53 protein-coding genes and 1 other RNA gene (2 of these 54 only partly in view) are annotated in these 57,671 nt (G+C 41.1%); 29 read left to right on the top strand and 25 right to left on the bottom strand.

The features are described from left to right. The 4 genes from ACP2AF_RS12725 to ACP2AF_RS12740 all read left to right on the top strand — a co-directional run. On the top strand, positions 1-976 hold the 3' portion of the coding sequence (locus tag ACP2AF_RS12725; RefSeq protein WP_425236529.1) for a helix-turn-helix domain-containing protein. It extends 968 nt beyond the left edge of the window; 976 of the gene's 1,944 nt are visible here — the last part of the coding sequence; the start codon falls outside the window, past its left edge; it ends in the stop codon at positions 974-976. A 203-nt stretch (positions 977-1,179) separates the two neighbouring features. Beyond that, complete coding sequence (locus tag ACP2AF_RS12730) at positions 1,180-1,683, top strand: hypothetical protein (protein ID WP_425236530.1); 504 nt, start codon at positions 1,180-1,182, stop codon at positions 1,681-1,683. Between the two features lie 372 nt (positions 1,684-2,055). Beyond that, positions 2,056-2,688 (top strand): PAQR family membrane homeostasis protein TrhA, encoded by a 633-nt coding sequence (gene trhA / locus ACP2AF_RS12735; protein ID WP_425236531.1) that lies wholly within the window; start codon positions 2,056-2,058, stop codon positions 2,686-2,688. Positions 2,689-2,752: 64 nt separating this feature from the next. Beyond that, positions 2,753-4,978 carry a DUF7133 domain-containing protein gene (locus tag ACP2AF_RS12740; protein WP_425236532.1) on the top strand — a complete coding sequence of 742 codons (2,226 nt, stop codon included), beginning with the start codon at positions 2,753-2,755 and terminating at the stop codon, positions 4,976-4,978. A 31-nt stretch (positions 4,979-5,009) separates the two neighbouring features. On the opposite strand, the gene ACP2AF_RS12745 is transcribed toward ACP2AF_RS12740, so the two are convergent. Further along, complete coding sequence (locus tag ACP2AF_RS12745) at positions 5,010-5,840, bottom strand: DUF6503 family protein (protein WP_425236533.1); 831 nt, start codon at positions 5,838-5,840, stop codon at positions 5,010-5,012. 48 nt (positions 5,841-5,888) lie between these two features. Further along, the gene (locus tag ACP2AF_RS12750) at positions 5,889-7,097 is read right to left on the bottom strand and encodes a hypothetical protein (RefSeq protein WP_425236534.1); all 1,209 of its coding nucleotides are present in this window, start codon (positions 7,095-7,097) and stop codon (positions 5,889-5,891) included. Between the two features lie 117 nt (positions 7,098-7,214). On the opposite strand from ACP2AF_RS12750, the gene ACP2AF_RS12755 reads away from it, so the two are divergent. From ACP2AF_RS12755 to ACP2AF_RS12765, 3 genes are read left to right on the top strand one after another with little or no spacing between them, the layout of a single operon-like run. After that, positions 7,215-10,451, top strand: coding sequence for a DUF1553 domain-containing protein (locus tag ACP2AF_RS12755; protein WP_425236535.1), 3,237 nt, complete (start codon positions 7,215-7,217; stop codon positions 10,449-10,451). Positions 10,452-10,462: 11 nt separating this feature from the next. Further along, on the top strand, positions 10,463-11,941 hold the full coding sequence (locus ACP2AF_RS12760) for a DUF1501 domain-containing protein (RefSeq protein WP_425236536.1): 1,479 nt from the start codon (positions 10,463-10,465) through the stop codon (positions 11,939-11,941). An 11-nt stretch (positions 11,942-11,952) separates the two neighbouring features. Then, positions 11,953-13,017 (top strand): 6-bladed beta-propeller, encoded by a 1,065-nt coding sequence (locus tag ACP2AF_RS12765; protein ID WP_425236537.1) that lies wholly within the window; start codon positions 11,953-11,955, stop codon positions 13,015-13,017. A 17-nt stretch (positions 13,018-13,034) separates the two neighbouring features. Here ACP2AF_RS12765 and ACP2AF_RS12770 read toward each other — a convergent pair whose 3' ends face one another. Together ACP2AF_RS12770 and ACP2AF_RS12775 are read right to left on the bottom strand one after the other, a co-directional pair. After that, positions 13,035-13,958, bottom strand: coding sequence for a ThuA domain-containing protein (locus ACP2AF_RS12770; RefSeq protein WP_425236538.1), 924 nt, complete (start codon positions 13,956-13,958; stop codon positions 13,035-13,037). Between the two features lie 10 nt (positions 13,959-13,968). Next, positions 13,969-14,985: a LacI family DNA-binding transcriptional regulator gene (locus ACP2AF_RS12775; RefSeq protein ID WP_425236539.1), complete on the bottom strand. Its 1,017-nt coding sequence runs from the start codon at positions 14,983-14,985 to the stop codon at positions 13,969-13,971. A 293-nt stretch (positions 14,986-15,278) separates the two neighbouring features. On the opposite strand from ACP2AF_RS12775, the gene ACP2AF_RS12780 reads away from it, so the two are divergent. The 8 genes from ACP2AF_RS12780 to ACP2AF_RS12815 all read left to right on the top strand — a co-directional run bounded on the left by ACP2AF_RS12780 (position 15,279) and on the right by ACP2AF_RS12815 (position 24,484). Beyond that, positions 15,279-16,502 carry a PmoA family protein gene (locus tag ACP2AF_RS12780; protein WP_425236540.1) on the top strand — a complete coding sequence of 408 codons (1,224 nt, stop codon included), beginning with the start codon at positions 15,279-15,281 and terminating at the stop codon, positions 16,500-16,502. An 18-nt stretch (positions 16,503-16,520) separates the two neighbouring features. Further along, the gene (locus ACP2AF_RS12785; RefSeq protein WP_425236541.1) at positions 16,521-17,897 is read left to right on the top strand and encodes a Gfo/Idh/MocA family protein; all 1,377 of its coding nucleotides are present in this window, start codon (positions 16,521-16,523) and stop codon (positions 17,895-17,897) included. A gap of 121 nt (positions 17,898-18,018) precedes the next feature. Beyond that, a complete protein-coding gene (locus ACP2AF_RS12790; protein WP_425236542.1) occupies positions 18,019-19,395 on the top strand; it encodes a putative oxidoreductase C-terminal domain-containing protein in 1,377 nt (458 codons plus the stop codon). An 81-nt stretch (positions 19,396-19,476) separates the two neighbouring features. Further along, positions 19,477-20,469 (top strand): TRAP transporter substrate-binding protein, encoded by a 993-nt coding sequence (locus ACP2AF_RS12795; RefSeq protein WP_425236543.1) that lies wholly within the window; start codon positions 19,477-19,479, stop codon positions 20,467-20,469. After that, entirely contained in the window at positions 20,466-20,957 is a 492-nt protein-coding gene (locus tag ACP2AF_RS12800; protein WP_425236544.1) for a TRAP transporter small permease, read from the top strand. Before ACP2AF_RS12795 ends, ACP2AF_RS12800 begins: the two co-directional genes overlap by 4 nt. Next, positions 20,947-22,257 carry a TRAP transporter large permease gene (locus tag ACP2AF_RS12805; RefSeq protein WP_425236545.1) on the top strand — a complete coding sequence of 437 codons (1,311 nt, stop codon included), beginning with the start codon at positions 20,947-20,949 and terminating at the stop codon, positions 22,255-22,257. The genes ACP2AF_RS12800 and ACP2AF_RS12805 overlap by 11 nt, the downstream gene beginning before the upstream one ends. Before the next feature lie 169 nt (positions 22,258-22,426). After that, positions 22,427-23,098: an O-methyltransferase gene (locus ACP2AF_RS12810; RefSeq protein ID WP_425236546.1), complete on the top strand. Its 672-nt coding sequence runs from the start codon at positions 22,427-22,429 to the stop codon at positions 23,096-23,098. A 6-nt stretch (positions 23,099-23,104) separates the two neighbouring features. Further along, positions 23,105-24,484, top strand: a complete 1,380-nt coding sequence (locus ACP2AF_RS12815) for an APC family permease (RefSeq protein WP_425236547.1) — start codon at positions 23,105-23,107, stop codon at positions 24,482-24,484. A gap of 160 nt (positions 24,485-24,644) precedes the next feature. Here ACP2AF_RS12815 and ACP2AF_RS12820 read toward each other — a convergent pair whose 3' ends face one another. Next, a complete protein-coding gene (locus ACP2AF_RS12820; RefSeq protein WP_425236548.1) occupies positions 24,645-25,316 on the bottom strand; it encodes a ZIP family metal transporter in 672 nt (223 codons plus the stop codon). A gap of 95 nt (positions 25,317-25,411) precedes the next feature. Here ACP2AF_RS12820 and ACP2AF_RS12825 point away from each other — a divergent pair, with 95 nt between their 5' ends. After that, the gene (locus tag ACP2AF_RS12825; protein ID WP_425236549.1) at positions 25,412-26,572 is read left to right on the top strand and encodes a THUMP domain-containing class I SAM-dependent RNA methyltransferase; all 1,161 of its coding nucleotides are present in this window, start codon (positions 25,412-25,414) and stop codon (positions 26,570-26,572) included. A 123-nt stretch (positions 26,573-26,695) separates the two neighbouring features. Here ACP2AF_RS12825 and ACP2AF_RS12830 read toward each other — a convergent pair whose 3' ends face one another. From ACP2AF_RS12830 to rlmD, 4 genes are all read right to left on the bottom strand, one after another. Next, the gene (locus ACP2AF_RS12830) at positions 26,696-28,384 is read right to left on the bottom strand and encodes a hypothetical protein (protein WP_425236550.1); all 1,689 of its coding nucleotides are present in this window, start codon (positions 28,382-28,384) and stop codon (positions 26,696-26,698) included. A 143-nt stretch (positions 28,385-28,527) separates the two neighbouring features. Next, entirely contained in the window at positions 28,528-29,325 is a 798-nt protein-coding gene (locus ACP2AF_RS12835; protein WP_425236551.1) for a DUF6048 family protein, read from the bottom strand. Next, positions 29,306-29,809, bottom strand: coding sequence for a DUF6452 family protein (locus tag ACP2AF_RS12840; protein WP_425236552.1), 504 nt, complete (start codon positions 29,807-29,809; stop codon positions 29,306-29,308). The genes ACP2AF_RS12835 and ACP2AF_RS12840 overlap by 20 nt, the downstream gene beginning before the upstream one ends. Beyond that, positions 29,806-31,221 (bottom strand): 23S rRNA (uracil(1939)-C(5))-methyltransferase RlmD, encoded by a 1,416-nt coding sequence (gene rlmD / locus ACP2AF_RS12845; RefSeq protein WP_425236553.1) that lies wholly within the window; start codon positions 31,219-31,221, stop codon positions 29,806-29,808. The genes ACP2AF_RS12840 and rlmD overlap by 4 nt, the downstream gene beginning before the upstream one ends. 125 nt (positions 31,222-31,346) lie before the next feature. Here rlmD and ACP2AF_RS12850 point away from each other — a divergent pair, with 125 nt between their 5' ends. From ACP2AF_RS12850 to rocD, 3 genes are all read left to right on the top strand, one after another. Next, positions 31,347-31,880, top strand: a complete 534-nt coding sequence (locus tag ACP2AF_RS12850; protein WP_425236554.1) for an RNA polymerase sigma factor — start codon at positions 31,347-31,349, stop codon at positions 31,878-31,880. A gap of 4 nt (positions 31,881-31,884) precedes the next feature. After that, positions 31,885-32,271: a DUF6768 family protein gene (locus ACP2AF_RS12855; RefSeq protein WP_425236555.1), complete on the top strand. Its 387-nt coding sequence runs from the start codon at positions 31,885-31,887 to the stop codon at positions 32,269-32,271. Between the two features lie 104 nt (positions 32,272-32,375). Then, positions 32,376-33,653: an ornithine--oxo-acid transaminase gene (gene rocD, locus ACP2AF_RS12860; RefSeq protein WP_425236556.1), complete on the top strand. Its 1,278-nt coding sequence runs from the start codon at positions 32,376-32,378 to the stop codon at positions 33,651-33,653. A gap of 169 nt (positions 33,654-33,822) precedes the next feature. Here the strand turns inward: rocD and ACP2AF_RS12865 are convergent, their stop codons facing one another. Genes ACP2AF_RS12865 through ACP2AF_RS12875 form a run of 3 tightly spaced genes read right to left on the bottom strand, consistent with a single transcriptional unit; the run spans position 33,823 to position 34,796 of the window. Then, positions 33,823-34,134: a CCC motif membrane protein gene (locus tag ACP2AF_RS12865; protein WP_425236557.1), complete on the bottom strand. Its 312-nt coding sequence runs from the start codon at positions 34,132-34,134 to the stop codon at positions 33,823-33,825. Between the two features lie 13 nt (positions 34,135-34,147). Beyond that, on the bottom strand, positions 34,148-34,474 hold the full coding sequence (locus ACP2AF_RS12870) for a CCC motif membrane protein (RefSeq protein ID WP_120714113.1): 327 nt from the start codon (positions 34,472-34,474) through the stop codon (positions 34,148-34,150). A 16-nt stretch (positions 34,475-34,490) separates the two neighbouring features. After that, the gene (locus tag ACP2AF_RS12875; RefSeq protein ID WP_425236558.1) at positions 34,491-34,796 is read right to left on the bottom strand and encodes a DUF2752 domain-containing protein; all 306 of its coding nucleotides are present in this window, start codon (positions 34,794-34,796) and stop codon (positions 34,491-34,493) included. A gap of 62 nt (positions 34,797-34,858) precedes the next feature. Between ACP2AF_RS12875 and ACP2AF_RS12880 the strand changes: the two genes are divergently transcribed. Next, positions 34,859-35,401, top strand: coding sequence for a Smr/MutS family protein (locus ACP2AF_RS12880; protein ID WP_425236559.1), 543 nt, complete (start codon positions 34,859-34,861; stop codon positions 35,399-35,401). Here ACP2AF_RS12880 and ACP2AF_RS12885 read toward each other — a convergent pair. Beyond that, the gene (locus ACP2AF_RS12885; protein WP_425236560.1) at positions 35,395-36,414 is read right to left on the bottom strand and encodes a hypothetical protein; all 1,020 of its coding nucleotides are present in this window, start codon (positions 36,412-36,414) and stop codon (positions 35,395-35,397) included. The genes ACP2AF_RS12880 and ACP2AF_RS12885 overlap by 7 nt on opposite strands. A 102-nt stretch (positions 36,415-36,516) precedes the next feature. Between ACP2AF_RS12885 and ACP2AF_RS12890 the strand changes: the two genes are divergently transcribed. Next, positions 36,517-37,665, top strand: a complete 1,149-nt coding sequence (locus ACP2AF_RS12890; RefSeq protein ID WP_425236561.1) for a cysteine desulfurase family protein — start codon at positions 36,517-36,519, stop codon at positions 37,663-37,665. Here the strand turns inward: ACP2AF_RS12890 and ACP2AF_RS12895 are convergent. The 3 genes from ACP2AF_RS12895 to ACP2AF_RS12905 are packed head-to-tail and all read right to left on the bottom strand — an operon-like array spanning position 37,652 to position 42,521. Continuing rightward, positions 37,652-38,320 carry a hypothetical protein gene (locus tag ACP2AF_RS12895; RefSeq protein ID WP_425236562.1) on the bottom strand — a complete coding sequence of 223 codons (669 nt, stop codon included), beginning with the start codon at positions 38,318-38,320 and terminating at the stop codon, positions 37,652-37,654. The genes ACP2AF_RS12890 and ACP2AF_RS12895 overlap by 14 nt on opposite strands. Before the next feature lie 35 nt (positions 38,321-38,355). Then, complete coding sequence (locus ACP2AF_RS12900; RefSeq protein ID WP_425236563.1) at positions 38,356-40,824, bottom strand: TonB-dependent receptor; 2,469 nt, start codon at positions 40,822-40,824, stop codon at positions 38,356-38,358. A 5-nt stretch (positions 40,825-40,829) separates the two neighbouring features. Continuing rightward, the gene (locus ACP2AF_RS12905) at positions 40,830-42,521 is read right to left on the bottom strand and encodes a M23 family metallopeptidase (RefSeq protein WP_425236564.1); all 1,692 of its coding nucleotides are present in this window, start codon (positions 42,519-42,521) and stop codon (positions 40,830-40,832) included. A 191-nt stretch (positions 42,522-42,712) separates the two neighbouring features. On the opposite strand from ACP2AF_RS12905, the gene ACP2AF_RS12910 reads away from it, so the two are divergent. The 6 genes from ACP2AF_RS12910 (at position 42,713) to ACP2AF_RS12935 (ending at position 49,282) form a co-directional block, all read left to right on the top strand. Next, positions 42,713-43,003, top strand: coding sequence for a hypothetical protein (locus ACP2AF_RS12910; RefSeq protein WP_425236565.1), 291 nt, complete (start codon positions 42,713-42,715; stop codon positions 43,001-43,003). 15 nt (positions 43,004-43,018) lie between these two features. Beyond that, positions 43,019-43,315, top strand: coding sequence for a cell division protein ZapA (locus tag ACP2AF_RS12915; RefSeq protein ID WP_425236566.1), 297 nt, complete (start codon positions 43,019-43,021; stop codon positions 43,313-43,315). Between the two features lie 50 nt (positions 43,316-43,365). Then, positions 43,366-43,475, top strand: a non-coding RNA gene (ssrS, locus tag ACP2AF_RS12920) — 6S RNA. A gap of 152 nt (positions 43,476-43,627) precedes the next feature. Then, positions 43,628-45,196, top strand: a complete 1,569-nt coding sequence (gene rny, locus ACP2AF_RS12925) for a ribonuclease Y (protein WP_425236567.1) — start codon at positions 43,628-43,630, stop codon at positions 45,194-45,196. Positions 45,197-45,562: 366 nt separating this feature from the next. After that, on the top strand, positions 45,563-45,982 hold the full coding sequence (locus tag ACP2AF_RS12930; protein WP_120714376.1) for a CBS domain-containing protein: 420 nt from the start codon (positions 45,563-45,565) through the stop codon (positions 45,980-45,982). A 240-nt stretch (positions 45,983-46,222) separates the two neighbouring features. Next, positions 46,223-49,282 carry a PVC-type heme-binding CxxCH protein gene (locus tag ACP2AF_RS12935; protein WP_425236568.1) on the top strand — a complete coding sequence of 1,020 codons (3,060 nt, stop codon included), beginning with the start codon at positions 46,223-46,225 and terminating at the stop codon, positions 49,280-49,282. 120 nt (positions 49,283-49,402) lie between these two features. Here ACP2AF_RS12935 and ACP2AF_RS12940 read toward each other — a convergent pair whose 3' ends face one another. The 3 genes from ACP2AF_RS12940 to ACP2AF_RS12950 are packed head-to-tail and all read right to left on the bottom strand — an operon-like array spanning position 49,403 to position 50,756. Continuing rightward, the gene (locus ACP2AF_RS12940) at positions 49,403-49,828 is read right to left on the bottom strand and encodes a cupin domain-containing protein (protein WP_425236569.1); all 426 of its coding nucleotides are present in this window, start codon (positions 49,826-49,828) and stop codon (positions 49,403-49,405) included. Positions 49,829-49,853: 25 nt separating this feature from the next. Continuing rightward, a complete protein-coding gene (locus ACP2AF_RS12945; protein WP_425236570.1) occupies positions 49,854-50,357 on the bottom strand; it encodes a cupin domain-containing protein in 504 nt (167 codons plus the stop codon). 45 nt (positions 50,358-50,402) lie between these two features. Continuing rightward, positions 50,403-50,756, bottom strand: coding sequence for a winged helix-turn-helix transcriptional regulator (locus ACP2AF_RS12950; RefSeq protein WP_425236571.1), 354 nt, complete (start codon positions 50,754-50,756; stop codon positions 50,403-50,405). A gap of 110 nt (positions 50,757-50,866) precedes the next feature. Here ACP2AF_RS12950 and ACP2AF_RS12955 point away from each other — a divergent pair, with 110 nt between their 5' ends. Together ACP2AF_RS12955 and ACP2AF_RS12960 are read left to right on the top strand one after the other, a co-directional pair. Next, the gene (locus tag ACP2AF_RS12955; protein ID WP_425236572.1) at positions 50,867-51,634 is read left to right on the top strand and encodes a type 1 glutamine amidotransferase domain-containing protein; all 768 of its coding nucleotides are present in this window, start codon (positions 50,867-50,869) and stop codon (positions 51,632-51,634) included. Between the two features lie 88 nt (positions 51,635-51,722). Further along, positions 51,723-52,358 (top strand): NADPH-dependent F420 reductase, encoded by a 636-nt coding sequence (locus tag ACP2AF_RS12960; RefSeq protein ID WP_425238031.1) that lies wholly within the window; start codon positions 51,723-51,725, stop codon positions 52,356-52,358. A 102-nt stretch (positions 52,359-52,460) separates the two neighbouring features. Here ACP2AF_RS12960 and ACP2AF_RS12965 read toward each other — a convergent pair whose 3' ends face one another. The 6 genes from ACP2AF_RS12965 to ACP2AF_RS12990 all read right to left on the bottom strand — a co-directional run. Continuing rightward, positions 52,461-53,963 carry a TolB family protein gene (locus ACP2AF_RS12965; RefSeq protein ID WP_425236573.1) on the bottom strand — a complete coding sequence of 501 codons (1,503 nt, stop codon included), beginning with the start codon at positions 53,961-53,963 and terminating at the stop codon, positions 52,461-52,463. 70 nt (positions 53,964-54,033) lie between these two features. Next, positions 54,034-55,050, bottom strand: a complete 1,017-nt coding sequence (gene mgrA / locus ACP2AF_RS12970) for an L-glyceraldehyde 3-phosphate reductase (RefSeq protein WP_425236574.1) — start codon at positions 55,048-55,050, stop codon at positions 54,034-54,036. A gap of 86 nt (positions 55,051-55,136) precedes the next feature. Next, positions 55,137-56,204, bottom strand: a complete 1,068-nt coding sequence (rsgA, locus tag ACP2AF_RS12975; RefSeq protein WP_425236575.1) for a ribosome small subunit-dependent GTPase A — start codon at positions 56,202-56,204, stop codon at positions 55,137-55,139. Positions 56,205-56,359: 155 nt separating this feature from the next. After that, positions 56,360-56,746 (bottom strand): VOC family protein, encoded by a 387-nt coding sequence (locus tag ACP2AF_RS12980; protein ID WP_425236576.1) that lies wholly within the window; start codon positions 56,744-56,746, stop codon positions 56,360-56,362. 12 nt (positions 56,747-56,758) lie between these two features. Beyond that, positions 56,759-57,127 carry a DUF1801 domain-containing protein gene (locus ACP2AF_RS12985; RefSeq protein ID WP_425236577.1) on the bottom strand — a complete coding sequence of 123 codons (369 nt, stop codon included), beginning with the start codon at positions 57,125-57,127 and terminating at the stop codon, positions 56,759-56,761. A gap of 84 nt (positions 57,128-57,211) precedes the next feature. Beyond that, positions 57,212-57,671: the final stretch of an NAD-dependent epimerase/dehydratase family protein gene (locus ACP2AF_RS12990; RefSeq protein WP_425236578.1), read on the bottom strand. The gene runs 479 nt beyond the window's last position; the window shows 460 of its 939 coding nt (coding positions 480-939); the start codon falls outside the window, past its right edge — the gene reads right to left on this strand; it ends in the stop codon at positions 57,212-57,214.

Raw genomic sequence — 57,671 nt, forward strand, 5'->3', positions numbered from 1 at the left:
TTCCAACAAAGAGGCCTATGACCTATACTTACAAGCCAACTTCGAGTGGTCGAAAGGTACCAAGCTTGGTTTTGATAATGCAAAGAGATTATACAATAGGGCTGTGCAAATAGACTCAACATTTATAGATGCATACGTCAATTTGAGTCTTGTTTGGATGTTAGGAGGGGGAGTATGGGGTAACCATAGTCAAGATGAAGGATGGGCCAAAGCAAAAGAGTATCTATTGAAAGCGCAGCGTATTGAAACTAATAGTGATAAAGTAATGGATCCCTTATTGAGAGGTTCTCTGTTTTATGAATGGGATTTTGCCAAGTTGGAAGAGAATTACAACAAAACTTTAATAGCACCGCTGTATCTACTGTATACGGGGAGATATGAAGACGCGCTGGTTTACATGAAAACTGCTCAGTATTTAAAAAAAGAGGATGAGAACTTATATTGGTATTGGTATGCCGAAGCCCTTTTTTATAACAACAAAAAGAAAGAGGTATTAGAAATTTATAAAGAGTATTATGCGATATACAATGATGATTTTGACTGGCTAAGAAATGGTATAAAATATCTTTTTTATTTAGGCGAATATAACATGGCAAAAGAATGGTTGGATAAGTTGATGAGGATTTCCCCCGACCGTCCACCCATAATAATTGGGCTAGATGTTTTAATCAGTGATTATTTTGGTGAAAGTAAGAGAGTGAATGAGAATTTGGAGCTACTAAAAGAATATGATAAAAATAATATGTCGGGCAGTCCAGCATGGTTTATTGCGCTCTATTATAGTAATTTGAAGGATTATGATTCAGCGTTTTATTGGCTTACCAAATCCTACGAAAAGCGCGAGGGGGAACTATTATGGCTGCATTCTGAGCCCCTATTAAGACCAATTAGGGAGGATGCACGCTATTTAGAGCTCCACCAAAAGATAGGTTTTCCAGTTGCTCCCCTTGATAAACAGCCAATTTTTTTACCATAAAGACAATATTTGAAAAGCCCAAAAAGTCCATAGATACGACCAGTATTCTATGGATGAAACATTGTTTGAACACTTTCAAATTTTTTTAAATGACCTACAATTTAACTTGTAACACATTGATACATAGTTGATATGTGTTGCGACGCTTGACTTCCAATATTTGTGACATCAAATAATTTATTAATCATTTAAAAATTTATGTCATGAAAAGATTAGTTTTAAGTTTCGCGATTTTTACAGTTTTTCAGAGTGTGTATTCCCAAGGTGATTCATTTAGCGGTATCCTAATTGAAGAACCTCTATTAATCAATAATTCCTATTTGCACAGCGTTAAAGACCAAAACACTCCTGAAATTGTAAAAAAATTACAGTTAAAAGCAGCAAATTATAGTATCCTTGAACCGACAGCGTTTGGAAGTAATGGGTTTCCCGATAAAAAAGTAATACATCTAGCTACAAATGGCTACATATCCACCCTATACAACAAAAGTGGTAAAATTGTTACTTCATGGGAACGCTTTAGGGATGTACCTCCATCCAAAAACATTCAGAAATTAGTAGCAAAAAAATTCAAAGGTTGGGAAATAGTTGGCAATAAGTATATAAGCAATTATAGTGCGGAAAAGGTTTTAAGAAGATTGTATAAATTGAAACTTTCAAAAGATGGTAGAACAAAAAAGGTGACTATTGATGTTCTTGCCTTGTAAGAGATACTTTGCAAATAAAAAACCCAATGGGCGGCCATTGGGTTTTTTGTTTTATCTATACCTTAAAGCCCAAGCTCAGTAATGCCTACACACACCTCTATTCCTTTTCAGTACGGAGAATTTCTTTCCAAAGATGGAATTTCTAGAAAGGAGCCAAGCTCTTACGTTTTCCCTTTAGTATTTTTACGGAAAATGAATCTTACTTGTAAAGCATACTTTTTTGTATACTTGCAGCGATTTGAGATGAAGCATTTTCTATAGTTCCCGAAACCATAAGTATTCCGAACAAACTGGATATACTGGAATCGGTAGATTCGTTATAGGATTTGGCGAATCGAACCCATTGACCTTTGCGGTTTTTTGATTTTTAGAATGCCAAAAGAAAGATTTTATAAATGGGAAGAAAGGGGTAATGCCATTTCCCATGGATTTGGTGCAATTCTGGCTCTTTTTGGGCTTTTTTTCCTTCTCATGAACAATACGAACAAAACAATTTATGCAATTTTTGGAATTATACTCTATAGTCTTACCCTAATTTCCATGTTCGTGGTATCCACTCTGTACCATGCTGTACAAAGTTCCAAACTTAAACGCCGATTGCGGATTCTGGATCATATTACCATTTATTTTCTTATCGCTGGTACTTACACGCCATTGACCGTTATCACTTTGGAAAGTGGCAACGGGTGGTATATTTTTTATACAGTTTGGGGTATAGCGGCCTTGGGAACTGTCCTTAAGCTATTTTATACAGGCAAGTATGAATTGGTTTCGTTATTGCTTTATTTGGCAATGGGCTGGCTTATCGTAATAGATTTTGAAAATCTTCTGGAAAGAACAACATCACTTGGAATTTGGCTTCTATTCATTGGGGGCGCCTTTTATACATTGGGAATTTTATTCTATGCTTGGGAAAGAATACCCTATAACCACTTCATCTGGCACTTGTTCGTTTTGGGCGGAGCAATGAGCCATTGGTTTTTTATTTATAAAAGCGTTATATAACCGGCGCTAAAAAGTGAAACGATTTTAGGATATGACGACGTTTTATTGGATAAAGGAATTGAAGATGAGAAGCCAACTTTTTTTGACACTTTTGGTATTCGGATGCAAGACTTCCTACGAGGAACCTAAAATTTCTTTGGATGAATATCAACTGGAGGATGGTTTTAATCTAGAGGTTGTTGCTTCAGAACCACATTTAAAGGCACCGGTCGCCATTGATTTTGATGACAAAGGGAGGATTTGGGTCGCACAAATGCCCGGTTATATGAATGATATGCTGGGCAGTGACGAGACCAAGCCGGTAGGAAATATCAAGATTTTGGAAGACTTGGATGGAGATGGCGTAGTAGACCATTCTAAAATTTTTCTTGATAGCCTGGTTATGCCCCGAGCCTTGGCCCATGTTTATGGTGGATTGTTGTATGCAGAACCTCCCAAATTGTGGTTTGTTGAGATTGAAGATGACAAACCGGTACATAAAGTACTTGTCGATTCAATTTATGCGGCGGAAGGAAACCCCGAACACCAACCTAACGGACTCCTTTTGAACATTGATAATTGGATTTACAATGCCAAATCGAATTTTCGGTACCGAAGAAAAAATGGAATATGGGAAAAAGAGCCCACTACCTTCCGAGGACAATGGGGAATAAGTCATGATAATTTTGGAAGACTGTACTACAATGATAATTCAAGACAGCTTTTGGGAGATTATGTCCTGCCCAATCGTATGGTACGCAATCCCTATTTTACGCCAAAAGCATCTGTTAATCAAATTCTTACCACCGATCAGCGTGTATATCCGCTACATGCCACCACTGTAAATAGAGGATATGCCAAGGGTGTTTTGAATCAGGATAGTATCCTGGTCAGTGCCACTGCTGCTTGTGGACCATTGGTATATAGAGGAGGAACATTCCCTAAGGAGTATGAACAAAATGTATTTGTCTGCATTCCCGAAGGAAACTTGATCAAGCGGAATATTTTGAAGTTTACCGGGGATTCCACTATTGCGGGACAGGCCTGGGAATATCGGGAGTTTTTGGCCTCAACGGATGAAGGGTTTCGCCCCGTAAATTTGAACAATGGCCCGGACGGAAGTATGTATATAGTGGATATGCATCGCGGTATGATAGGACATCACGCTTACTTGAGTCCCTATTTGAAACAGAAAGTAAAAGGGAACCATCTGGATACCTTGATTAATTTTGGCCGTATCCTAAAGGTACAAAATAAGACGAGCAAAGCTGAACCCTTTCCGGATTTCGAAACTCTAAAAGCTGCAGAACTGGTACTTCTATTGCAACACCCAAATGGATGGATACGTAATAGGGCCCAACACTATTTGATTTTGAAAAAAGAAAGGGAAGCAATAGAGAGCTTGAAAAATTTGATAGTACATCAAGAAAACCCTTTGACCCAAATCCATGCATTGTACGCTTTGGAAGGATTGGATGCCCTTTCCTTTGATTTTTTGGTCGATGTAGCTAAAAACGGTTCGGCCAATGTTACGATGCATGCCGTTGTTTTGATGGAAGCATTTGCATCCAAGGAAAACAGTAGAAATGCAGAGTTACTTTTTAAAGATCTGATTAGGCGCGGGAATAAGGGTATTGACTTTTATATTGGTAGTACCTTGGGTGTTTGGATGGCTGTGGACAAGGAGCGATTCTTTCCGCAAATAATGACATTGCTGGGTAGTTATCCAAAAAGACCTATTTTTCACGAGGCCATTTTGAGCGGATTATCGGAGCATGAATCTTATGTAAAGGAATCTTTGGCCACGTTGCCCGATTTTGATGATACGCCATTTGTGTCGCAGTTGACACAAAGTATCGAGCAACGGACGAAGGGAAATAAGAATCCCATTTTCAACAGGGCCTCCCTGGCCGAGGACAATAGAACCCATGGTGCCAAGATGTTCTTTGAAATCTGCGCTTCCTGCCATGGTATTAATGGGCAGGGCATACAAGGTCTGGCACCCCCTCTTATGAATTCCGAACATGTCGTAGACTCTGAAAGGTTGGGGTTAATAATTCTTCATGGACTGGAAGGACCGATAGAGGTAAACGGGGAGCACTACGATTTTAATCTGGCCATGCCTGGCCTCATCCGAAATGAAAATGTAACGGACAAAGATATTGCGGATATCATTTCCTATGTAACCAATGCTTTTTCCGATGACCCCAAAGCACTTACAGAAGAAAAAGTAGGCGAGCTTCGGAGTACAAAATCAAGGAGCGGTTCGGAATATACTATGGACGAACTGTTGGAGTATTCCAAAAAGTAAGGTCTTACTCACTGGAATATGGCACAAAAACCTAATCCCCCAGCCTTTCGATAACGGCATCTTGCGGTACTTCAAAAACTTCTTCATTTGAAATCTCCTTTAAGAATTGAATATCGCTAAAAATGCGCAAGTGGTTCTTGCTTTTTCCCATTGTACCTTCTTTCCATTCAAAATTTTCCATTTTGTGCGGCATCATCAACCCTTGCACTTTTTTATAATCGGAATAGACCTTTGCACTGCTCACTACGGAATTTTCTTTGTCAAAATAGGAAACGGAATAGGTGAGGATTTCCATAAGATAGGTCTTCGGATCTATATATAGATAGTACACGTCCTCCGGGGTAAGACCCACTTCCGAACCAAATGTCACTTTTAAGGATTCGAAAGTTCGGTCATTTATGTTGGTTTTTCCGGCATAACTTATGTTCACCCCAGGGTCTTTTAAAAGAAAGGGTACACCGATGAAATAAAAATCCAAATTGTAATAAAAAGCGGCCGATTTTCCGGATACCTCGCTGGCATCAGGGACTGCCCAGGCAACTTTTCCATCAAAACCGACCTCATATTTTTTTGATTTAAGATAAGCACGCCTGTCCTTTAAATGGGTAAGTTGATAGACCTGTTTTCCATTATCATTAAGGTTGTATTCCAATCCTACAAAGGATTTCCAGATGTCCATTCCTCCATGGGCTTTTAGGCAATTTTCAAGAAGATCCATGCCTTTTTTTTCTTCGGGACTTAGAACAATCGGTTTACTTTTCGGGGATTCCTCGGAGATACTGGCATCTGTTTTTTTTTCGGTTTTGCAAGCAAGTGCTAGAACTAACAAAACACAACCGAACACTATTTTTATTCCTCTCAAGACATTACTGATTTAGAAGGTTAATAATACGTTTTATTCTTGAAATGGCTAAGGTTCGGAATCATAATTTAACTCATGAATATATAATATTTTGCTGCTGAGTTCCATTCTGTCGATTCCGTTGACCTCAAAAAAGACTTCATAGTATTTGGGTAAATAGCCAAATTTGGATTTGAGTTCCCCTTCCAATCCCTGCAATAGCTTTGCTTCGGTAAAATTTTTGAGACTTTGAGTAGCACCCGTATCCCAGATTCCTGAAAAAAGATAGATGGTATTGCCATTTGGTCCGGGAACCTTGGTCAAGAGGCTGTAGTCCGTATGATACGAATCCGCGTTCCCCCTTGGTCTATAAATCAGGGTCTCACCGTCTCCATCAGTGTTATATAGGAATGCGTCATTTTCGACATCATAATCAAAGGCCGAATCCTTGTAAAATGACTTAAAGACGCCCAAAGTTTTTTGCATGCCAACAACTATAATATCATAGTCCTGCAGTTGTTTTGGGTTAAATCTGGACATGGTACGGATGATGTAACTTTTATCGATCGAGTAAAAAATCTCCGAAAGTTTTTTTATCCATTGGGCACTACCCAATATAAGATGGGTATAGGTTAACGGCTCAATTTCCGTATTGATTTTTGTATTGATCGATTTGAAAGCCTCGAACTCTTGCAACGAATTTATACTGGGATCTCGTATGGTCCGTGTCAACTGCATTGCTGTGTCTCGTTCATTATAAACGAAAAGGTCGCCCATTACCAACATGGTAGGAAGTTTGCTATGTATTAGATCCCCCCAAAGCCCGTCTTTGTTTATTATGGATTTTTCACCCTTCAAAGTGCCCTGATAGATATTCAATGAAAGCGATAGCAGTAAGGCTGCGACCAGTGGAATCATCCATTTTTTACGTTGGGATGTGGACTGTTTTGAAACAACATCCTTCCTTTCAATAACTTCAATGGCATAATTTCCTTTGGGTATCGTTAATCGTTTTTCATCGCCATAACCTTCATTTTGATAGTAGGTCTTTAATTTTTTACGTAGATTATAAACGTATACGCGAATTAAAGTGCTTTGCGAGGGGTCGAAATCGGTTTTTCCGAAAATTTCGGAGGCAATAGTCGTTTCCTTGGGGACATTCTTATTTAGGGAACAGGCTACTAAGTACCGTAAAAGATTGGCATAGGTATCCGATCTACCAAAAGATCTACTGGCTATGATTTTTTCAACAATACCGTGAAAATCCTCTTCTAACATGTGCCAAACCTACGTTTTACTAAAGGTATGAATTTATTATTAACAGTTAATAAAACTGTTTTTATACCTGAAATTCACTTGGCATTATAATTATATTTGATTGATTGGCAATTAATTATGATAGAATACAAAAAACTAATACTCGGGTGTTTAGCGGTAATGATCTTATCCAATTGTACTCGGAACCCTCCGGATCAGATTGAAATGGCTTATGAGGAACTCCCGGATCAAATCGATTTTAACTATCACGTAAAACCCATACTTTCCGATAAGTGCTTTGCTTGCCACGGTCCGGATATGGCCAATCAAAAAGCTGGGCTTCGGTTGGATTTAGCTGAAAATGCTTATAATGCTTTAGAAGGTTCGGGAAAGCATCCGGTTATTCCTGGCAAACCAGGGAAAAGTGAAATTGTGAGGCGCATGCTCTCCGAGGATCCAGTAGTTAAAATGCCTCCGCCGGAGTTTAAGGTAGAGTTGAGTGAAAGGGAAATTGCGACCTTGGTCAAATGGGTAGAACAAGGTGCGGAGTACAAACCCCATTGGTCCTTCATTGTTCCAAAAAAGGAGGAATTGCCCGAAGTTTCCACAAAGGATTGGGTCAATAATGAAATCGACTTTTTTATTGGGAGTAGATTAGAAAAAGAAAAGCTAAAGCCTTCCGAAAAAGCGACCAAGGAAAGCTTGATTCGGAGACTGAACTTCGATCTGATCGGCTTACCACCTACATTACAACAAATACAGGACTTTGTGAACGACACTACCGACCAAGCCTACGAGAAGGTGGTGAATCGACTTTTGGCATCTCCAGCCTATGGGGAGCATATGGCGGCTGTATGGATGGATGTCGCTCGATATGCGGATAGTGATGGATATTTAGACGACAAACATCGGGATTTTAGCCCTTATCGTGATTGGGTCATCAAGGCCTTCAATGAAAATATGTCCTATGAAAAGTTCACCACTTGGCAACTGGCAGGGGACCTCATTGAAAACCCTACCCAGGAGAGTAAACTGGCCACAGCCTTTAATAGATTGCATAAAAAAAACTCAGAGGCAGGTATTGTTTTTGAAGAGTACCGAGTAGAATACGTGGCTGATAGGACCCTATCGGTGGGTAAAGCATTTCTGGGGCTGAGTGTGGAATGTGCCCGATGTCATGATCATAAATATGATGCTATCAGTCAAAAAGATCACTACGAGCTATTTGCCTTTTTCAATAGTACGAACGAGCTGGGTACCGCGGTTTATGGACCTGGCCAAGTTCCGGGGCCATCACTTTTATTGACCAACGAGGAGCAGGAGGAGGTATTGCACTATATTGATACTAATATCAATGTTACTAAGAAGGAATTGGTTTCCGTACAGAAGGAAAGGCTTAAGGAAATACAGGCAAAGAACCTTAGGAATAACCTTGAGGATTATTTACAAAAAGGACTCAAAAAAGGTCTAGTGGCCCAACTGAATTTTGATAGCTTTATCCCGAAGGATAAGAAAACCTTGTTGACCAAAAGCGGTGATAAAAGTGGAAATATGACCGTCGTTAAGGAGCCCGAACTAAAAAAGGGGGTAAGCGGAAAAGCCGTGTTCTTTAACGATTATACTGCTATTACCTTACCTGATAAAGTAGGTTGGTTTGACCAGTCCGATCCCTTTTCAGTATCCGTTGCAGTTTTTCCGGATACACTTTATGAAGAGGCCTCCATTTTTACCCATTGTGAAGAAACCCGATTGGGTTTAAAGGGATATTCCATGCATTTGGAGAACAATCATTTAAAGTTTATTATGGCGCGCTCATGGCCTAGCAATGCTATACAAGTGAAGACCAAGAACCCTATTGCTGAAAAGGAATGGAGCCATATCACGGTTTCCTATGATGGATTAGCTAAGGCGGAAGGTGTACATATTTATGTGAATGGCAAGGAAGTTCCTTTGGAGATCGAAATTAACAGCCTATATAAATCCATACTATTTCGAAAAAATGTCCATAACTATCCATTTTACGGTTTTACCCTGGGCGTTCGCGATAAGTTCAAAACACTTAAGGATGGCGGAATTGACAACCTTAGAATTTATAATAGGGAATTGTCGGCCCTGGAGGTTATGTATGATATTGCTCCTGATAGTGCCCTTAAAAAAGTGGAAAAAGAGGTGAATGGGAGTTTCTTAATGGATTTCTATTATACCACAGTAGATCAAAAAACGGAAGAGAAACGTCTGAGGTTACAACAGTTAAGAAAAGAAAGAATCCAAGAGTTGGAACCCATTAAGGAAATTATGGTTCTTGGCGACCTCCCGGAACCTCGCCCCACCTATATACTGGATCGCGGTATGTATGATGCACCCACCAAGGAAGTAGTTCCCGATGTGCCTGAAGCAATTATGCCTTTTAATGAAGATCTGCCAAGAAATAGGTTGGGGCTTACAAAGTGGCTTTTTGATAAAAAGAATCCCTTAACGGCTAGAGTTTTTGTCAATCGATTATGGCAGATGCATTTTGGTAGCGGTCTGGTAGCCACATCCGACGATTTTGGAAATCAAGGGAATCTTCCTTCGCATCCCAAGTTGTTGGATTGGTTGGCCGTAGAGTTCATGGAATCCGATTGGGACATCAAAAGGATGCACAAATTCATAGTTATGTCGGCTACGTTCCAACAAAGCTCAGAGATAAGACCGGAGCTACTCGAAATTGACACGGATAATGTATTGTTGGCCCGTGGCCCCAGTCGGCGCATGACTGCTGAAATGGTAAGGGACAATGCCTTGGCCATAAGTGGATTGCTTTCCCCGAAGGTCGGAGGGCCTAGTGTATATCCCTATCAGCCAGAGGGCCTATGGGATGAAATCAGTAACAAACCTTGGCGTTATCGGTATAAACAAGAACCTGGAGAAGGACTCTATCGAAGAAGCCTCTATACCATTTGGAAGCGCACATCAGCCCCACCTTCCATGCAGATTTTTGACGTTGGGGATCGCAGTGTATGTACGGTGAGCAGGAGACAAACAAGCACCCCTTTACAGGCACTGGTGTTGTTGAACGATCCCCAGTTTGTTGAAGCCTCCTATGTATTGGCAGAAAACATCATTGAGCAAAGTGGAAATCATACCGAAAAGCAACTGGGGCAGGCGTTTCAATTGAGTACGGGACGGACTCCTGAAACTTTGGAATTAAAACTATTAAAGAAGTTTTACAATGATGAACTGCAGCGTTTTCTGGCTAATAAGGAAGATGCCGTAGCCTACTTGGGTATGGGCGAAACAAAAATAAAAAGTACTTCCGACCCGATTAAAGTGGCGGCCTTGGCCACAGTCATTAATGGAATTATGAATACTTCGGAAGGGTATACGCTAAGATAAATTGTATGGTTATGAATGAATTTCAGGAAAAGCTAAAATTTGAGGATACCCGTAGGGGTTTTCTAAAAAAGGCCTCGTTGGGTTTTGGCTCCATTGCACTGTCAAGTCTATTGGGGCCGACGAATGCCTTCGCCCATGAGGTATTGGGTGCTAAAACTGCTCCAATGCTAAATGGTAACGGCGGGGTACTAAATGATACGCATTTTCCGGCCAAGGCAAAACGTATTATTTACTTGTTTCAGAGTGGTGGCCCATCCCAACTAGAAACCTTTGATTACAAACCAGAATTGGCCAAATGGCATGGACAGGAGATTCCTGATTCTGTTCGGGGCACTCAACGAAATTCCGGAATGGTTACCTCCCAGTCCACGTTTCCCTTGGTACAGTCAATTTATGACTTTAAACAGTATGGGCAATCCGGTACCTGGGTCAGTGAACTGTTTCCATATACCGCGAAAGTTGTAGATGACCTTTGTGTTATTAAGTCGATGTATACCGAGGCCATCAATCATGAGCCTGCCGTAATGTTCGTACAAACGGGATCACAATTGAGCGGTAGGCCGTCCATTGGTTCCTGGCTGAGCTATGGACTGGGAAGTGACAATAAGGACTTGCCCAATTTCGTAGTGATGCTCTCAAAAGGTGGGGGTGCCCAACCCTTAAGCTCTGCGGCTTGGGGCAATGGTTTTCTTCCGTCCCATCATCAAGGGGTACAGTTTCGATCAGGTAAGGACCCCGTTCTATATTTAAACAATCCACATGGTGTTCATGACCATGATCGTAGAAGGGCATTGGATTATATATCGGAATTGAACAACCATCAGTATGATATTTGGAAAGACCCAGAAATTCAATCAAAGATCAACCAATACGAAATGGCATACCGCATGCAAAGCTCGGTACCGGATGCTGTGGATACTTCCAATGAGCCGGATTATATTTATGAATTGTATGGTGAGGATGCGAAGATACCCGGTACCTATGCGGCCAATTGTCTTCAGGCAAGGCGTTTGGCTGAAAAGGATGTGAAATTCATCCAATTGTACCATATGGGCTGGGATCAACATGGCGGACTTCCCAGGGGAATCAAAAGACAAGCTTTGAGTACCGATCAGGCTACAGCCGGACTCATTACCGATTTGAAACAAAGAGGACTTTTGGAGGATACTCTGGTGATTTGGGGCGGTGAATTTGGCCGTACCAGTTTTTCACAGGGCAGATTAACGGCTGATAACTATGGTAGGGACCACCACCCAGGTTGTTTTACTATGTGGATGGCCGGTGCAGGGGTAAAACCGGGCATGGTCTATGGGCAGACGGATGAGTTTAGCTATAATGTGATACAGAACGGGGTTCATGTACATGACTTTCAGGCTACCTTGATGCATCTGTTGGGTATAGATCATGAAAGACTTACCTTTAAACATCAAGGTAGAAGATACCGTTTAACCGATGTGCATGGACATGTGGTAAAGGATATTTTAGCGTAACGAAGAGATTAGTGGACAGAAGAAAATTTTTAAGAAAAACAGCAAGGGCCAGTGGTGCTACTTTGGCTGTTACATCGGTTCCCTTCTATATTATGCCCGCAAAAGCAAGATTAGCCGAAACTAGTCTTGGGCATGGTGATTTCCAATATCGCGTGGAAAAGGAATGGGGAGATTTAAATCCCGAGAAGTATCCTGTAAATAATTGCCATGAAATGGTAATGAATGGTCAAGGAAGGCTTTACATGCTCACAGATCATCCTAAGAATAATATTCTGGTTTATGATACTTCTGGAAAGCTTTTGGATCATTGGACCTTGGATTTACCCGGAGCACATGGTCTAACCTTACATGATGAAGGGGGAGATGAATTCCTATATATCACCGACCCTGGATTAGGTAGGGTAATTAAAAGTACACTCGATGGTAAAATTGTCATGGAATTGGACCATCCCTCGAGGGTTGGGGCATATGATGAGAAATCGGCTTTTAGACCAACGGAAACGGCTATAGGCCCTAACGGCGATATTTATGTAGCTGATGGCTATGGTTCGCAATTCATTCTACAATATGATGCAAAGGGCAAGTTTGTCCAAAAATTTGGGGGCGATAGTTTTTTACAAGAGTCCAAATTCAAGCAAGCCCATGGTGTTGCATTGGATACCAGGGATTCAAACAATCCTACCTTAATTTGTTCCGCGAGGATAAAGAATTCATTTAAACGTTTTTCCTTGGATGGGAAATATCTGGAGACGTTTTATATGCCCGGTCTATTCATAAGTAGACCCGTTTTGGATGGAGAGAATATTTATTCCGGTGTTTGCTTCGGGATGGAAGAAGGCAATTATAACATGCAGTTGAACAAGGGGTTCGTTACAATTTTGGATAAGGACAACAAGGTAATCTCCAACCCAGGGGGTACCAAGCCTATCTATGAAAACGGTAAATTACAATTGATGCTCCAGGATCAACCCATCTTTAAGCACTGCCACGATGTATGTGTAGATCGGGATAAAAACCTTTATGTATGCCAGTGGAATGCCGGAGGAGTGTATCCCTATAAATTACACAGGGTCTAGGCCCTAGGAGTTGATTTTCACTTTGGTTTTGCCATGGGGGAATCATCACATTCCAAATCTCCCAGAACATATTGCAGGCCATCTAAAAAGTATTGTAACAATTCCGGATTTTCTAGGCTTTGCGCATTATGGGAGGGAGAAGAATAGAACACCCGTCCCTTGCCATATCTTTTAATCCAGGAAACGTAATTGATATTGTTTTTGACCGCTTTCCTTACATCTTTCAACTGATCTACTTCAATATAGAGTAGCGGTCTAAAATTGTAGTCGAAATAAGCATTCTTAAAAAAATAAGGTTCGTCTATATGGGTAAGCCCCTTACCCTTGAAAGCCTGGACCAAGGGATGTTTTGCATCTACTTCTTTCACATGCATTTCCTGTTGCTTGGGATGGTAGTCAAAACTGCCTCCCGTCATTTTGCTAAATGCGGCTGAATTGTTTTGTACGGTAATGGCACCATGTAGTATCATTAGTCCACCGCCCTTCTCAACGTAGTTCATCATATTCGCTTCATATTCAGGAGCCTTGTTCTTGATTTCGGCATCGGACAATGATGTGTTTTGACGGAGCAAATCGGCAAAAAGATCTCTGTCTGGGCCACTGGGGTTACAATTGTTAAAAACAACGGCATCATAGTTTTTAAGGCTTTTCTTTTCGAATTTTTGAATATCGTAACCTACATGGATCTCAAACACCTTGCTTTTTTTGGCAAGAATCTTCAGCATTTCAATATTATGCGGGATGGTCCAATGATAGAACCCAGTGGCTTTGGAAAAGACCAGGATTTTCTTCTTATCCACATTTTTGACAGTCGGTTCATTTGGCGCAATTTTTTCTATTTGGGCCAACCATTCATCGTTAGGCTCAAACTCTTGAATGCCCTGTGCTTTGGCGATTAAACAAAAAATGGAAAGTAGAAAGGTCGATATCACTTTTTTCATAGTATGCCGATTATTTTTGGGTGGATTCCCGAATTATTAAAGTATGTCTCAACGTAATTTGGTTTGCTGACTGTAGGTTTATGGCACCGTTTAAATGCCCAATAATACTTTGCCCAGCCAAAACGCCCATTTTATAGCCTGGATAATCTATGGTACTTAAATTTGGGCTAATGACCTCGGAAACGGGATCATTATTGAACCCCACGACCTTTATATCCTGGGGGACGCGATATCCTTCCTTTTTGAGTTCTTTAATACAGTGAACCGCAAAGGTATCATTGGCCACGAACAATCCATCAATTTTGGGGTCGGATTCCTTAATATGTGTTATTACTTCCGGTACTCGGCTCAAATCCAGGTCTACTTCAACCAGATTGTCCTCTTTAAAGGTGATGCCATATTTTTCCAAAGCCCTTTTATAACCCTTGAACCTTTGGCAATATACATTTCTTTTCAATCCCCCGGCAATGTGTAGGATATTAGTACAACCTTGATGTATGAGATGTTCCGTAGCCTCATAGCCCGCAGCCTCATTATCAATTAAAATGGTCGGACAATTGGGTAGATCAAACACCCGGTCAAAAAACAACAAAGGTATCTTTCGATCTATAAATGTGGATAGATGGTCAAAGTTTTCCGTTCCATAAGCTAAAGAAATCATAAGGGCATCCACGCCACTATCATATAAAGTTTTGGCATTCAATACTTCTTTTTCGGCCGATTCCAGGGATTGACTAATAATCAAGTTATAACCTACATCGTTGGCCACTTTTTCTATGCCCGCCAGTACCGTGGACATAAAATTAGAATTCAATCTTGGCACGATTACACCAATGGTATTGGATTTTTGCTGGCTTAGGTTGGCAGCAAATTTGTTGGTGCGGTAGCCCAAGGATTTGGCCGCGGCAATGATCTTGTCCTTCGTTTTTTTGCTTATGGACGGATGGTCGTTCAAACTTCTGCTCACCGTTGCCGGGGAGACATTGAGCTTTTTTGCCAAGTCGTAAATCGTAATTTTTTTACCCATAATGGCTACACTTAATGCAACAATAATACGCAACAAAATCCAGTACGTAAAACAAATCACAAAAAGAACGAATCCCCAAAAAATAAAGACCATTAGTATGATTTATTTTTTAAGGTTTAAATAATTAATTAAATTTCATTATAATTTATGCAATCGATTGCATAAATTAGCAACATCTTAAGATGTTTGGATTTGGTTACTATAATCCCTTAAACCCAAAAAACATAATACGTTTACCATTTGATTTGCGTTAGTTCGATTTTTCTTAAATTCCGTCGCCTAAACCTTTGTCTATGAAACAGATTTTTCTTTTTTGCCTTGTCATCACTTTAGGGTCATGCCAGGAAAAAGAGATATATCGATTTGAGGTGAGGGAGGGCGACGGTTTTTTAAGCACAGTTCCAGTAGCTCTGGAACTTAACGAGCTCAAAAAAATTGCTGACAGTGATTACATGATTTTCAATGATGGGGAACCGGTTTCTTACCAATGGGATGAAGAAGGGCAAAAACTCTGGTTTCTTCATCATCCTGACGATAGGACCTCTTATAGCTTGGAAAAAGTTGAAAAGAAGCTCATCAGTGGATTGGATTTATCGGCTACCAAGGATAATGGGAATCTCCAATTGTCTATTAAAAATTCGCCATTGGTACAATACAAATATGAAATGATGTATCCTCCCAAGGGTGTTGATTCCCTCTATAAAAAATCCGGTTACATACACCCTATAATAACACCGAAAGGAGATACGCTTACGTGTATTCAACCTCCGGACCATTACCATCACTACGGATTATGGGGACCTTGGACCCATACACAGGTAGATGGAGAACGCGTGGATTTTTGGAATCTGGCAGAGGGTATGGGAACTGTGCTTTTTAAGGAGTTTAACGAAACCCGTTCCGGTAGTGTCTTTACATCCTTTACAGCAGCCCAGGAACACATCGATCTAAAAACGGCCAATGCCCCTCAGGTGGCATTAAACGAAGATTTAAAGGTTCAACTTTGGAATTTGGATCGGCCCGATCGGTATATGTTGGATTATACGACCACCTTTACTTCTCCGCTGGAATCGGGAATACTTTTTGAAGCCTATCGTTATGGTGGTGGTATTGGTCTGCGATTTAATGAACGTTGGCATAAGGATAACTGTTCCGTACTCACTTCCGAGGGTAAAGATCGATTGACGGCCGATGGTAGTAATGCCCGTTGGTGTATTGTAAGCGGTAAATCCTCGGACGGAAAGGGAACCCATGGTATTCTGTTTCTGAGTCATCCTGAAAACCGGATGCATCCCGAACCTATGCGCATATGGCCTATGGATGCCAATGGGGGTAGAGGCGATATGTTCTTCGAGTTTTGTCCGATTCGGCATGAAGAATGGAAAATTGAACCCGATAAAGAATATGAACTGAATTATAGAATGGTGGTATTTGACGGTGAACTTAAAGCCGAAGAAGCCGAAGCCTATTGGCAGGCGTTTGCAAATCCACCACAAGTACAAATGATCAAAGAATAAGAATAAAACTGGAATATCGTGAAGCGAAGAAATTTTATGGAAAAAACAGCAATGGGAACAGCTGCAATGGTAGGTTTCCCGAGTATAGTGCCCGCACATGTCTTGGGCAAGGAAGCGCCTAGCAATAAAATCAATATTGGTCAAATCGGTTGTGGACGTATTGCCCGCTCTCATGATATTCATGATACAATCCGTTTTGATGAGGCACGGTTCGTCGCAGTCTGTGATGTGGATTCCAAAAGAGCTGCGGATGCCAAAACTTTGGTCGATGGTTTTTATAGGAAAAAAACGGGCAAGGCCAAATATATGGATACCAAGACCTATGGTGACTATCGAGAAATGTTAATGAACAAAGATATTGATGCCGTGGTGATAAGCACTCCGGATCATTGGCATTCGCAACCCGCTATGGAAGCGGCTTTGGCCGGGAAGGACATCTATTTACAAAAACCGACATCCTTGACCTTAAAGGAAGGTCAACAGTTGCGGGACGTCATAAAAAAAACGGGGGCAATTCTTCAGGTAGGTACACAACAACGTGCCATGCCTCAGTTTAGGGTTGCCGCGGAACTTGTTAGAAATGGAAGAATTGGAAAGATACATACCGTAAAAATCGGATTGCCCGGAGATCCATCGGGTCCTGTAGCGCCCGAAATGCCCGTGCCCTCCAATCTGGACTTTGATATGTGGTTGGGTTCTACCCCTGAGGTGCCTTATACAGAAATCGGCGTCCATCCGCGCGAAGGGTATAGTAGACCGGGTTGGTTACGGTTACGTAGTTATGGGGCCGGGATGATTACCGGTTGGGGTCAGCATCATTATGATTCGGCGGCCTGGGGAATGAATACGGAGTTGACCGGGCCAATTTCTGTAGAGGCATTGGCCGAATTTCCAAAGTCGGGGTTATGGAACGTACATGGTGATTTCTTTGTAAAGCACGAATATGATAATGGAATGACGGTGTATACGAGTGGAGGTTATACCAACGGAATTCGATATGAAGGTACAGATGGATGGATTTTCGTTTCCAGGGGAGCCTACCAAGCGTCTGCATCCGATCCTGTGGATAAGGAAAAAAGCGCAAAGGCCCTGAATGCCTCCGATCCCAAAATATTGGAATCCATCATAGGTGAGAACGAAATGCATCTTGAAAAAATCGAAGATCAGCACGGCAACTGGTTGGAGTGCATCAAAACACGAAAGCAACCCATTTCACCTATTGAAAAAGGACATAAGGCCTGTGCCATTTGTTTGATTAGCGACATCGCCATGCAATTCGATAGAAAATTAGAGTGGGACAATGAAACGGAAACTTTCGTTAATGATGACGAGGCCAATGCCATGTTAGCACGTGAACAGCGCAAGCCTTATGGAACGGATTATGTGAAGGTTTAAAACCGTAAGTATCCTAATCCATATTCCTTCAAAGATGTAAAGCAGAAATGACTAGTTTCCGAAAGATATTTTTCATTTAAAAACCATAACTTTCCCCTAGCAAGTAATGAAACCAAAAAGAATGAAATTTAAAACCTTGTGTCTATTAATGCTCTGCCTTGGCTGTTCGGAAAAAAAGACCAATGAAAAAATGGATGGGGAAGAAGCAGTTGAAAAAGTAAAATTGATGACTTTGGATCCGGGCCATTTTCATGCAGCCCTAGTACATAAGACCATGTATCCCCAGGTTAATTCCACCATTTATCTTTTTGCTCCCGAAGGCCCCGAGGTACAGGACTTTTTAACCAAAATTGAATCGTACAATAGCAGGGACGAGTCACCATCAGATTGGAGCATCAAGAATTACCTTGGCCCCAATTATTTGGAAAAGATGCTTACCGAAAAACCGGGAAATGTAATGATAGTAGCCGGGAAGAATTCAAAAAAAATCGATTATGTATTGGAAGCGGTCAAGGCCGGCCTTAATGTATATGCAGATAAGCCGTTGGTCATTAGCCCCGAGGGGTTTGAAAAATTGAAGGAAGCCTTTCAAATCGCACAAGAAAAAAATCTTCTCATTTATGATATCATGACCGAGCGTTTTGAATCGACAACGGTTATGCAGAAACTTTTTTCCTCAATGCCTTCCGTGTTTGGTGAATTGATGGATGGGTCCCTGGAGGAACCGGCCATTAGCAAGGAAAGTGTACATCATTTTTTTAAATATGTCTCGGGACAACCTTTGGTAAGGCCCCCTTGGTTTTTTGATGTAAACGAAGAGGGTGAGGGCATAGTGGATGTAACCACACATTTGGTGGATTTGGTACAATGGGAGGCGTTTCCCGGCCAAATTATCGATTCTACGAATGTTGAAATGCTCAGTGCCAAACGTTGGCCTACCGTTTTGACCAAGGACGAGTTCCGGAAAGTTACAGGTCTTGATACTTATCCGGACTATTTACAAAAGGACATAAAGAACGAAAAGCTACACGTATACTGCAATGGGGAAATGCGTTATAAGATAAACGGAAAACTTGCCAAGGTTTCTGTAATTTGGAATTATCAGGCTCCTGAGGGCACTGGCGATACGCATTATAGCATTATGCGAGGTACCAAAAGTGATTTGATTATTAAACAAGGCGTAGATGAGAATTATAAACCTATACTTTATATTCATCCTAAACAAAAAGAGGGCTTTGAAGCCGAGCTGACAAATGCTATTAGTGCCAAAATAAATTCTGAATTTCCAGGTACCACTATGGAAAAGCTTTCGGACGGTAGATATCGTATTACTATTCCCGATGAATTCAAAATTGGTCATGAGGCGCATTTTGGTCAGGTGACGCAAAACTATCTGAAATATTTAGAGGCAGGAAAACTTCCCGAATGGGAGGTTCCCAATATGATTTCAAAGTATTATACAACAATTGAAGCTTTAAAAATGGCAAAGCAAAAATAAATTGCAAGAACCACTTTCTTTCCTATATTTATAAGCCGTAAAGTGGATACCCCCGTACCATTGGACTTCATTATTTAAAATATGCGCAATAGATACCGTTTCATTTTTTTGACCCTCCCATTCATTGCCGTATTAGCCCTTTTTCAGGTTTCCTGCTCCGAGATTAGAGACCAAAAAGTTCTCTATTTTGCGCACTCGCTGCCAATTACACATCCCGTGCATAAAGGTATTTTGGATATGCAGACGTTTGTGAACGAGAAATCCGATGGCAAGCTTCAAATAAAGATTTTTCCGGACGGCCAATTGGGAACGGAACGTGAGGTTTTGGAACTATTGCAGATCGGCAGTATTGCCATGACCAAGGTAAGCGCGGCGTCCATGTCCAATTTTGCCCCGGAATATAAGGTAATGGGAGTACCTTACCTTTTTAGGGACAGGGAACATCTTTTTTCTGTTTTGGAGGGCGAGGTAGGACAGGAATTATTGGAAGGTGGGACGGAATATCTCTTACGTGGGCTTTGCTTTTATGATGCGGGCAGCAGAAGTTTTTATACCAAGAGAAAACCAATCCAGACTCCGGATGATTTGAAAGGCTTGAAGATTCGGGTCATGAACGATCAAATGTCTGTTGACATGGTCAACACCTTAGGGGCTTCCGCCACCCCAATGGCGTATGGGGAGCTCTATACCGCATTGCAGCAGAATGTTGTGGACGGCGCAGAGAACAACATTCCTTCTTTTGTGACCTCCAACCATTATGAAGTATGCAAATATTATTCCTTTGACCAGCATAGTATGGTCCCGGATGTAGTGGTGATAGGAACCAAGTTCTGGGATACCCTATCCGATGAAGAAAAGGAATGGCTGCATTTGGCAGCTTCCGAAAGTGTGGAAAATCAGAAGCAATACTGGCAGGAAACGGTAAAGGAGAATATGGAAGTGCTTAAAAAGGCCAAAGTGGAGTTCAATTATCCGAAAAAGGAACCTTTTGCCTCAAAGTCAAGTCCCGTAATGGAGCGATTAATGGAGGACCCAAAAATGAAGGAGTACATCGAGAAAATTAAATCGCAATGATGAAACGTTTGTACCGGTCATTGAATAAAGTCATCGAAGCCTTTTTGGTGCTCATTTTTGGACTTCTTGTTATTGATGTCGTTTGGCAGGTGGTTTCCAGATATATTGTAGGACAGTCCAGCTCGTTTACCGAGGAATTTGCACGGTTTGCACTGATTTGGCTAACTCTATTAGGAGCTACCTACATTAACGGGATGAAGGAAGGACATCTTTCCATGGATTTTCTTGTCTCCAAACTTTCTCCCGATAAAAAAAGGAAACGGCAAAGAAAGATACAATGGCTTATGGCCCTTTTTGCTTTGGTAGTCATGGTCATTGGCGGGGGTAATTTGGTCTACACTACCTCGAAATTAGGTCAGATTTCACCTGCTTTGAACGTTCCGCTTGGGTTTGTGTATTCCATTGTGCCCATTAGTGGACTTATCATAATTTTCTTTTGTATATACCACATAACCATAACCTTTAGTCCAAAAGCCCATGAGCATTGAAACCATAAGCATATTAGTCCTGTTTGTAAGTTTTATCGGTCTATTGGCCTATGGTGTTCCCGTGGCCTATTCCATTGGTATTTCTACCACACTAACCTTGCTTTTGAACATTGTTTTTATGCCGGCAACTACCACTGCTGCCCAGCGAATGACCACAGGAATCGATAATTTTGCCCTATTGGCCATTCCATTCTTTATTTTGGCGGGAGAGCTTATGAACCGTGGCGGTATTGCAAAACGATTGATAGATTTTGCCAAATCGCTTATCGGCAGCCTACCCGGTGGTCTGGCGTATGTGAATATCATTGCGGCCATGCTGTTCGGTGCAATTTCGGGATCGGCCATAGCAGCGGCATCGGCCATAGGCAGCACCTTGACCGATAAGATGGAAAAAGAGGGTTATCCAAGGGAATTTAGCGCTTCGGTAAATATTAGCTCTTCGACTACGGGTCTTTTGATTCCACCTAGCAACGTACTTATCGTCTATGCTCTGGCCAGTGGAGGTACCGCCTCCGTAGCAGCTTTGTTCATTGCTGGTTATGCCCCAGGTATTTTGGTGGGACTAGCTTTGATGTTTATGGTGTTCCTTTATGCCAAGAGAAAAAATTTGCCTCGCGCTCCGCGTGTTGGCTTTAAGCAACTTTTAATCGATTTCAAAAATGCATTTTTAAGCCTTACCCTTTTGGTTATTGTCGTGGGTGGAATCGTTGCCGGAATATTTACGGCTACCGAGGCAGCTGCCATTGCCGTGGTCTATGCGGTTTTGTTAGGGTTTTTGAATCGGGAGCTGAAGTTTACGGATTTTAGACCCATTTTGTTGCAAAGTGCCAAGACCACTGCCGTAGTCATGTTCTTGATCGCCACTTCAATGGCCATGTCATGGCTTTTTTCCTTTGAAGGTATACCCCAAATGTTGACATCACTTTTGGTAGAATCGGTAAACAATCCCTTTTTAGTGCTGTTGTTGATTAACATTACACTGTTGATCGTGGGTACTTTTATGGATATGACTCCGGCCGTTCTTATTTTTACACCAATTTTTCTGCCTGTGGCCATGGCCTTGGGGATGCATCCCGTACAATTTGGGATGGTCATAGTACTTAACCTTTGTATAGGTGTATGTACCCCACCTGTGGGGACTTTGCTCTTTGTGGGGAGCGGCGTCGCCAAAGTCCCTGTGACCAAGGTAATAGCTCCATTGCTACCTCTGCTGGGTGCCATGGTGCTGATTTTGTTGATCATCACTTACTTTGGCGAAATCTCCCTTTGGTTGCCCAGGGTTTTTGGATTGATAGAATAGCTAGCCCTTAAAATGGGTTAGAAAAGGAGCATCTTTTCCATATTTTTTTCCAAAATTAATGCCGGTCAGGGTTGAAAACCTGTCGATGACAAGTTTAAATGCTATTGCGAAAGAAAGATGGATATCTTTATAATCAACTTCATAGCAGATTACTTTTAAAATTGACAAAATGCAAGGAAACAAAACTTCAATACATGTAGTGTGCGGTTTAATATCATTCCTGTTGTTTTTACAAGTGCTGGACGTGCAGTCCCAGGAAATAGCCCCTAAAACTGAGCTAGATAAAAAAGTAGAGGCTTTCTTAGAGGGTTACGAGGGAAAGTGGCGTGATATGAATATCCCAGCTTCCGATGGAAAGTTACTTTATGACATTATCCTGAAAAACGGTTATACCAAAGGTCTGGAGATAGGCACTTCAACAGGGCATTCTGCCATATGGATTGCCTGGGCGTTCAGTAAGACCGGAGGAAAATTAATTACTATCGATATCGATGAGACCCGTCATAAACGGGCCCTTGCCAATCTTGAGAAAGCTGGATTGTTGGACTATGTAGACGCCCGGCTTGCCGATGCGCATGAGTTGGTCAAGGAATTGGATGTTACCTTCGATTTTGTATTCAGTGATGCGGATAAAGGTTGGTACATTAATTATTTTAAGGATATTGCACCAAAATTAAAAAGAGGAGGTTGCTTTACCGCCCACAATGTAAGACCAAAAAGTTCGGGACAAAGAGGAATGCGAGGGACAGGGGAGTACTTGGAGTACGTTTTGGGCCTGGATACTTTTACTACAACAGTGGATAATTCCGGTGGAGGTTTGGCCATCAGTTACAAAAATTAGATTCGTTTGGCTAGCAAGGAAAGAGGTAAGCTTGATCGTAGTCTGGGTTTTTTTTCATTGACGAACATCGTAATCGCCAACATGATCGGAGCAGGAATATTTACCACTTCCGGCCTGTTGATGGGCGACATCGGAAATCCGTGGATACTTCTTCTTCTTTGGGTGGTCGGCGGTGTTTTGGCACTATGTGGTGCCCTAAGCTATGGAGAATTAGGTGCAGCCATGCCCCAAGCGGGGGGAGAATACAATTTTTTATCCAAGCTGTTCCATCCCATATATGGCTTTTTAAGCGGATGGGCATCTTTCATTGCGGGATTTTCAGCACCCATTGCCGCTTCGGCCATTGGTTTTAGCGCATATTTTTTTCGAGCATTTCCACAATTCGGCTCCTCCATGGGCCTTCCCATGGAAATAAGTAAGAAATTAGTTTCCATCGGTATAATTCTCTTATTCTCGGCCATACACCTTAGGGGAATTAAGTTTGGAGCCAAAGTCCAGAATTACCTTACCGTATTCAAGGTGGTATTGGTAGTCGGTTTACTGATTGTTGGCTTTTTATGGGGCAATGGTGATCTATCCCATTTCTCAGACCAAGTAAGGGTTACATCTGATTTCGGAAGTTGGAAAACGGTCGGGCTCTCATTAATGTGGATTATGTTTGCCTATACCGGATGGAATGCATCGGTATACGTTGGTTCGGAAATCAAAAATCCAAGGAAAAATCTGGCAAGATCCCTTATTTTGGGAACCGTCATCGTTATGCTTTTGTATTTGTTGTTAAATATATTGTTCATTTATGCCATTCCTCCAGTGGAGATGAAAGGGGTGGTAGCCATTGGTGGACTGGCCGTAAATAATTTGTTCGGCAGTTCTACAGATGCTGTCGTTTCACTTCTAATTTCCTTTGCACTTTTTTCTTCTTTAAGCGCCTTTATAATTATAGGGCCAAGGGTGTATTATGCCATGGCTAGGGACGGGTATTTCTTTAAATTCCTGGCCCAGGTCCATCCGGTTTTTAAGGTTCCCTCTAAGGCAATTCTTATTCAGGCGTTAGTATCAATATTACTGGTGCTTTCCGGTACCTTTGATCAAATATTGACCTATATGGGTTTTGCTTTGGGAATTTTCCCGATCCTAGCCGTAGTCGGGCTATTTAAACTTAGGAACTCGGGTCGATCGGTACTGAAACTACCCGGATACCCGTGGGTACAGGTTTTTTACATTGTACTAAGTCTTTCGATCCTTGTTTTGGCTTTTTTTGAACGGCCAAAAGAGTCATCCATAGCCATGCTTTCAATGCTGGCAGGCATTCCTATTTTTTTTGCGTTCAAGCATTTTCAGCATAATACAAATTCCGACGCATCGGGGAACCAGTCTGAAAATTGATAATTGGATAAATACCGGTTCGAATTTAGGCGGGTGGAATTTAACAAAATAGGGGTCTATTCCTTTCTCTTTTAGCTACCCAGGCAAGGTACTTTTATGATTTTCGGTATATTGGAGAGTGAAGAGGTTGTTGTGAAATAATAAGGTAATAGGTCATTGTTTACAACATAAATGCAATGACTATTCCCAAAATGATAGCTAACAATTTTCTTAAGTTGAACGTATGTCCCTCCGAACTCTCAAAAAGAATTACCGTGGAGATATGCAAAAATACCCCGATGACCACCGCATTGATATAACTTAAATAAGGTGAAATAAAATCAACATTGGTGGCAAAATAGCTTCCCAAAGGAGTCATTAAGGCAAAAAAGCTTATAAACATCAGCGCATAAGTCATTTTTAATCTAGAACCTAGAAGAAAGATGCTAAGAATAACGGCTATGGGAACTTTATGGACCAATATGCCATAGATAATGGTACCATTTTCCTGAACAGGGAAGCCTTCCAAAAACGCGTGGATGGAGAGACTAACGAATAAAAGCCAAGGAAAAAAGGTCTTTTCCCCATTCGTATGAATATGACCGTGCTCCGCTCCCTTAGAAAAAAATTCCAAAAATATTTGGAAAAGAATGCCCAGCATAATGAAAACCCCAATTACTTTCGCATTAGAATTTATGTAGGCTTTTGGGAAAAGCTCAAAAAGGGTCAAGGCCAATAGAAATGCTCCACTAAAGGCCAAAAGGAGCTTAAAATTCGCTTTGTTTTTTGGTTTAAAAAGTACCACAAAACCAAAACTTAGCAATACGGCCAGAAAAGGCAAAAGGTATTTCAATGGGTTATCGGATTAGGTTGTTTTTGTGATTTATGATATCACAAATCCATAAGGCTCAAAAATACTGTATTTTTACTTCAATTTGATAACAAAGAATGAGCAACAACTTTACCATGGTGGCCACGACCTTGTTTGGTTTTGAGGAGATATTGGCCAAGGAATTACGCAATCTGGGTGCAGGGAATGTAAAAACAGGTACGCGAAATGTATCCTTTGAAGGGGATATCGGGTTTATGTATAAGGCCAACCTATGTCTTCGCACTGCAATAAAAATTGTTAAGCCCATCTATTCCTTTTCCATTCGAAATGCCCATGATTTATATCGAAAGATCTATGCCATGGATTGGCCGGATTACCTCTCCGTAGATGCCACATTTGCCATAGATACTACCTTACATTCCGATAAGTTTACACATTCTCTTTACGTTTCACAAAAGGCAAAGGATGCCATTGCGGATAAGTTTCGAGCGTTGGATGGTAAGCGGCCCAATGTGGACATTAAGAATCCGGATATCCGAATAAATATTCATATACAAAATGACCATTGCAATGTGTCCCTGGATAGTTCCGGCAGTTCCCTGCACCATAGAGGCTATAGAACCGCTACAAACATTGCCCCTATAAACGAAGTACTTGCCGCTGGATTGTTACTTCTAAGCGGATGGGACGGTCGGTCGGATTTTTTGGATCCCATGTGTGGTAGCGGCACTTTTTTGACAGAAGCAGCAATGATAGCGTGTAACATTCCAGCAAACATTAACCGTAAGGGCTTTGCCTTTGAAAAGTGGTACGATTTTGATGCCGTTCTTTTTGAAAAAATTGTAGATGCCAGCCTCAACAAGGCCAGGGAGTTTCATTATAAGATCGTTGGGTATGACAAGGCCCCCTCGGCGGTACGAAAGGCTCAGGACAATATTGAAAACGCAAATCTTTCTGAATACATAACCATAGAACAAAAGAATTTTTTTGCCAGCGAAAAGTTTACGGAAGGAAGGTTGCATATGGTATTCAATCCCCCATACGGAGAGCGTCTGAATCTGGATATGGAAAACTTTTATGCATCTATCGGAGACACTTTAAAACAAAAGTACCCTGGGACGGACGCCTGGTTTATCACTTCCAATTTGGAGGCCTTAAAGCATGTGGGTCTTCGGCCCTCAAGAAAGATAAAGGTATTCAATAGTCATTTGGAATCACGTTTGGTGAAATACGTGATGTATGAGGGAAGTAAAAAGGCAAAGTATCAAAATGCCTAAAATGCTGAATAGAAAATTAATTCCCATTTTTTAAGCACAATACACCAAACTTTTACACATGGCATTTATCATGGAAGCCGAACTAATCCATTTTTTATAAAAACAATTTCTTATGGCTCAAATTTAGTTACCCATTACCAGTATTTTGTTACCATCTTGATGTCTTATAGTAAGAATACCTCCTTTTTTAAGATTTTCCCAATGCCATCCTGATACTTTCTCTCCGTCATTTTCCGGGAGTACCTTGTCGTTCACCAAAATAGCTTTGGGTTTTTCTACCATTCGGATAACTTCTGTAGAAACATCATCATAGGTACGATAATGGATTAGAGTTTTTGATACTTTTTCCAAAGCCACTTCCGGAACTAGAAATTTGTTGAGTTGGGGAGCATATTCCATATGCTGCACAATAGATGAGGAATATAAAAGATGATTCTTGTTGTCCGGAGCCAATTGCGGAAAATAGGCCATGGAACGTAAATAATGGCGTACGTAGTCACCATATCCATCGGTCAACCATACTTCATCACGGGGGTATTTGTTTTTTCCGTCCACGTCTACCATATAAGTAGCCCAATTCAATTTTCTGATGGCTCCTTCAACTAGGTTTCCCTTACCGGCAATAGCCGCATACTGCAGTTCTGCGGAGGCTTGTCGGGAGGTATGGCTGTTGCCCGGGGTTTGATAAACCGTTTGCTCATTTATGGCCAGCACTCCATAATTTTCCCATGTCTTGTTGCCAAGTTTGGTATACACCCATTGGAAAATAGCATCTACCTGTTGTCGCCATTCCGGAAAATACTCCTGATGGTTCATAATGAACTGGGCAAAGGTAATGGCATTTACCTGAGTATCGCTCCAGCCGGGAATATCCTCAAAGAAAGGCCCCCACCTATTATTTTTCAAGGGGTAGACCTTCATCCACTCCAAAAGCAATTGAAACCCTTTTTTATAAGACTCCACTTGGCCTTTGCCCATAGCGATAAGCCCAAGGAATAGTTCCATGGTGGGGGCCCAATTGGAGGTGTAGCTACTGGATTGTACCTCGGTATCATCACCTTTGTTGCTTTTTAGTTTGCCTACTTCTCCGGTAAGGGCGTTTACTTTAAATGGGAGTGGGGAATTTTCATAATTCCCTTGTTTGATGTGCCCGGCCAGAGTGTTAGCTATTTGTATAGCCGCTTTTAGATACCGTTTTTCAGTGACATTTCCAAAAATTCGGGTCTCGGTCATTTTATGCAATTTTAGCAATTCCAGACCAAAAGAACCTGCTTTGTCGGGTTGGGTGAAATTAGGCCCTATCACCATATCCCCATCATATTTTCCGGAGTAGATCAATGTGTTGTAGGGATAAGGCAAGTTAGGCCAGTCTACATCGGCCGGAGATAGGGAATGGGAAAGATAATAATCCGCCATAAACTTCATGTTCTCCTTTACTTTCTCATTACCCGAGTAGGCGTAAAGTAGGCCCCAAGAAGATAGGGCCATGGAAATCTGATCTCCACCAATACCTCTTCTGTCATTAAAATCAGGTCGCCAAACCTGATGGTTCATATAGTAGGGGAGGCCATTGGAATCTTTGCGCATATTGTCCCAGAAGTTCCAAATCAATTGAATAGTATGGTCGTAGGCCTTTGTTGGATCTGGATCATACCAAGGTACTATGGTACCGTCTTTACTATTGATTTTTATACGGTGGTACTGCAGGGTATCTTTTGTTTCCTGAATGAAATTTTGACCTCGAACATGGCAAGCCGTTCCAATCAGCAGGCATAAAAGGGGCCATGCCAAAGTATGGATGTTTTTTTTCAAGATGAAGTGTTTTTTTTAAGGGTTATGGCTGCCTATGGCATTATCCCTTTACGTTATGGGCATAATATAGAAAATCCCCAGACTCCATACAAAGCACCCTGCTCCAAAATATGAACTGATTTTGTACCTAATAACAAGGCACATTAATTATTTGTTGGTTCCGGTTCCTGTTCTTCTGTTTCCTCCGGTTTTTTGGCTTTCTTGTACAACGGTATCAAATAAGAAATGGAATAGTTATAGCCCACGCCAAACTTACTTCCTTCGGTAACCTTATTAAATCCAGGGATAAATAAATTGGGAAAAGGCTCTACATTCGGGTCACTAAATAAAAAGCCCAAGCGAATGCTGCCACCTAGATAAATATTGGCAAATAGCTCTACTTTGGTCCCAAAAACAAACTCGATCCAGGACTGTGTGCGGCCGCTGAATTCCTGTGATTCCGTGGAGCCCGGTGCAAATTGATCCCGACTCCAATAGCGGTTACTTTCGTAAAAACGAAAGCTGTCCACAGTTTGACTAAAACTACTGATGGCAAATCGTCCGCCAACAAAAATAGAATTGTTCATCCCGTACCAATTCTCGTAGGTATTGTAATCTACCCCTAATTTTAGGTAGCTCCCGGATGTAGTGAAATCATAAAGTTGCGCATCGTTGGGTACATCTATACCACCTAATTCTTCTATTCTGGTTTTATTCTCGTTGCCCAATTCAGCTGCCAAGTATAATTTTTGGGTTAGCCGATAATCCCCCACAATTTCAAAGCCCGTATAATTATCCTGAAAAGAGGACACAATGGGCCGGCTTAGGTCTATTCCAACCCTAATGCCATAAGGCTGTTCATAGACAACAGTATCCTTGGGTTGGAGATCTATAGGCTTTTGTTGTGCTTTTATCTTCGCAAAGCCTAGGATAAGAAACAGGCTAATGAAATATCTTAACATGGGCTTCCGTAGAATTTTCAACCAGTGATGTTATTATCTCTATATCCCTTATCCACAAGGAATCTTCCGCAGTACCTACCACGGCGGCTGCGTCCAATCCATCGTAATTGGCCACAAAACCACATGCACGTGATACAAATTTATCCTGTACTTCATAAGAAAAGGTAAGTATATTGGTTAGGGTAGTATCCGGGTTGCTTAACGTTTGTGAAATCAAAAATGAGGTATTGTTCTCGGCTGCCCTTAGCGGTAGGGCTATCGAATCCGATGAGGCGTTGGGCAAGATTTCCAAAGTGTCTGTTCCGATAATTAACCCGTTTACCTGAAGACCCGGAACTTCCTTGATTTCCGTAGTGTCCTCCACATCATAAAACCGAACGATTAATAGGGGAGTATCACCATCTACACAGATATCATCTTTTTCACATGCAGAAAATGATATAATTCCCAAGAGAACAATTAAAGTTATGATGATTTTCTTCATAGACCCAACTTCGCCAAAAGTACAACATTTTCCACATGATGGGTTTGTGGGAACATGTCCACGGGTTGAACCCTTGTTATTTTGTATTTTTCTTTCATCAGCTCCAAATCCCTGGCCTGTGTTGCGCTATTGCAACTTACGTATACCACTTTTTCCGGAGCGATATTCATAATTTGCCGTACAACGTCTTTGTGCATCCCATCACGTGGAGGATCTGTTATCAGCACATCCGGATTTCCATTTTCAACAATAAATCTTTCATCAAATACTGTTTTCATATCGCCCACAAAGAAATCAACATTTCCTATTTCATTGTGTTTTGCATTTTCCTTGGCATTGGCAATAGCTTCAGGAACCGCTTCAATACCAATTACCCTTTTGGCTTGTTTCGCTATGAACTGGGCAATGGTACCTGTACCGGTGTAAAGATCGTATACCAATTCCGTTCCTTTAAGTGATGCAAACTCCCGTACAACCTTATACAGTTCATATGCCTGGTCGGAATTTGTCTGATAAAATGATTTCGCATCGATTTTGAATTGGAGGCCTTCCATTTCCTCTAAAATGTAATCCCTTCCTGAATGACATACTACCTCCTGATCGTAAATAGTGTCGTTCTGCTTTTGATTGATAACGTATAAGAGCGATGCTATTTCCGGGAAACTTTTACGCAGATGATCCAAAAGCAAATTTCTCTGGGTTGAATCATCCTCAAAAAACTGGACCAGTACCATAACCTCACCCGTTGAAGATGTGCGGATCATTAAAGTACGCAGTAATCCATATTGATTTCTTGGATTAAAGAAAGAGAGCTGGTTTTTAACGGCAAACTCTTTGGTCGCCAAACGAATGGCATTGGACGGATCGGGCTGTAGGTGGCACTTTTCAATATCTAAAATTTTGTCCCACATACCTGGGATATGGAATCCAAGTGCATTCTTATCCGAAATTGTGGCGTCGGATTTAATTTCGTCCAAAGTCAACCAGCGGCTATCGGAAAAGGAAAATTCCATTTTGTTGCGATAGAAATATGATTTCTTCGAGCCTAGGATAGGTTGTATTTCGGGAAGCTCCAGATGCCCTATGCGCTTTAAGTTGTTTTCTACTTCCCGTTGCTTATAATACAACTGATGAACATAATCCATATGTTGCCATTTGCAACCACCGCATACCCCAAAATGCTGGCACACCGGTTCCGTTCGTTTATCCGAACGGGAGTGAAAATGAGTGGCCACCCCCTCAAAGAAGGATTTTCTTTTTTTTACGGTCTGTACATCAACAATATCGCCAGGAACCGCATTGGTCAAAAAAATGACCCTTCCATCGGGTGCTTTACCAATGGTTTTACCTTTGGCACCGGCATCTACTATTTCCACGTTTTCAAAAAAGGGGCGACCAGTTTTTTTGCGCATTGGACAAAAGTACTAATAGGATTGTATTTATACGGGGTATCTTTAAAAGGAATACTATTAAAAAAAGTTAAAAAAGCATTGAACCTTTTTGACTTTTTTGTGTCTTTGGAATAGAATGGGATACCATGAACCCAAATAAAGTATTTGATGCCTTGCTGGTTCTGCAATACCAATCCGGGGATAAAAAGGCCCTGGGTTTATTGGTAAAGCGGCACCATGCCAAATTATGTAGGCATTCCTATTGGTACACCCATGATCTGGATGCAGCCAAGGACGTCGTTCAGGATAGTTGGAGCATCATCATCACAAAGTTGGGCAGTATTAGGGACCCAAATGCCTTTGGCAGTTGGGCCATGCGTATAGTTACCCGAAAATCACTGGATTTTCTTAACCGTAACAAAAATGACAGGGAGAAGTTAGCGAGCTATCGGAATACACCCCACAATTTGGGTGCAGAAGAGGACAAAGAGTCGGATTTGATACGACTTGAAAATGCTATAAGGCTATTACCAAAAAATCAACAAGTGGTACTTCGATTGTTTTATACAGAGGAATATTCCTTAAAGGAAATAAGCACTATTCTCGAAATCTCCATAGGAACTATTAAATCTAGGTTGTTCCATGCGCGCGAAAAATTAAAAACAATTCTTAAAAAATAGACAAATGAAAACAGAAAAGGAAAGAATCGATGAACTAATCAAGGAAACGTTGGATAGGGAAGAAGCCAAGTTTTATGATCAATTGGAAGAACAAGATCTTTTTGGGAAAATGGGCGGGGTCTATAAAGGTAAATTGGGATGGTTGGCCATCATCATGAACATTGTACACCTTGCGGTCTTTGCTTTTTTTGTATACTGTGTTGTTCAATTTTTTGACACTCCAGATACCAATTCACTTATTAAATGGTCTTCTGCAGGTTTCCTTTGTCTGATTGTTATGGGCATGCTGAAACTTTTTATGTGGATGCAGATGGATAAAAACGATATGCTGCGAGAATTAAAGCGATTGGAGCTTCAGATAGCTGCATTGTCTCACAAGCTGGACAAATAATTGGAAAATAGTCCGCAATATTTATTAATTTTGTACTTCTACAAAGGATGATTTCTCTCCCAAAGAAGGAATTGCTATAGTCTCATTTAAAGGTATTTATCGTCATGTCGGTTATAAGCAGTATTACTTCCAAGGATGCTATTGCATTGGAGCAAAAATATGGAGCACAGAATTATCATCCCTTGCCTGTAGTTCTAAGTAGGGGTGAAGGAGTGTATGTTTGGGACGTTGAAGGACGCAAATATTTTGATTTCCTTTCTGCCTATTCGGCCGTAAACCAAGGACACTGTCATCCCAAAATCATATCCGCTCTAAAGGAGCAGGCAGAAAATTTAACACTTACCTCTCGCGCATTCTACAACGATATGCTCGGCAGGTACGAGAAATATGTTTCGGAGTATTTCGGATTTGATAAGGTGCTTCCAATGAATACCGGGGCCGAAGCTGTTGAAACGGCCATTAAGTTGGCCCGTAAATGGGGTTATGAAAAGAAGGGAATTCATGCAAACAAAGCAAAAATAATAGTTTGTCAAAATAATTTTCATGGAAGGACCATCACCATCATATCGGCTTCCAATGACCCAACGGCCACGGAAAATTTTGGACCATTTACTCCAGGAATCATTTCCATTCGTTACAATGACCTGAATGCGTTGCAAGAAGTTTTGAAGGACGGGGATGTAGCCGGATTTTTGGTAGAACCCATACAAGGAGAAGCCGGTGTTTATGTACCGGACGAAACTTATATTAAAGAGGCCTATGCCCTTTGTAAGGAAAACAACGTGCTTTTTATCGCAGATGAGGTTCAAACCGGTATCGCACGTACGGGAAGATTGTTGGCCACTTGTGGCAATTGCTCCTGCCCGGATAAGCTATGTAGTGGCACGCCGGAGGTTAAACCGAATATTTTAATTTTAGGCAAGGCTCTTTCCGGTGGGGTGTTCCCCGTTTCCGCAGTTTTGGCCAATACCGAAATTATGGATGTTATACGTCCCGGCAACCACGGTTCCACATTCGGAGGCAATCCATTGGCCTGTGCCGTTGCTATTGCGGCCTTGGAAGTGGTAAAGGAAGAGGGCTTGGCAGAAAATGCCGATTATTTGGGCACCATTTTTAGGAAAGAAATGGAAAAGCTGATAGAGCGGACCGATCTTGTAAGGTTGGTTCGGGGGAAAGGACTTCTGAATGCCATAGTCATTAACGATACCGAAGATAGTTCCACGGCATGGAATATTTGTCTGGCCCTAAAGGAAAATGGACTTTTGGCCAAACCCACTCATGGGAACATCATTAGATTTGCACCTCCCTTGGTAATGACCGAAGAGCAATTATTGGAATGTGTGGGCATCATTACAAAGACCATATTGGAATTTAAACAGTAAAAACGTGTTTAAAAAGCAAAAAGCTTAAACTTTTTGTCGTTTTGAGCCTACCTTTGTCCGCGAACGGGCATAGTAGAGATACTTGGAAAGTTCTAAATCGAAACGCTTGGACTCTACTCAGGATGACATGTTTCGCTAATTTTAGAAACGTTTTTGGTGTTTTAGTGCCCTAAAGTCCGGAGCCAAATCCGTCTGTTCCTATAAAGGCAATTATTGCGCCGAAATAAAGGATAATAAAAATCAGATAAATCAGTGCCACGGCCATCCCAATGTAGGATAGAATTCTCCCGGTCTTTACATTTTCATAACCGGTATACATCTCGGGATTGGCCATGTACAATTTTTCCGCTTTTTTGGCGCTGCTCAGGCCAATGATGCTAAAAATGATGGCAAAAGGGCCACAGCAAATGAATGCGCCCACAAGCGATACGATACCCATGGTGAGTGCATTACTTGCCCCAGGTAATGGATTTTGACTCATACTCTACTTTTTGCTATTCCTCTATTCCGTATTGCTCCATCATTTCCCTGGATTGTTCCAATATGGCATCCCAATCGCCTGTAGAAATAACGTAAATCCATCGGATTGCAACCAAAGCTGATAAAATCAATGCTATCAAAGCAACGATTTTACCTGTTTTTATTTGACTTATATTATCGTACAACTCAGGATTTTCAGCATAGATTTTTTCCGACTTTCTGGCCATTATAAAAGCAATGGCGGAAGGAATAATTCCAATACCGGCAAAGCAACAGCATACGTATCCGAAAATTCCAAGAACAAGTATTAGAGTTGCATTAGGTAATTTTTGTTGTTCCATTATATTTTAGGTTTAGTTAGATAAATTTTAGGATATAATTCCCTAGGATAAGCCCAACACTTAGGATCATAAGCAAAACGACTATTTTATTGATGTAGGGAATCTTAAAAAAGACATCGGCCAATAAAAGGCCAAGTAAGGGAATAATTGTATACACAGCAGGGTACATATGGAACGCAGCAATAAAATCACCCTGAAATAAAAAGACTACCGAACGTTGCAATCCACAACCCGGACAATCCATGCCCAGAATCTGCTTGCTAAAACAGGGTATCATATAATCCTTAATGCCTAAAGGCAACATTGCCAAAAAAAGATTCATCTCTTTAAATTGGTTTTTCACTTGAAAAATACCATTATTTTTGGGTATAATAAAATAAAAACATGGAGGATTTTGCTGTCGGCGATGTTGTAGAAGCTCTTGATGACACCATTCGTGGAGTCGTTGTACACATAGCCGTCAATGAAATTACCATCGAAGATAAGGACGGTTTTCCCTTCAGCTATGCTCCCAACGAACTAGTAAAGGTTTCAGGTGGAATCACAGTGTCCAATGATGAGGTGACCCAAGTAAAAATGGAAAAAGAGCTTCCTGGTAAACCAACAAGAAAGGTTCCAAAGCCTAAGGAAAGGAATGCCCCAAAAATGGAAGTGGATTTGCACATAAACCAGTTGGTCAGATCATCAAAGGGCATGACCAACCATGAAATTTTAAACCTCCAGTTGGATACGGCCAAACATCAACTGGAATTTGCTATACGCCAGCGCATCCAAAAGGTAGTCTTTATCCATGGTGTAGGAGAGGGGGTATTACGCGAAGAGCTTAACTATTTATTCGGACGGTATGGAAATGTGAAGTATTATGATGCGGACTATAAAAAATATGGACTGGGCGCTACTGAGGTTTTCATTCTTCAGAATTACTGATCGGTAGTTACCAAGGTTCCGAATGTCATGGTTTCAATTTCTTCCAAAGTAACATCATTACTTTCATCGGTATCTCTTTTCAATAGCAAGGAAAGACCATCCAAAGTTATGGTGTGCGTATAGCTGACAATTCCATCGGCATTTGGTTCACTTGCCGTAGTAGACACCTTAATCGCCCCATCTATAGAGCTAAAATCTCCAACGATCATTTCTTGGGTAATTGAAGTGGAACAAGCCATGTCAGCTGTCGCTAATACGTTCAAAACGGTGTTTTTAAACTGCGACTGTGTTGTGGTTTTTAAGCTATCTATTCTGGGGGTTTCACCTGTTGGCGAATTCGCAAATAGACTTGTGGGTGCATCCAAGGAGATAAACTCATCGTTAAGCAATTTGTAGAGACGGACAAAGTTGTCCGTTGGCGGGGTCCCGCAAATGGAAATAGCAATATTGCCGTAATTTGAAAATGGGACCTCCAAACTAGGACTGTTAGAGGTTGAGGTATTAAAATCGCCATATTCCAAAATAGAGGTATCCGTCAGCCGTTCTCCACTATCATTGGTAAGGGAAAGGTCGCTAATAGTAATATTATGATTGTATATTTTGTCTCCGGCCGTTACACTGGAAACATTGGTTAGTATGGTAATTTCTCCTCCTGTAGCGAAGTTTTCGGCCAAAACGGTAGGTTCCAAAGGTGGTACGGCATCACAAAAATAACTTTCGCTTACATCATCTGTAAACAATCTATACAAAAGTTGAGGAGTTCCAGTAGTACTAATACTACTTGTGATCGACCCGTCCAAGGAGGTAGTATTTTCCAATAGCCCGCCGTTAAGGGTCAAAAGTAGTGCCTCGTCCCCATCAGTCTTAAAGAAAAAAGTGGTCTCGGTAGCATCATCCACATTGTTACAGGAATCAATACCCACATCATCGAAGTTAACCGCTTCAATCTGTAGGTCGCCATCATCACAGGAACAAAGCATTGCCAAAAAACTCAAAAATAAGACTCGTTTCATGGCCCAAATGTAAATGAAATATGTCATAAGTTTGTTCCACTTTGACTAGAAATTAACTTTAAATCGGTTAATTTTGGCAAGTTTAATCCAAATAGATTTTTAATGGAAAAGGTGTATCTGGACAATGCGGCCACTACCCAGGTAAGGAGTAGCGTAATCCATAAAATGCAGGAAGCATTGACCCAGTTTTATGGTAACCCTTCTTCTACCCATAGCTTTGGGAGGTCTGCCAAAACGGTGGTGGAGACTGCCCGAAAAACTATCGCCAAATACATGAATGCACATCCCTCGGAAATCATTTTCACATCGGGGGGTACCGAGGCGGACAATATGATCTTGCGCAGCGCTGTGCGCGATTTGGGGGTTACTACCATTATCACTTCCAAGATTGAACACCATGCAGTACTTCATACTGCCCAGGATTTGGAAAGGCAGGAGGGAATTAATCTGCGGTTTATTGATTTGGACGAATGGGGTAACCCTAAGCTTTCACATTTGGGGAAGCTGTTGCAAGAGGACGATACCAAAAAATTGGTAAGCCTTATGCATGTGAACAATGAAATTGGCAATAAAATAGCCATCGCAGAAATTTGTGGCCTATGTAAGAAACATGGTGCCTTTTTTCACTCGGACACGGTACAATCCATTGGCCACTATCCTTGGGACGTGGAGGAAACTCAGGTTGATTTCCTTACCGCGGCGGCACATAAGTTTCATGGTCCAAAGGGTATCGGGTTTGCTTTTTTACGTAAAAATTCCGGTTTAAAGCCCTTAATTTCAGGAGGTTCCCAAGAGCGAGGTTTTAGGGCGGGGACAGAATCGTTTCATAATATCGTTGGACTGCAGGAAGCCTTTATTTCCGCCTATGATAACTTAGAAAAGGAACAAGCTTACATAACCGAATTAAAAAAGTATTTCCTGGAAAGCATACAAAGGGAAATTCCCGAGATTCAGTTCAACGGTCTTTCCGGGGATTTGGAAAAAAGTACCTATACATTGGTCAGTGTACGTTTGCCTATAGATGCCGATAAGGCACTGCTTCTCCTGTTTCATTTGGATATCAAAGGCATCGCTTGTTCCAAAGGAAGTGCATGCCAATCCGGTAGTGACATGGGATCCCATGTACTTTCCGAAATATTGCCCGAAGAGGAGCTGAACAAGCCTTCGCTTCGCTTTTCATTTTCCAAATACAACACCCGGGAAGAGCTTGATTATGCCATTGAAGTTTTAAAGGATTTTATCGCGAGTTAGTTTTTACCTTTTTTCTATCCCTTCTTTTTTCGCGATCATAAGGAAACTTTCGCGCTGCCAGCTTCATCATCCTATCAATGAGATCGTTGGTGTTTTTGCCCGATTTCTTATTGATTTTTTTTTCATATTTCCACAACAACTTACCGGTTCTTCCATCACTTATCTTTACACCGATCCTTCCATAATCGGCATCGCCCAAAAAGTAATCTATCAAGCTGAATCCTTCGGGTATGCCCTTGGAAAGCAATATATTCAGATCCAGACTCCCACTAATAATTCCATCCACGCCAAGTAATTCACTTAATTGTTTGGTAGTGTATACATCTATGTTGGCATAGGAAACGTTGTTTTGGGACAATAAGGCATTGGTGTTTTTTATGTTTTGAAACTCTACGGAGAACTTTTTCTTTTTCTTCCGTTGGGAAAAGTAGGTTTCCAGGGCATTTTGCACGGCGTAGCCTTCTTTTTCTTCCAGTTTTTTCAACTCATCCCTAGAGATCTCCTCCTTTAAGTCCAATTTGGTAATAAAAGGTACAATGGCAAGGACCTGATGTCCATCGCTTAGAGCATCGAACTTATCGCTCTCATAAATGTTTTTCTGAGCATATAGAAAGGTGGAGGCAAGAAGTAGTGTAGCAAAAAGGACGTTCCTCATAAATTAAAAAAAAATATCATAATCTTATTGAATGGTTAAAAACCCATACTTAGGCGTAGGTTCAAAACCCGTGCGGTCATAAAATTCGGTACGGCAAACTGCTGTTTACTGTCCACATCCCTGACCCAAGTATTGGTAATTGAGTTTTGGTTGTTAAAAAGGTTGAATACCTCAAACCCAACACTCAACTCCTTAAAACTATATAACCAATGGTCTTTTGGGTATCTTTTATCCGCGTTTACAAAAATATGGGAAATTCCCAGATCTGCCCTTCTATAATCTCTTAATCTATTCTGAAAAACATAGGGATCGGCATAGCTTGGAGAGCCTCCCGGTAACCCGGTATTGTAAACCAAGTTCAAATACATTCTTAAGTTAGGGATGTCCGGGATGTAATCTTGGAACAAAACCCCTAATTTTAAACGTTGGTCAGTAGGTCTGGAAATATAGCCTCTATCATTTATATTCTCCTCCGTTTTAAGATAACCGATACTTACCCAAGATTCTGTTCCTGGAACAAAAGCGCCACTCATTCTTAGTTCTCCACCATAGACGTATGCTTTTGCACTATTGTTTGCCCTATAACGGATACGAACATCCTCTAAGGTATACGGATTTACATTGTCCAGCTTTTTATAATACCCCTCTCCTATAAGGGTAAAAGGTCGGTTCCATAGGGTAAAGCTATATTCATTGCCCACAACTACATGAAGCGATTTCTGGGCCTTTACTTCTGGTCGTACAATACCGGAGCTATCCCTTAACTCCCTATAAAAAGGGGGTTGTTGATATATCCCTCCCGATATTCTAAAGAGTATATCCTTTTCCCAATTGGGTTTTATCGCCAATTGCGCTCTTGGGCTAAAAATGGTATGGGATATCTTGGCCAAGTTGGTCCCGCTAACCGTCCAGTGCTGAGAACGTATTCCGATGTTGTAGTAAATATCATTACCTTTCCATGCTTTCCGGTCGCTTAATTGAATGAAACCTGAAAAACGATTGGTCTTCACGAAATTCCGGGAATTTATTCCCTCAAAGGGCACTAAGGGAGCTGTAAAGGGTTCCCCAGGTTCATTATTGTTGAATTCTGGAAAGGGAGGACGTACAGAAAACCCAGCGGAGTCTATAAACTCGGATTCCCTTAATTGGTCCCTAATATCCTCGTGTGTGTATTTAAGGCCCCATTCCAATGCTCTTTCATTATGCGCGTATTTGCCCTTGTGTGAAATATTTAAGATAAGCGCGTCCAAATCGTTTCTGGCCCTGTTAATTTGTGAACCCAAACCTCTGGATGAGGTTACCTCTCCCAAGGTCTCGCTGCCAAGATTGGTATCTATTTCACCTAGTTCATATTGGGCTATTACATCCGAGTATTCTTCCTCCGTAGTATGGTAAATGGATGAAATAAGTTTTAGATTCACTTTATCGTTCAGGAAATAATCGCCCTTTAAGGCGGCCAATTGTGTATTGTAGGTATTGTTTTCCCTACCTTGATAGAAAACGACAAGTGCTCTGGGATCGTTCAAGGTTCCGAAATTAGTCTGCCGGTTCAAAGGCTCATTTTGATAATCGTTCAAGGAAATGTTGCCTAGGAAACCTAACTGGAATTTCTTTGAAAAATTATAGGTCATATAGCTCTGTATATCGGCAAAAACTGGATTAAAATTGGTATTGGTCTGCTGGCTATTTACAAGAAGGCTATTGTTGCGATAACGAACACCGGAGATACTCGTGAAATTTTTGTTTTTGGAAACGGTTTCCACCACGGCACTTGCCCCCAGGAAACTTAAATCCAATTGTATGCCAAAGTTGACCGGGTTTTTGTAAGTGATGTCCAATACCGAAGATAGTTTATCTCCGTATTTTGCTTGAAATCCACCGGGTGAGAACCTAACGTCCTTTGCCATATCGCTATTTACAAAACTTAAGCCTTCCTGTTGCGCCGATCGGATAAGAAAAGGACGGTACACCTCTATTTCATTAATGTAAACCAGGTTTTCATCATAATTTCCACCACGTACGGAATATTGAGTGCTCAACTCGTTGTTGGAGGAAACTCCAGGCAGTAGTTTTAAGATATTTTCTACTCCCGCATTGGCTCCTGGTATTTTTCGTAATTCCTGTGGAGCTATTACGGCAATACCTTCTACACTTTTCCTACCGGTGGGGGTAACGGTAATTCCGTCAATTTGAATAGCGTCCACCTTCATTATCGGATTAAACTCATATGTCTCGTTGGTGATAAGTATCAAATCCTTGAGAATAACACTTTTATGCCCTAAATGCGAAAAAGTAATCGTTGTTTTTTCATCCGCTACAATTTCTAACAAGTAAAACCCATTTGCATCGGAAAATGTACCTGTTCTGCCAGAAGAAATATTTACATTGGAAAGCGGTACCTTCCTTTCATCCAAAATTACGCCCGTAATAGTGGCAGTCTGTGCATTTGCGAAAAAGGCAAGACAGAATATCAGAAGTGCAGGAATGTACTTTAGGCATTTCAAACCCTTTACTTTCTATAAAATGTTGTTGATAAGGTACTACTGTTTCCGACATTGTCGGTTACCACAACCTTCAGCTCACACTGCTTTTTGTCCAGAATGACATCATCAAAATTATACGTTATGGTTTTGGTTTTGGGTTCATATTCCATTAAGATCCATTCACCGTTCAAGGTGGCCGAATAAGAATCGATACCACTCAGATCGTCCGTAATGTACAAGCTTAGGTAGCGGTAATTGTTGAGCCACTGCTTTGCTTTAAAATTCTTGGTCCGGATTTTTGGGGCCACGGTGTCCTTGGCCAAGGTGTAAGTACCTAGATTTCGCGTTCTGGCGGTAAACACGTCCCCTCTTTTATAGGTAGAAGTGTAATTGGGCTTAAGCTTCTTGTCCAGACGTGCTATAAACAGCTGTTTGCGCTCGTTTTCGGAATATTTTGAAGTATCAAAGGTTATCGTAAAATTGCGGTGGGCAGGAACAGTGTTGTTGTGGATTTTAACCGTATCCTCACCTTTTTCCAAATCCAAATAAAAATCCTCGTAAAACGTATTCGATGGAAAATACACCTTGGCTGCCCCCAAATCATAATTATTCGGTTTTTTGGCAATTACATAATAGTCGGTCTTTTTTTCTTCCCGTTCCTTTTTTATCGCTTCTTTTTTGCCTTCTACTGGAATACGTAATTTAACCAGATTACCTTCAAAATCTTTGATAAGCAACTCAACATTATAACTTAGGCCTTCCCTAACCACGATCTTTCCATCGTTATGAAGGGTGTTATATATACTAAGCCGATTCCCAGGAGATTTAAAGGATTTCTGAATACGTTGTTTGTATTTTCCAAAGTGATGGTAGTCGATCAATGTATTGATATACCGGGTTTCGGAAAATGAGAATTTCTCAAAACTATAGTCAGAATATATCTTTCCATTTACCAATTGTTGTACTGAGTAGACCCCGTTTTTATTGGCTGCCATATCTTGTCTGTCATGTCCAACAAAACCAAAACCGATGGTGCCTGCAGCCCGAACCTTATCCGCAAGGAAAGTACCGTCCCTCTGTTTTGAAAAATTGATTTGTATTTTATTCTGACTTTGGTTTATTTGGGCGTCTTTGGAGAGCGGAAACCCATAAAGTTTTAATAATGTTGGGTTGGTGGCGTCCCTTACCTCGTAACCGTACAATAAGGGATTTGTAGGTTTTTCCGAGATACTGCTCCGTATTTCAAAATGGAGGTGGGGACCGGAAGACCCACCGGTATTACCGCTATAGGCGATTACTTCCCCTTTCGCTACCTTAAGTTCCCCATAGTCCGGAAACACTTCCACCTCATAGGATCTTTTTTGGTATTGTATTTTTTTGATGTACTCCTCCAGATTGGGCGAAAATTTTTGGAGATGCGCGTAAACCGAAGTATATCCGTTGGGGTGCGCCACATAGATTGCCTTTCCATACCCCCAATGTGATATTTTAATGCGTGTAACGCTTCCATCCCCAATGGTGTAAATAGGAAGACCTTGCCGTTGTTGTGTCTTTATGTCGATACCCGCATGAAAGTGATTCGAACGCAATTCCCCAAAAGTTCCTGCCAAGATCAGGGGAATACCCATGGGTGATCCAAAAGCCCCTTTGGGATAGTTTTCCTGTCCCCATGTGGTCATATAATTTAGCAAGAGTACCCCTAAAACAACTTTTCGCATAACGTAAATATGTGGGTACGAAAGTAATTAATCACTTTGAATCCCTGAAAGTGGATTGATCCAAATATAGACCTGCCATAGTACTCAACGATTTATCCTCAATTAAAGTATTGCTTCAAGAATAATTGAAAAAAGTATTGCTAAGTCGTTAGATGTATGTTAACTTTGTGTAACATGCATTGAATAGCTACATGAGCGAATTGGTACAAATTGTTGATTCCTTGGAGAACAAAATTAGCAAGTTGTTACACAAAATGGAATTACTCCAACAGGCCAATTCAAAGCTTGAAAATGAATTGATGGCGGTAAAAAGCGATAGGGACAGTACACTGGATTCAGTCGCGGAGTGGCAGGAAAAATACAATTCGCTAAAACTCGCTAATTCAATGCTGGGCAGTAATACAAATAAAACAGAAGCTAAGCTTAAGATAAACACATTGATCAGGGAGTTGGATCATTGTATAGCCCAGCTCTCGGAATAATGCTTAAAAATTATAATGCAGGAAAGGTTAAAGATCAAACTTTCAATTGCAGATAGGGTATATCCCTTAACAATTGATCCTTCCCAGGAAGAAGGATTGCGGAAAGCAGCCAAGAATATTGAACAATTGGCCAAAAAGTTTGAGCAAAACTATGCTGTTAGGGATAAACAAGATGTGCTGGCCATGTGCGCACTGCAGTTTGCTTCAAAAATAGAGCAAGGTGGCATTGACCAGTCAGAAGGGGCCAAAAAGGCCAAAGAACGCCTAAGGGCGTTGGATGATCTTGTTAATTCCAAACTAAGCTTAAAATAAGTTCTTTTAAATATATAGTTACTGCCCACATTGGTATTATCTTTTGACGAACTCAACACTAATTTGTTTGAAAAGGGTGAGTTTAGGTTGTAAAAGCAGGCCTTACTAGTATAAGGATCCTTGAGCAGTCTGTTAGCCCTAAACTTGTTTATAGGAGTTTGTACAAAACTTCTCCAATGTGGGCTTTTTTTATGGGTAAGGCCTCATTTTGATGATAGCGGAAGTATTCATCAAAATTATTGGTCGCATTAATTTCGCTGCTGGGCGAAATCTGTTTGTACAAGCAGATTAATAATTTTAATTTTCGATAATATGGAAAGCACTATAGCAATAATAACTGGAATCATTGGACTTATTGTAGGCTTTGTCATTGCCAAGTTTATGGAGAAGGGCAAGGCTTCAAAGACCATAACAAATGCCAAAAGAGAAGCGGCATCAATTATCAAGGGTGCTAAATTGGAAGGGGAGACTACTAAAAAGGATAAGATTTTCCAGGCCAAGGAAAAGTTCTTGGAGCTTAAGGCAGAACATGAAAAGGTCATTATCAATAAAAACAAAAAAATTGGAGAAGCGGAGAAGAGAACCCGTGACAAAGAGTCTCAGATAAGCAATGAGTTGGCACGGAACAAAAAGCTGAACGAGCAACTTGAAAGGAAAATAAAGGATGTGGATCATAAGACCGAGTTCTATGAAAAAAAACAATCCGAGCTTGAAAAATTGCATAAAAGCCAAGTACAGCAATTAGAGGTTATTTCCGGTCTCTCTGCCGAAGAAGCTAGGAGCCAATTGTTGGAATCCCTTAAAGAAACTGCCAAGACTGACGCTATGGCCTATATGCAAACCACTTTGGAGGAAGCCAAATTAACGGCGCAGCAAGAAGCGAAAAAGATTGTGATAAATACGATTCAGCGCATAGGTACGGAGGAAGCGGTAGAAAATTGTGTTTCCGTTTTTAACTTGGAATCCGATGATGTAAAAGGTCGGATTATTGGTAGGGAAGGTAGGAACATTAGGGCCTTGGAATCGGCTACCGGTGTAGAAATTATTGTAGATGATACCCCAGAAGCTATTATCTTGTCTTGTTTTGATTCCGTACGTCGAGAAGTAGCAAGGCTGTCCCTGCACAAATTGGTTACGGATGGCCGTATACATCCTGCACGTATCGAGGAAATCGTAAAAAAGACGGAAAAACAAATAGAACAGGAAATCGTAGAAGTAGGTAAACGTACAGTTATTGACTTAGGTATACATGGGTTGCACCCCGAGTTAATAAGAGCAGTGGGAAGAATGAAATACCGATCCTCCTACGGTCAGAATTTATTACAGCATTCCAGGGAGGTTGCCAAGCTGTGCGGCGTAATGGCAGCTGAATTGGGTCTCAATCCAAAATTGGCCAAACGAGCTGGACTCTTACATGATATTGGCAAAGTACCCAATACCGAAGCAGAAGTGGAGACACCACATGCCATTTTAGGAATGCAATGGGCCGATAAGTTTGGCGAAAAGCCAGATGTTTGCAATGCCATAGGTGCCCACCATGACGAGATTGAAATGAAGACCCTTATTTCTCCCATAGTTCAGGTCTGCGATGCCATTAGTGGGGCAAGACCCGGTGCACGAAGGCAAGTTTTGGATTCTTACATACAGCGACTCAAGGATTTGGAAGACATTGCCTTCGGTTTTGGAGGTGTCCAAAAAGCCTATGCCATACAAGCAGGTAGAGAGCTTCGCGTAATCGTGGAAAGTGAAAAAGTGAGTGATGATAAAGCGGCACAGTTGTCTTTTGAGATTTCACAAAAAATTCAAACGGATATGACTTATCCAGGACAAGTGAAGATAACCGTAATTCGGGAAACCCGATCCGTGAACGTTGCCAAATAGGATTTACGGCCTATGATTAAGGAAGTCCCTGGAAAAGTGTCTTTTCTTTCCTTATCGGACGCTAATCGGAAAAAGTAAGTACGGGTTGAATCTGCACCAGAAACCTTTATAACTTTTCCAAGTTCACATTACTTGAGATTTTCTCTTTTGTGAAGCTACGGGACGATTTGTTCTAAACCTAAAAGTCTCTATCCAATAAAAAGCTTTTTAGAACATATCTGAAACAAATTATTCCCTTTTCATAATGTTGGAATACGCCTCAAACTTTGCAAAAATATTGTCTTGCTCTTCAAGGTTCAATGACTTTTATCATACTTTTTGGGGGTTTTGAATTCTATCTTTAAAATGATTTTTAAACCCGAAGAGATGAAAAAGCAAACACCCGTATCGGTAATAATGACTAGGAACGTTATTACCCTGAACAATGCAGATAATTTGGAAACTGCGGAACTTCTTTTCAAAAAGCACCGTATTCGCCATATTCCAGTAGTATCTGGAGAAAAGATTATAGGAATGTTAAGCTATACCGACCTTTTGCGGATCAGCTTCGCCGATGCCGTTGACGAAGATGAAGAATCCGTAGAAACCATGGTCTACAATATGTTTACCATTGGGCAGGTAATGGCTAAAACCTTGATCAGTGTTCCGTCAACAGCTTCTGTACAGGAGGTTGCGGAAATCCTGTCGGATAGGGAATTTCATGCGATTCCCGTGGTGGATGATGGAAAATTGGTGGGAATAGTTACAACCACAGATTTGATCAATTATTTGCTCGAGCAGTTTTAAGGGGCTCTTCCGAATTTTTTGCTGAACATTGGATGAAGAAGTATCCTTGCGAAACTATATTCTTTTGTAACATCACCATTATGGACTTCCAACATGTATTTTCGCACTTGATTGTCCTAAACTAAAAGGAAATACTCGAAAAGTAATCGGATTTTGCCTTTGTAATTCTTCCCGGATTTTTTTCTATAACTTTATGGGATACACTCTATATTGCTTATTAGAATTCTATCCCTAGATATAATGAATATTAAAATACTTCCCTGGGTTCCGATTATAGTTTTTGTCCTCGGAATATACACTTCATGTCAAAACAAAAAACCGAGTGTCGATTTTTCCAGTCTTTCGGAAAGTGAAAAACGGAAACCCGAAAATGCCCTGTCCTCTATGAAAGTGGCAGAGGGCCTCCAATTGGAATTGTTCGCTTGGGAACCCATGGTAACCAATCCAACCAATTTAGCTATAGATGCCAAAGGTAGAATATGGCTTTGTGAGGGTAGAAACTATAGATTGTTCGCCAATCCGGACAACGCTTATGACGACAAGGGTGATCGTATTCTAATTTTGGAAGATACTGATGGAGATGGGGTAGCGGATACGTCCAAGGTTTTTTATCAGGGACAGGATGTAAACTCGGCCTTAGGAATCGCTGTATTAGGGAATAAGGTAATAGTTTCTGTTAGCCCCAATATTTTTGTTTTTACGGATGAAGATGGTGATGATAAACCTGATTCCAAGGAAGTGCTTTTTACCGGAATAGAAGGAGAAGATAATGATCATGGCGTACATGCATTTGTTTTTGGTCCTGATGGTAGATTGTACTTTAATTTTGGAAACAATGGTAAACAATTAAGGGACAAAGACGGAAATCCCCTCAAAGATATTTATGGAAATACCATTGACAATTCCGGAAGTCCGTATCGTGAGGGTATGGCATTTCGATGTGAATTGGATGGTTCCAATATTGAGGTATTAGGTCATAATTTTAGAAATCCCTTTGAGGTTACCGTGGATTCTTATGGAGGTCTATGGCAGTCCGATAACGATGACGATGGCAATAGGGGTACCCGCATCAACTATCTGATGGAGTATGGAAATTATGGATTTAAGGATCTTTTGACCGGTGAAAATTGGCGGGAGCGTAGAACGGGTTGGCATGACGAAGTTCCAAAAAGACATTGGCATTTGAACGACCCGGGTACAGTTCCGAATATGTTGCAAACAGGTTCGGGTTCTCCTTGTGGTATCCTGGTCTATGAAGATGCCCTCTTACCCGAACAATATCATAATCAATTGATACATGCAGAACCAGGACACAATGTGGTCAGGTATTACATCGTTGAGGAAAAGGGAGCTGGGTACAGTGCTAAGACTCATGAGTTAGTAAAGAGTGCGGACGATTGGTTTAGACCGGATGATGTTGCTGTTGCTCCGGATGGATCACTTTTTATTTCAGATTGGTATGATGGTGGTGTGGGAGGCCATAAGGCGGAGGATATTGCCCAAGGCAGGGTTTATCATCTCTCGGTTAAAGATAGATATGAACCTACTAAATTCGATTTTAAAACGGGAAAAGGAGCCAAAGCCGCGTTGCTCTCGGATAACATGGACGTATTTTATCGAGGATGGCAGAAGTTGCATTCCATGCAAGAGGAGGCCGAACCCATTTTAGAGGAGCTTATTGACCAGGGAGGTACTGCAAAGGCAAGAGCATTATGGCTTGGTGCCCAAATCGGTTCCAAGACAGATGATTATGTGGAATTGGCACTTTCGGACACGGATTACAAATACAGAGTACAGGGTATCCGCATAGCACGGTATCTCTTAAAGAATAAATTGGAGGCCTATCTAAGTCAAATGGTGAACGATAGTTCTATGCAGGTTAGGAGGGAGGTCGCCATTGCATTGCGGCATTTAGGAACACCAAAAGCAGCTGAACTTTGGGCGGAACTTGCGAGAAAATATCAGGGCGGTGACCGCTGGTACTTGGAAGCCTTGGGGATTGGGTCGGATATCTATCCCAATCTGTACTTTAATACTTGGAAATCTGCCATAGGAGCTGATTGGAAAAATCTTGCCGGCCAGGAAATCGTATGGCGTACAAGAGCGGATGCCTCCGTTCCGATGCTTTCGGAGATGATTCGGGACAAGGAGGTGTCCAGGGAAATTCTACCCTCCTATTTCAGGGCATTCGCTTTTAAAGAACATCCTCGAAAGAACCATTTAATATTGGGTCTTTTGAGGACCGAGCATCCATTACACAATCAAATTAGTGCGTTGGCCATTGGACAGCTTGATGAGGACTTCGTCAATAGTTCTAGAAAACATATAGGGATCGTCAAAAGTGTTCTGCCCAAAATTGAAGGCACGGCAGAGTGGTTAATGGCCGTTAAAAACCTAGGCCTAAAAGATCAAAATAAACCTTTATTACGTTTGGTGTCCAATTCGGAGGCGGATGGGGATTTGCGGAAGGAGGCGGCCGGAGTGTTGTTTGATTATGGAGGTAGGAAAATGATAATGGGTCATTTGAAATCCGGTATGGAAGAGTCAAAAAAGATGGAGCTTCTCGGTATAATTGGAAATATCAATAATTCTTCGGCAATTGAAATGTTGGTGGAAAGTCTGGATGAGGAAGAGTTTGACGGGCCTCTAAAAAAAAGGGTTGTGGAAGGTTTGGGAAATACATGGGAAGGACGGCATAAATTGTATGAAATGCTTCAGAACAATGATTTGGCCAAGGCGTATAAAACAACCGCGGTACTTAAACTGATGAACAGTTGGGACGCTGAAATTCGTGCCAACGCACCAAAGTATTTGACCGGGGATGGAACAGGCGAGTGGAATATCGAAACGCTGATCGAACAAAAAGGAGATGCATTGGCGGGCGAGGAAATTTACGGAACCTATTGTAGTTCATGTCATAGGGCCGGTACCACGGGAATAGAATTTGGACCTGCCTTGACGGACATAGGAAATAAACTTTCCAGGCAGTCCTTATACTCCAGTATTATCTATCCAAGTGCGGGAATCAATTTTGGATATGAAGGATATACCGCTAAAATGAAAGATGGCAAGACCTATGTTGGATATATCCTAAGCCAGACGGAAGACGAACTCACCTTAAAAATGATGGGGGGGACCCGGAAGACCATTCAATTGGCCAATATCAAAAAATTGGAAGCCATGGATCAATCCCTTATGACACAGGGGCTACACAAAGTAATGTCCCAAGAGGATCTAATAAATCTTGTTGAATTTTTAACAACTCTAAAAGTTGAGGAGGAAATTGTGGCATCCAATTAATATGATGCCTTGCCCTAAGGGAATTTAGGTAGGAAATCATTTAGGAATAGATGTTACAAGAATGTTCCGCAATCCCTGGGCTTAATCCTGAAATCAATAAATGCTAAACATGTATTGGATTCAGTTTTTCATTTTCTTTTTTACCGTAATAGGGATATCCTTGGTTCCGGCGTAAAAGACAATAATCTCTGCAGGTTCTGTGCCCTCGTTTTCCCCATAGTGAATGGTATTTACCAATTCCACAATGGGGTCGCCTGCTTTTAGATATAGTTTATTATTGTTTTCATCCACCACGGTTAGTTCTCCACTTAGTAATACTCCTGCATTAATAACAAGATGTTCGTGAGGGGGAAGTTTGGTTTTTGGAGGAATGGTGAATTTTAAGATTTTCACATTGGGTTGGCCATCTGGATATTTAGGAAGTTTATTTCCATCCCAACTCGTATCGGTATCCATCAAAGTAAGCACCTCAATTTTCCCCGAGCTTTCATTACGACAGGAGAGCATTATACCTATACAAAATAAAAGGGTCAAAGCTTTTGCCATATCATTTCAAAATTATGATGAAATACTAAACCCTGGTAAACCGGGTAATAACATTACGCTGTTGTGGAAATTGTGATAGCAACCTTTGCCGATCCCCAAGGATAAAATCCTTAAAATCGAATCCTGGCGAAACGGTACATCCCACTAAAGAATATGCCCCTTTACTAAAGGTTTCTGCAGCGAACCAATACCCTCCTGGCACAACGAACTGAGGTAGCTCTCCTTTATTAAAATCATTACCAATTCGTACTTTGGAGTAATCGCCATTTGGTGAAATCATGTGCAATTCTATTGGAGAGCCTTTGTAAAAGTGCCAGATTTCGTCTTGTTGAATTTTGTGAAAGGCGGAAAACGCCTTGGAAGTAAGAAGAAAATAAATGCAGGTAGCCTGGTTACGAAAACCGGAATAGGCCTTGCCCAGGTTCCTTTGGTCTATAGTACCCTCACTTCTATAGGTTTCTCTAAAATATCCACCCTCTGGATGAGGTTTCAACTCTAAATTTTCAATGATTTCTTCGATTTCCTTCATTCCGGTCTGGTGAGTCGATAACCGTTTATTACTGAGCAACGAATCCTAATTTTGTTTTGTCCGTATCCCCTCTTTCTCCATAAGTTCAAGTCCATAATTCCGTATCGTTTCTATAATAGGAATGGCTGTCCTGCCTTTGGAGGTTATGGAATATTCCACCTTGGGAGGGACAACCGGATAAACTTCCCGATGTACAAAGCCTTCCGCCTCTAATTGTCGCAATTGAGAGGTCAACATTTTGTCCGTTATATGGGGAATATCCTTGCGTAATTCGCCAAATCGCATAACCCGATTCTTTAACCGCCATAAAATGGGCATCTTCCAAGTACCGCCAATTCTATCCATAGCAAACTCTACGGGGTTATAATATAGCTTGTTGTTATATAGAAATTCTGGCATAAACCTTTATTTTAATAATACTTTCTAAAAAGTTAGTACCTCACTATTGAGTAAGTATATTGCCAAAGGTAAGTATAACGGCTAGATTTGGTCAATGAAAAAATAAAAAAATGAAAAATACAATCAAAGAAACGCAGACTTACATACACTCACACGGTATGCCGACCAAAGGCAAAATTTTAATGGTGGCTAGCAGTCCCACGATTTCAAAACAAACTGGGTGGCCCATAGGCTTTTGGGCGGCCGAGTTGACACACCCGCTACATGTTTTTCAGGAAGCTGGATATGAGGTGGAATTGGCTTCCACGGAAGGCGGTAAAGTAGAAATGGACAGCTACTCGGATCCGACAGATGCAAGTGGCTATGCTGCTCATGATGTTGTTTCACTGGGCTATTTACAATTGGATTGGTTCAACACTATGTTGGAAAACACTCAAGAATTGTCCAAGGTGGATCAGAACGATTACGATGCCATCTTCCTTGTAGGTGGCCAAGGACCCATGTATACCTATAGAGGAAACGAAGCATTGGAAAATCTTTTTACAGCATTTTATGAAACTGGAAAGCCAAGCGCAGTAGTTTGCCATGCCACTACTTTATTGTTGGAAGCCAAAACCAGCATGGGAAATCTTATTGTAGATGACAAAACCTGGACCGGATTTTCTGATGCTGAGGAAGACTATGCCGATAAGGCCGTGGGTCAAAAAATACAACCATACCGCATAGAGGAGGAGGCCCGAAAAATTTCGAATACCAACTTTAAGGTTGCGGCACCCTTTTCTTCCTACGCTATCGCAGATGGGAACTTAATTACGGGGCAACAACAAAACTCTGGTTCTGCAGCGGCAAGACTAGTTGTAGAACAATTGGACGGATAGTGATACATAATTTTAGGGTAACAGAGTCATTGTTCCAAGTGGGGCAATTTTATAAATTTACTGCCTTACCCGGGTCTTTATAAAACAAATACATATGAAACTGGCATTTATTGGAATCGGTAATGTAGGATTTGCATTGGCCGATAACTTACAAAAAAAAGGGCATGAGATTATCATTGCCCATGATGATGAAAAAAGCTCAAGCGTTCGGAAAGCAAAAGAGAAAAACCCCAATTTTAAGGCCTTACCCCTCCAAGAAGCGATCAATGAATCCGATATTGTTTTTTTAGCTACACCCTTTGGGATCAACCAATCCATCTTGGAGCCTTTACAGTTTCATGGAAAGATTTTAGTAGACTGTACCAATCCGGTGGGAGCAGGAATTTCCCATGGACTGGAAAGCAAAATATCAGGTGCCGAGAAAGTACAGGAATGGGCACCGGATGCCAAAGTTGTAAAATCCTATACCATCTACGGCTATGAGAACCTGATGAATAGCAATTTCCCGAATTTCAATATAAAGCCCGTAATGCTTATTGCAGGAGACGATGCAGAGGCCAAAAACATGGTTTCCTTGTTAAATACCGATATGGGTTTTGAAACATTGGATGTCGGCGTTTTGTCACAAGCCCTGCATTTAGAACATATGACCCTTTTATGGGTAAAAATGGTTAGGGTCAACGGGCATCATCCAAATTTCACCTGGGCCTATTTGGAGCGATAGCCTTGAAAAAAAGAAAATATCATATGAACAGCAAGCTGTATTAAAACTTTAAATGTAATATAACCCCACCATAAGTGGCATAGACAAGATATTTTACTTTACTTAATCAACTACGGAATTACTAATAAAGGCAATGTATTTCCCATCCGGAGACCAACTGGGGACATTTATAGTTCCTTGTCCACCATAGAGATAGGCTATTACTTTGGCCTCTCCACCGCCAACCGGGATTCTTCTTAGATATACCTGTTTGTAAAAGGGATGGTCAGCGGCATCCACTTCTGGTAGATAGGACAAAAAAATAATCGATTTGTCATCTGGTGAAATATGGGGAAACCAATTTTGGAGGGCGTCATTGGTCAGTTGTTCTTGATGACTCCCATCAGGATGCATACGCCATAATTCCATGGTTCCTGTTCTGGCCGAATTAAAATAGATATATTTTCCATCCGGACTATATTCGGATCCATCATCCAGAGTCGGTTCGTCTGTCAATTTGATTTCTGGGCCGCTTCCATCAGAAGGAATCTTATAAATATTATAAATATCGTTCCTTCCTGCGGTATAGGTTAGCCATTTTCCATCCGGCGACCAACCATGTAAATAGCTAGGGCCTTGGACTGTTATTCTTTTCGGAACGCCACCTGAAACAGGAACCGTATAGATTAAGGAGCCATTTGAAGGCTCGCCACTGGAGCTGCTCAATCCGAGCATTTTACCGTCAAAGGATAAAACATGGTCATTATTGTTTTTCCTTACAAAATCGGTGGGGAGTACAGAAGGTTTGTTGGTTTCCAGATTATACCGATATATTAAACCTTCGCTATTGTAGATCAAGGCCTTATTGTCCGAGGTCCAATTGGGTGCCTGAATAGAGTTTTTTACGGAATATATAATTTTCCTCTTTCCGGTATCTACTTCCATTAACTCCAAATGACTGCCGATGTAATCTGTATAGGGGACAAAATCTAAGGGAGCAGGAAGAACAATTCGAACATTTTCAAATTCAGCTTTCTCCACAACATCAGCATTATGCGAGCAAATAAACAATCCCGCAAGCATTTCCTCAGGAAAATCAAAATCGGGAACTTCTACTGTCCAAAAAGGCTCGCCGTACTTGGCTACACTAAAGAAAAAACTTCGCCCGCGCCGTTCCAATTGAATAATATCCGGCATTTTAATGGGCGATTTCACCTCTTCCACATTCATCCCGTCTTTTTTGCGATATTGAATGGCGGTTAAACCGTCTCCATGAACTGTTCCACAGACCATAGCAGAACCGGTCTTCAATCCAGTTCGTACCATCCATCCCAATTTGCGATGAGGGTCAACACCATTTCCCAATAATTTACCTCGAGTCCGTAAAATAAAATCTCCATTCAACTTTTTATAGGCAAAATGAAATTCATCCTTTTCAAACCAGATATTGGCACCCGAACCGGAAAGCGTATATGTCTGGGTGTTCATATCGTAATCCGTATTACCTTTATGTTTAACCGCTCCAACATCTGTAGTGCTTTCAAAAATACCTTGTGTATTTTGAGCCTTTGTTGATAGGGCAGTAGCGCAAAAAAAGACTATACAAAATAAGAGGTTGTTTTTCATGTTTCGTTTTCCTTAGGTTTGATAGAACGGACTGCGATTCCCGTTGATAAAGATTAAAACAAATGGACTATCAGGAACTTATTATTTTTTCGATTTCGCTCAGCTCTTCTTGGGAGAATTCTAGGTTCTCTGTCGTCCGTACGTTGTCCAACATTTGTTTAGAGCTGCTAACACCAACAAGGACCGAAGTTATACGTTCATCCTTTAACAACCAGGCAATTGCCATTTGTGCCATACTCTGTCCTCTTTCCTTTGCAATTGCATTCAATCGCTGTACTTTATCCACTAATTCCGCAGTTATTTTTTCTTTTTGAAGATATCTCCCGTCTTTCACTGCCCGGGACTCCTCCGGGATTCCTTTTAGATACTTATTCGTCAGAATACCCTGCTCCAAAGGGGAAAAAGCTATTGCTCCGGTTCCCTGACGACCCAGTTCACCCAATAACCCATCTTCAACCCATCTATCCATCATGCTGTATCGAGGCTGATGAATACATAATTTCGTGCCCATCTGCTGCAGAATTTCTGCCGCTTGGCGTGTTAGTTCCGCAGGATATTGGGAAATACCTACATAAAGTGCCTTACCTTGTTGTACGATTTGGTGCAATGCGCCCATAGTTTCCTCCAAAGGAGTATCAGGATCAGGTCTATGATGATAAAAAATATCAACGTAATCCAGTCCCATTCGTTGTAGACTTTGATCAAGGCTAGCGATTAAATATTTTTTGGAACCAAAGTTCCCATAAGGCCCAGGCCACATATCCCAACCTGCTTTGCTGGAAATGATCAATTCATCACGATATGGCCGAAAATCCTTTTCAAAGATTCGACCAAAATTTTCTTCTGCTGCACCATAAGGAGGGCCGTAGTTATTGGCCAAATCGAAATGCGTTATCCCATGGTCAAAGGCGGTTCTCAAAATTTCCCGGGCGTTGGTAAAATCGTCCGAATGCCCAAAATTATGCCATAAACCCACGGAAATAGCGGGCAGTAATAGTCCACTTCTTCCACAACGGCGATAGGGCATTTTGTCATAGCGATTCTCCTTGGCCTCGTAATTTCCGATTGATTGATTATCAAAACTCATTAATTGATGTATTTAAAATGATTTAAGCTAAAATCTAAAAGCACAAAAACTCTTTCCGGAGAGTGTACACTATTCCAAAAAACCCATTAGTATTTATTCTGCTTTCTTTGCTTCTTTACCTGTTTAACTAGCTTTCCAAAGCTTTTGTCCTTCTTTTTCTTTTCCAGTACACTTGATTCAAAATGTAGTTTCTCCCGTTCAATTTTTTGAAAATTGGCATAGGAATTATAGTCTATGTCTCCATTTTCAACCGCGTCCAACACGGCACACCCTTTTTCATGGGTATGCGTACAATCCTTAAATTTACAATTCTGGGTGTATTCAAAAATGGTTTCAAAGGTAATTTCCAATCCACCGGACAAATCGGAAATTCCCACCTCTCTCATTCCAGGGTTATCGATTAGGATACCACCGTTTTCCATCACCACCAATTCCCGGTGGCTCGTAACATGCCTTCCTTTGTTTACACTGGTACTTATATGACCGGTTTTCATCAACGATTTTCCCGAAATATGATTTAACAATGTTGATTTACCCACTCCCGAGGAGCCAAGAAGGCAATACGTTTTTCCTTTTTGGATGATTGGGTTCAAGGTATCATAGCCTTTATCCATTTGGCTGCTTACCGTGACTATGGGAACGCCCTTTATCCGTCGTTTTATTTGCTGCGTGATATTTTCCAAATGGAACTCGGGCAATAGATCAATTTTACTCAAAACAATAATTGGTTCGACTTTTGACGCATTACAGATGGTTAAATAGCGTTCCAATCGATTTACGTTAAAATCCCGGTCAATCGCTTGTACGATCAATCCAAAATCGATATTCGTTGCGATTATTTGTACCTGTCCCTTTTTCCCCACGGCTTGTCTTTCCAAAATGGAAGTTCGCGGATATACCGTCCGAATTAGGGCCTTGTTGTCATCATATTCGGAAAAGGCGACCCAATCCCCAACAGCAGGGAGATCATATCTACTTTCCGCAGTAAACCTTAAATTACCTAAAAGTTCGGCATCGAATTCCTTTGTCGGGGTTTTTACAATATAACGTTCCTTATGTTGGGAGATAACCCTCCCTACTTCAAACGAATCTAAATTTTGGTCGATTTTAAATTGTTCCAAAACGTTATGGTAACCTAGATCTTGAAGTGTCATGGTATTTTATATTAAGCAAAACAATCCCATTTATGCTTTTCTACAAGAGATTCGATGGGGTTATAATGAACGAAATAAAGCGGGTTCAAAGTTAAGGCTTTTGAAGTAAGGAACCACACCAAAACGTTTGATGGAAATGGATTTTCTGCGCTATCTTATTCGGTAAGTTCTATATGGTTTCCTTCCGGGTCGGAAACAACACTTTCATAATAGCCATCACCTGTGGTCCTCGGTTCCCCGATTATCTCAAATCCAGCATTTCTTAAAACTTCGGTAAGCTGATCGACTTTGTCCTTGTCTCCGACCGAAATTGCGAAGTGCGCCAGTCCGTTCATCATTCCTTTGCCCCCGGGATGTTGTAAAATATCAGGGCGGTGCATTAATTCGATCCTTGCCCCACCCTTGAAAGATAGAAAGTACGATGAGAATCCTTTTTTATCATTTACATACTTCGAATTGGACTTCATTTTGAAATAAGTAACGTAAAAGTCCCTCATCAATTCCAAATCTTTGACCCATAGGGCCAGGTGTTCTATTTTCATGTATCTATACTATCATTTTAGTTTAACAGTGCCATTTCTGTATAGATCCAACGCTTGATTCATAATCAAGTCGATAGCGCGGATAGGTAAATCTTTTTTGGGATTTACCCTAAAAATTTTCATCCGTGATCGATTCCCCGTTTCCAGTTCAGGATGATGCAGGTGTTTTCCCTCAACCATAAGAAAATAAGGTTCATTACTTTTTTTATCCACCCATAGATAACAGAAAGCCTTTCCTTTATAACAAAAACAGGGCATTCCATATTTCCGGGTCTCGGTAATTTGGCCATCCATGTGAAGGACAATATCTCGCATGACCAACAAACAGCTCTTGTTGGGTTCGGGTTGGGTTAGGTAGAAATTATCCTTTTCGTCAGTCACTTTTATTCATGTATAGGGAGAACGTAGTGAATAAATCGACACTTTGAATTAAGTGAAATCCTTGGATGGTTTCTTTGGGCCTTTTTATTCTGAAAATCGATTTAAAGGTACCTTGGCCGGATTGAAATTGATTCCCAATTCCTTTCTGGCAAGGTCGTTTCTATAAACTATAATCGGTTTGCCCTCTGGTTCCTTATTGTTTAGCATTAGGTTAATGTCGGATACTTTGTAGCTTTCACTTGAAATTAAATAGTTTTTGCCGTGAATACCATTTGTTGTTGCCGCCTTATATACGCAAACGGCAACATCTTCCACATCCACAATCGCAAAGTAAATGTCGTTATCAAAAAACATTTGAATAAAAGGGTTTGGCGCTATTTTGTTCTTAAACAAAAATTGCAATCCCATGGACGTTGAATCCTCTCTTTTTGAAAGAGCCTTACCCATAACTCCTACTGGTGAAACGGTTGTAATTTCAAAATCTAAATTCGGATGGTCCATTATGAATTTTTCCACAGTTTGGTTGGCGATAAATTTTGCCTGG

Origin of the sequence: Ulvibacterium sp. (assembly GCF_965248315.1) — a bacterium.
Classification (GTDB): Bacteria; Bacteroidota; Bacteroidia; order Flavobacteriales; family Flavobacteriaceae; genus Ulvibacterium.

Excerpts from the sequence above, each read along its gene's own strand:
- ACP2AF_RS12730 (WP_425236530.1), top strand. The coding sequence starts at position 1,180 with ATGAAAAGATTAGTTTTAAGTTTCGCGATTTTTACAGTTTTTCAGAGT.
- trhA (WP_425236531.1), top strand. The coding sequence starts at position 2,056 with ATGCCAAAAGAAAGATTTTATAAATGGGAAGAAAGGGGTAATGCCATT.
- ACP2AF_RS12740 (WP_425236532.1), top strand. The coding sequence starts at position 2,753 with ATGAGAAGCCAACTTTTTTTGACACTTTTGGTATTCGGATGCAAGACT.
- ACP2AF_RS12750 (WP_425236534.1), bottom strand. The coding sequence starts at position 7,097 with ATGTTAGAAGAGGATTTTCACGGTATTGTTGAAAAAATCATAGCCAGT.
- ACP2AF_RS12755 (WP_425236535.1), top strand. The coding sequence starts at position 7,215 with ATGATAGAATACAAAAAACTAATACTCGGGTGTTTAGCGGTAATGATC.
- ACP2AF_RS12760 (WP_425236536.1), top strand. The coding sequence starts at position 10,463 with ATGAATGAATTTCAGGAAAAGCTAAAATTTGAGGATACCCGTAGGGGT.
- ACP2AF_RS12770 (WP_425236538.1), bottom strand. The coding sequence starts at position 13,958 with ATGAAAAAAGTGATATCGACCTTTCTACTTTCCATTTTTTGTTTAATC.
- ACP2AF_RS12775 (WP_425236539.1), bottom strand. The coding sequence starts at position 14,985 with ATGGGTAAAAAAATTACGATTTACGACTTGGCAAAAAAGCTCAATGTC.
- ACP2AF_RS12780 (WP_425236540.1), top strand. The coding sequence starts at position 15,279 with ATGAAACAGATTTTTCTTTTTTGCCTTGTCATCACTTTAGGGTCATGC.
- ACP2AF_RS12790 (WP_425236542.1), top strand. The coding sequence starts at position 18,019 with ATGAAATTTAAAACCTTGTGTCTATTAATGCTCTGCCTTGGCTGTTCG.
- ACP2AF_RS12795 (WP_425236543.1), top strand. The coding sequence starts at position 19,477 with ATGCGCAATAGATACCGTTTCATTTTTTTGACCCTCCCATTCATTGCC.
- ACP2AF_RS12800 (WP_425236544.1), top strand. The coding sequence starts at position 20,466 with ATGATGAAACGTTTGTACCGGTCATTGAATAAAGTCATCGAAGCCTTT.
- ACP2AF_RS12805 (WP_425236545.1), top strand. The coding sequence starts at position 20,947 with ATGAGCATTGAAACCATAAGCATATTAGTCCTGTTTGTAAGTTTTATC.
- ACP2AF_RS12810 (WP_425236546.1), top strand. The coding sequence starts at position 22,427 with ATGCAAGGAAACAAAACTTCAATACATGTAGTGTGCGGTTTAATATCA.
- ACP2AF_RS12825 (WP_425236549.1), top strand. The coding sequence starts at position 25,412 with ATGAGCAACAACTTTACCATGGTGGCCACGACCTTGTTTGGTTTTGAG.
- ACP2AF_RS12835 (WP_425236551.1), bottom strand. The coding sequence starts at position 29,325 with ATGTTAAGATATTTCATTAGCCTGTTTCTTATCCTAGGCTTTGCGAAG.
- ACP2AF_RS12840 (WP_425236552.1), bottom strand. The coding sequence starts at position 29,809 with ATGAAGAAAATCATCATAACTTTAATTGTTCTCTTGGGAATTATATCA.
- rlmD (WP_425236553.1), bottom strand. The coding sequence starts at position 31,221 with ATGCGCAAAAAAACTGGTCGCCCCTTTTTTGAAAACGTGGAAATAGTA.
- ACP2AF_RS12850 (WP_425236554.1), top strand. The coding sequence starts at position 31,347 with ATGAACCCAAATAAAGTATTTGATGCCTTGCTGGTTCTGCAATACCAA.
- ACP2AF_RS12855 (WP_425236555.1), top strand. The coding sequence starts at position 31,885 with ATGAAAACAGAAAAGGAAAGAATCGATGAACTAATCAAGGAAACGTTG.
- rocD (WP_425236556.1), top strand. The coding sequence starts at position 32,376 with ATGTCGGTTATAAGCAGTATTACTTCCAAGGATGCTATTGCATTGGAG.
- ACP2AF_RS12865 (WP_425236557.1), bottom strand. The coding sequence starts at position 34,134 with ATGAGTCAAAATCCATTACCTGGGGCAAGTAATGCACTCACCATGGGT.
- ACP2AF_RS12870 (WP_120714113.1), bottom strand. The coding sequence starts at position 34,474 with ATGGAACAACAAAAATTACCTAATGCAACTCTAATACTTGTTCTTGGA.
- ACP2AF_RS12875 (WP_425236558.1), bottom strand. The coding sequence starts at position 34,796 with ATGAATCTTTTTTTGGCAATGTTGCCTTTAGGCATTAAGGATTATATG.
- ACP2AF_RS12880 (WP_425236559.1), top strand. The coding sequence starts at position 34,859 with ATGGAGGATTTTGCTGTCGGCGATGTTGTAGAAGCTCTTGATGACACC.
- ACP2AF_RS12885 (WP_425236560.1), bottom strand. The coding sequence starts at position 36,414 with ATGAAACGAGTCTTATTTTTGAGTTTTTTGGCAATGCTTTGTTCCTGT.
- ACP2AF_RS12890 (WP_425236561.1), top strand. The coding sequence starts at position 36,517 with ATGGAAAAGGTGTATCTGGACAATGCGGCCACTACCCAGGTAAGGAGT.
- ACP2AF_RS12895 (WP_425236562.1), bottom strand. The coding sequence starts at position 38,320 with ATGAGGAACGTCCTTTTTGCTACACTACTTCTTGCCTCCACCTTTCTA.
- ACP2AF_RS12905 (WP_425236564.1), bottom strand. The coding sequence starts at position 42,521 with ATGCGAAAAGTTGTTTTAGGGGTACTCTTGCTAAATTATATGACCACA.
- ACP2AF_RS12910 (WP_425236565.1), top strand. The coding sequence starts at position 42,713 with ATGAGCGAATTGGTACAAATTGTTGATTCCTTGGAGAACAAAATTAGC.
- ACP2AF_RS12915 (WP_425236566.1), top strand. The coding sequence starts at position 43,019 with ATGCAGGAAAGGTTAAAGATCAAACTTTCAATTGCAGATAGGGTATAT.
- rny (WP_425236567.1), top strand. The coding sequence starts at position 43,628 with ATGGAAAGCACTATAGCAATAATAACTGGAATCATTGGACTTATTGTA.
- ACP2AF_RS12930 (WP_120714376.1), top strand. The coding sequence starts at position 45,563 with ATGAAAAAGCAAACACCCGTATCGGTAATAATGACTAGGAACGTTATT.
- ACP2AF_RS12935 (WP_425236568.1), top strand. The coding sequence starts at position 46,223 with ATGAATATTAAAATACTTCCCTGGGTTCCGATTATAGTTTTTGTCCTC.
- ACP2AF_RS12940 (WP_425236569.1), bottom strand. The coding sequence starts at position 49,828 with ATGGCAAAAGCTTTGACCCTTTTATTTTGTATAGGTATAATGCTCTCC.
- ACP2AF_RS12945 (WP_425236570.1), bottom strand. The coding sequence starts at position 50,357 with ATGAAGGAAATCGAAGAAATCATTGAAAATTTAGAGTTGAAACCTCAT.
- ACP2AF_RS12950 (WP_425236571.1), bottom strand. The coding sequence starts at position 50,756 with ATGCCAGAATTTCTATATAACAACAAGCTATATTATAACCCCGTAGAG.
- ACP2AF_RS12955 (WP_425236572.1), top strand. The coding sequence starts at position 50,867 with ATGAAAAATACAATCAAAGAAACGCAGACTTACATACACTCACACGGT.
- ACP2AF_RS12965 (WP_425236573.1), bottom strand. The coding sequence starts at position 53,963 with ATGAAAAACAACCTCTTATTTTGTATAGTCTTTTTTTGCGCTACTGCC.
- mgrA (WP_425236574.1), bottom strand. The coding sequence starts at position 55,050 with ATGAGTTTTGATAATCAATCAATCGGAAATTACGAGGCCAAGGAGAAT.
- rsgA (WP_425236575.1), bottom strand. The coding sequence starts at position 56,204 with ATGACACTTCAAGATCTAGGTTACCATAACGTTTTGGAACAATTTAAA.
- ACP2AF_RS12980 (WP_425236576.1), bottom strand. The coding sequence starts at position 56,746 with ATGAAAATAGAACACCTGGCCCTATGGGTCAAAGATTTGGAATTGATG.